The sequence below is a fragment of the Nocardia sp. NPDC004415 genome (assembly GCF_053602435.1).
In genome coordinates this window covers 55,847-112,590 of the sequence record NZ_JBSGDP010000004.1, presented here as the reverse complement: position 1 = coordinate 112,590, position 56,744 = coordinate 55,847, and the positions used below count along the sequence as shown (strand labels likewise).

52 protein-coding genes and 1 riboswitch (2 of these 53 running past the window's edge) are annotated in these 56,744 nt (G+C 70.4%); of the genes, 22 read left to right on the top strand and 30 right to left on the bottom strand.

Annotated elements, in window-relative coordinates; all coding sequences use genetic code 11:
* Both ACWEMY_RS03360 and ACWEMY_RS03355 read right to left on the bottom strand, forming a co-directional pair.
* Positions 1-84, bottom strand: partial view of a hypothetical protein gene (locus tag ACWEMY_RS03360; RefSeq protein ID WP_452388691.1) — the start only. The gene continues 306 nt to the left of window position 1, outside the view; only the first 84 of its 390 coding nucleotides appear in the window; the start codon lies at positions 82-84; its stop codon lies off the left edge, out of view.
* 107 nt (positions 85-191) lie between these two features.
* Positions 192-1,112, bottom strand: coding sequence for a fructosamine kinase family protein (locus ACWEMY_RS03355; RefSeq protein ID WP_452388690.1), 921 nt, complete (start codon positions 1,110-1,112; stop codon positions 192-194).
* 182 nt (positions 1,113-1,294) lie between these two features.
* Here ACWEMY_RS03355 and ACWEMY_RS03350 point away from each other — a divergent pair, with 182 nt between their 5' ends.
* The 3 genes from ACWEMY_RS03350 (at position 1,295) to ACWEMY_RS03340 (ending at position 4,530) form a co-directional block, all read left to right on the top strand.
* Positions 1,295-2,524: a cytochrome P450 gene (locus ACWEMY_RS03350; RefSeq protein WP_375934721.1), complete on the top strand. Its 1,230-nt coding sequence runs from the start codon at positions 1,295-1,297 to the stop codon at positions 2,522-2,524.
* A 28-nt stretch (positions 2,525-2,552) separates the two neighbouring features.
* The gene (locus ACWEMY_RS03345) at positions 2,553-3,287 is read left to right on the top strand and encodes a TetR/AcrR family transcriptional regulator (protein ID WP_452388689.1); all 735 of its coding nucleotides are present in this window, start codon (positions 2,553-2,555) and stop codon (positions 3,285-3,287) included.
* Positions 3,288-3,360: 73 nt separating this feature from the next.
* Positions 3,361-4,530: a hypothetical protein gene (locus tag ACWEMY_RS03340; RefSeq protein ID WP_452388688.1), complete on the top strand. Its 1,170-nt coding sequence runs from the start codon at positions 3,361-3,363 to the stop codon at positions 4,528-4,530.
* 8 nt (positions 4,531-4,538) lie between these two features.
* Here the strand turns inward: ACWEMY_RS03340 and radC are convergent, their stop codons facing one another.
* Both radC and ACWEMY_RS03330 read right to left on the bottom strand, forming a co-directional pair.
* Positions 4,539-5,210: a RadC family protein gene (gene radC, locus ACWEMY_RS03335; RefSeq protein WP_452388687.1), complete on the bottom strand. Its 672-nt coding sequence runs from the start codon at positions 5,208-5,210 to the stop codon at positions 4,539-4,541.
* A gap of 135 nt (positions 5,211-5,345) precedes the next feature.
* Entirely contained in the window at positions 5,346-5,531 is a 186-nt protein-coding gene (locus ACWEMY_RS03330) for a type II toxin-antitoxin system VapB family antitoxin (protein ID WP_375934709.1), read from the bottom strand.
* A gap of 259 nt (positions 5,532-5,790) precedes the next feature.
* Between ACWEMY_RS03330 and ACWEMY_RS03325 the strand changes: the two genes are divergently transcribed.
* Positions 5,791-6,687, top strand: a complete 897-nt coding sequence (locus ACWEMY_RS03325; protein ID WP_452388686.1) for a phenylalanine 4-monooxygenase — start codon at positions 5,791-5,793, stop codon at positions 6,685-6,687.
* A gap of 154 nt (positions 6,688-6,841) precedes the next feature.
* A complete protein-coding gene (locus tag ACWEMY_RS03320) occupies positions 6,842-7,525 on the top strand; it encodes an ester cyclase (RefSeq protein ID WP_375934703.1) in 684 nt (227 codons plus the stop codon).
* On the opposite strand, the gene ACWEMY_RS03315 is transcribed toward ACWEMY_RS03320, so the two are convergent.
* Positions 7,522-8,130 carry a TetR family transcriptional regulator gene (locus ACWEMY_RS03315; protein WP_375934700.1) on the bottom strand — a complete coding sequence of 203 codons (609 nt, stop codon included), beginning with the start codon at positions 8,128-8,130 and terminating at the stop codon, positions 7,522-7,524. The two genes, ACWEMY_RS03320 and ACWEMY_RS03315, sit on opposite strands and share 4 nt — an antisense overlap.
* Positions 8,120-9,628 carry an MFS transporter gene (locus ACWEMY_RS03310; protein ID WP_452388685.1) on the bottom strand — a complete coding sequence of 503 codons (1,509 nt, stop codon included), beginning with the start codon at positions 9,626-9,628 and terminating at the stop codon, positions 8,120-8,122. Before ACWEMY_RS03310 ends, ACWEMY_RS03315 begins: the two co-directional genes overlap by 11 nt.
* A 108-nt stretch (positions 9,629-9,736) precedes the next feature.
* Here ACWEMY_RS03310 and ACWEMY_RS03305 point away from each other — a divergent pair, with 108 nt between their 5' ends.
* A complete protein-coding gene (locus ACWEMY_RS03305) occupies positions 9,737-11,050 on the top strand; it encodes a D-alanyl-D-alanine carboxypeptidase family protein (protein WP_452388684.1) in 1,314 nt (437 codons plus the stop codon).
* On the opposite strand, the gene yhjD is transcribed toward ACWEMY_RS03305, so the two are convergent.
* The 3 genes from yhjD to ACWEMY_RS03290 are packed head-to-tail and all read right to left on the bottom strand — an operon-like array spanning position 11,047 to position 14,108.
* Entirely contained in the window at positions 11,047-12,069 is a 1,023-nt protein-coding gene (gene yhjD, locus ACWEMY_RS03300) for an inner membrane protein YhjD (protein ID WP_452388683.1), read from the bottom strand. The two genes, ACWEMY_RS03305 and yhjD, sit on opposite strands and share 4 nt — an antisense overlap.
* Positions 12,070-12,109: 40 nt before the next feature.
* Positions 12,110-13,141 (bottom strand): tryptophan--tRNA ligase, encoded by a 1,032-nt coding sequence (gene trpS / locus ACWEMY_RS03295; protein WP_452388682.1) that lies wholly within the window; start codon positions 13,139-13,141, stop codon positions 12,110-12,112.
* A 22-nt stretch (positions 13,142-13,163) separates the two neighbouring features.
* A complete protein-coding gene (locus ACWEMY_RS03290; protein WP_452388681.1) occupies positions 13,164-14,108 on the bottom strand; it encodes an oxygenase MpaB family protein in 945 nt (314 codons plus the stop codon).
* Positions 14,109-14,211: 103 nt separating this feature from the next.
* Here ACWEMY_RS03290 and ACWEMY_RS03285 point away from each other — a divergent pair, with 103 nt between their 5' ends.
* Positions 14,212-14,847, top strand: a complete 636-nt coding sequence (locus tag ACWEMY_RS03285) for a TetR/AcrR family transcriptional regulator (protein ID WP_452388680.1) — start codon at positions 14,212-14,214, stop codon at positions 14,845-14,847.
* Between the two features lie 52 nt (positions 14,848-14,899).
* Here the strand turns inward: ACWEMY_RS03285 and ACWEMY_RS03280 are convergent, their stop codons facing one another.
* Positions 14,900-15,382 (bottom strand): barstar family protein, encoded by a 483-nt coding sequence (locus tag ACWEMY_RS03280; protein ID WP_452388679.1) that lies wholly within the window; start codon positions 15,380-15,382, stop codon positions 14,900-14,902.
* Entirely contained in the window at positions 15,382-15,879 is a 498-nt protein-coding gene (locus ACWEMY_RS03275; protein WP_452388678.1) for a ribonuclease domain-containing protein, read from the bottom strand. Before ACWEMY_RS03275 ends, ACWEMY_RS03280 begins: the two co-directional genes overlap by 1 nt.
* Positions 15,880-15,969: 90 nt before the next feature.
* Between ACWEMY_RS03275 and ACWEMY_RS03270 the strand changes: the two genes are divergently transcribed.
* Positions 15,970-17,400: an ATP-binding protein gene (locus tag ACWEMY_RS03270; RefSeq protein WP_452388677.1), complete on the top strand. Its 1,431-nt coding sequence runs from the start codon at positions 15,970-15,972 to the stop codon at positions 17,398-17,400.
* A 7-nt stretch (positions 17,401-17,407) separates the two neighbouring features.
* Here ACWEMY_RS03270 and ACWEMY_RS03265 read toward each other — a convergent pair whose 3' ends face one another.
* Complete coding sequence (locus ACWEMY_RS03265; protein WP_452388676.1) at positions 17,408-18,187, bottom strand: exodeoxyribonuclease III; 780 nt, start codon at positions 18,185-18,187, stop codon at positions 17,408-17,410.
* A gap of 70 nt (positions 18,188-18,257) precedes the next feature.
* On the opposite strand from ACWEMY_RS03265, the gene ACWEMY_RS03260 reads away from it, so the two are divergent.
* The gene (locus ACWEMY_RS03260; protein WP_452388675.1) at positions 18,258-19,112 is read left to right on the top strand and encodes an alpha/beta fold hydrolase; all 855 of its coding nucleotides are present in this window, start codon (positions 18,258-18,260) and stop codon (positions 19,110-19,112) included.
* Positions 19,113-19,151: 39 nt separating this feature from the next.
* Here ACWEMY_RS03260 and ACWEMY_RS03255 read toward each other — a convergent pair whose 3' ends face one another.
* The 4 genes from ACWEMY_RS03255 to glpK (ACWEMY_RS03240) all read right to left on the bottom strand — a co-directional run bounded on the left by ACWEMY_RS03255 (position 19,152) and on the right by glpK (ACWEMY_RS03240) (position 23,910).
* Positions 19,152-19,673 (bottom strand): hypothetical protein, encoded by a 522-nt coding sequence (locus ACWEMY_RS03255; protein ID WP_452388674.1) that lies wholly within the window; start codon positions 19,671-19,673, stop codon positions 19,152-19,154.
* Positions 19,674-19,784: 111 nt separating this feature from the next.
* Positions 19,785-20,549 carry an SDR family oxidoreductase gene (locus ACWEMY_RS03250; protein WP_452388673.1) on the bottom strand — a complete coding sequence of 255 codons (765 nt, stop codon included), beginning with the start codon at positions 20,547-20,549 and terminating at the stop codon, positions 19,785-19,787.
* 139 nt (positions 20,550-20,688) lie between these two features.
* On the bottom strand, positions 20,689-22,368 hold the full coding sequence (glpD, locus tag ACWEMY_RS03245; protein ID WP_452388672.1) for a glycerol-3-phosphate dehydrogenase: 1,680 nt from the start codon (positions 22,366-22,368) through the stop codon (positions 20,689-20,691).
* A gap of 33 nt (positions 22,369-22,401) precedes the next feature.
* Positions 22,402-23,910 carry a glycerol kinase GlpK gene (gene glpK, locus ACWEMY_RS03240; protein ID WP_452388671.1) on the bottom strand — a complete coding sequence of 503 codons (1,509 nt, stop codon included), beginning with the start codon at positions 23,908-23,910 and terminating at the stop codon, positions 22,402-22,404.
* A 120-nt stretch (positions 23,911-24,030) separates the two neighbouring features.
* Here glpK (ACWEMY_RS03240) and ACWEMY_RS03235 point away from each other — a divergent pair, with 120 nt between their 5' ends.
* Both ACWEMY_RS03235 and glpK (ACWEMY_RS03230) read left to right on the top strand, forming a co-directional pair.
* Positions 24,031-24,834, top strand: a complete 804-nt coding sequence (locus tag ACWEMY_RS03235) for an IclR family transcriptional regulator (RefSeq protein ID WP_452388670.1) — start codon at positions 24,031-24,033, stop codon at positions 24,832-24,834.
* 196 nt (positions 24,835-25,030) lie between these two features.
* Positions 25,031-26,530, top strand: coding sequence for a glycerol kinase GlpK (gene glpK / locus ACWEMY_RS03230; RefSeq protein WP_452388669.1), 1,500 nt, complete (start codon positions 25,031-25,033; stop codon positions 26,528-26,530).
* Positions 26,531-26,672: 142 nt separating this feature from the next.
* Here glpK (ACWEMY_RS03230) and ACWEMY_RS03225 read toward each other — a convergent pair whose 3' ends face one another.
* On the bottom strand, positions 26,673-27,821 hold the full coding sequence (locus ACWEMY_RS03225; protein ID WP_452388727.1) for an MFS transporter: 1,149 nt from the start codon (positions 27,819-27,821) through the stop codon (positions 26,673-26,675).
* A 258-nt stretch (positions 27,822-28,079) separates the two neighbouring features.
* Positions 28,080-29,297, bottom strand: coding sequence for an NADP-dependent isocitrate dehydrogenase (locus ACWEMY_RS03220; RefSeq protein WP_452388668.1), 1,218 nt, complete (start codon positions 29,295-29,297; stop codon positions 28,080-28,082).
* A 269-nt stretch (positions 29,298-29,566) separates the two neighbouring features.
* A riboswitch (SAM riboswitch) is annotated at positions 29,567-29,677 on the top strand.
* An 80-nt stretch (positions 29,678-29,757) separates the two neighbouring features.
* On the opposite strand from ACWEMY_RS03220, the gene ACWEMY_RS03215 reads away from it, so the two are divergent.
* Complete coding sequence (locus tag ACWEMY_RS03215; protein ID WP_375934644.1) at positions 29,758-31,074, top strand: bifunctional o-acetylhomoserine/o-acetylserine sulfhydrylase; 1,317 nt, start codon at positions 29,758-29,760, stop codon at positions 31,072-31,074.
* Between the two features lie 41 nt (positions 31,075-31,115).
* The gene (gene metX, locus ACWEMY_RS03210) at positions 31,116-32,216 is read left to right on the top strand and encodes a homoserine O-acetyltransferase MetX (protein ID WP_452388726.1); all 1,101 of its coding nucleotides are present in this window, start codon (positions 31,116-31,118) and stop codon (positions 32,214-32,216) included.
* A 10-nt stretch (positions 32,217-32,226) separates the two neighbouring features.
* Here the strand turns inward: metX and ACWEMY_RS03205 are convergent, their stop codons facing one another.
* Positions 32,227-32,871 carry a TetR/AcrR family transcriptional regulator gene (locus tag ACWEMY_RS03205; RefSeq protein WP_452388667.1) on the bottom strand — a complete coding sequence of 215 codons (645 nt, stop codon included), beginning with the start codon at positions 32,869-32,871 and terminating at the stop codon, positions 32,227-32,229.
* 143 nt (positions 32,872-33,014) lie between these two features.
* Here ACWEMY_RS03205 and ACWEMY_RS03200 point away from each other — a divergent pair, with 143 nt between their 5' ends.
* A complete protein-coding gene (locus ACWEMY_RS03200; protein WP_452388666.1) occupies positions 33,015-33,968 on the top strand; it encodes an oxygenase MpaB family protein in 954 nt (317 codons plus the stop codon).
* Positions 33,969-34,004: 36 nt separating this feature from the next.
* Here ACWEMY_RS03200 and ACWEMY_RS03195 read toward each other — a convergent pair whose 3' ends face one another.
* On the bottom strand, positions 34,005-34,331 hold the full coding sequence (locus tag ACWEMY_RS03195) for a DUF3017 domain-containing protein (RefSeq protein WP_336085191.1): 327 nt from the start codon (positions 34,329-34,331) through the stop codon (positions 34,005-34,007).
* A gap of 42 nt (positions 34,332-34,373) precedes the next feature.
* Between ACWEMY_RS03195 and ACWEMY_RS03190 the strand changes: the two genes are divergently transcribed.
* Positions 34,374-34,838: a tRNA (cytidine(34)-2'-O)-methyltransferase gene (locus tag ACWEMY_RS03190; RefSeq protein ID WP_452388665.1), complete on the top strand. Its 465-nt coding sequence runs from the start codon at positions 34,374-34,376 to the stop codon at positions 34,836-34,838.
* A gap of 57 nt (positions 34,839-34,895) precedes the next feature.
* Here the strand turns inward: ACWEMY_RS03190 and ACWEMY_RS03185 are convergent, their stop codons facing one another.
* The 4 genes from ACWEMY_RS03185 to ACWEMY_RS03170 form a co-directional block, all read right to left on the bottom strand.
* Positions 34,896-35,123 (bottom strand): DUF167 domain-containing protein, encoded by a 228-nt coding sequence (locus tag ACWEMY_RS03185; protein ID WP_452388664.1) that lies wholly within the window; start codon positions 35,121-35,123, stop codon positions 34,896-34,898.
* Entirely contained in the window at positions 35,083-36,054 is a 972-nt protein-coding gene (locus ACWEMY_RS03180; RefSeq protein ID WP_452388663.1) for a DUF4349 domain-containing protein, read from the bottom strand. Before ACWEMY_RS03180 ends, ACWEMY_RS03185 begins: the two co-directional genes overlap by 41 nt.
* Positions 36,055-36,225: 171 nt before the next feature.
* Complete coding sequence (locus ACWEMY_RS03175; protein WP_452388662.1) at positions 36,226-39,627, bottom strand: error-prone DNA polymerase; 3,402 nt, start codon at positions 39,625-39,627, stop codon at positions 36,226-36,228.
* Between the two features lie 54 nt (positions 39,628-39,681).
* Positions 39,682-40,137 carry a hypothetical protein gene (locus ACWEMY_RS03170; RefSeq protein ID WP_375934613.1) on the bottom strand — a complete coding sequence of 152 codons (456 nt, stop codon included), beginning with the start codon at positions 40,135-40,137 and terminating at the stop codon, positions 39,682-39,684.
* 121 nt (positions 40,138-40,258) lie between these two features.
* On the opposite strand from ACWEMY_RS03170, the gene ACWEMY_RS03165 reads away from it, so the two are divergent.
* Positions 40,259-41,215: an SDR family NAD(P)-dependent oxidoreductase gene (locus tag ACWEMY_RS03165; protein WP_452388661.1), complete on the top strand. Its 957-nt coding sequence runs from the start codon at positions 40,259-40,261 to the stop codon at positions 41,213-41,215.
* A 144-nt stretch (positions 41,216-41,359) separates the two neighbouring features.
* Here the strand turns inward: ACWEMY_RS03165 and ACWEMY_RS03160 are convergent, their stop codons facing one another.
* From ACWEMY_RS03160 to ACWEMY_RS03150, 3 genes are all read right to left on the bottom strand, one after another.
* Positions 41,360-42,295 carry a sucrase ferredoxin gene (locus ACWEMY_RS03160; RefSeq protein WP_452388660.1) on the bottom strand — a complete coding sequence of 312 codons (936 nt, stop codon included), beginning with the start codon at positions 42,293-42,295 and terminating at the stop codon, positions 41,360-41,362.
* Between the two features lie 71 nt (positions 42,296-42,366).
* Positions 42,367-43,869: a DNA polymerase Y family protein gene (locus tag ACWEMY_RS03155; protein ID WP_452388725.1), complete on the bottom strand. Its 1,503-nt coding sequence runs from the start codon at positions 43,867-43,869 to the stop codon at positions 42,367-42,369.
* 155 nt (positions 43,870-44,024) lie between these two features.
* Positions 44,025-44,771, bottom strand: a complete 747-nt coding sequence (locus ACWEMY_RS03150) for a hypothetical protein (protein WP_452388659.1) — start codon at positions 44,769-44,771, stop codon at positions 44,025-44,027.
* 245 nt (positions 44,772-45,016) lie between these two features.
* Between ACWEMY_RS03150 and ACWEMY_RS03145 the strand changes: the two genes are divergently transcribed.
* Entirely contained in the window at positions 45,017-46,153 is a 1,137-nt protein-coding gene (locus ACWEMY_RS03145) for a serine/threonine-protein kinase (RefSeq protein WP_452388658.1), read from the top strand.
* Here the strand turns inward: ACWEMY_RS03145 and ACWEMY_RS03140 are convergent, their stop codons facing one another.
* The gene (locus ACWEMY_RS03140) at positions 46,154-46,831 is read right to left on the bottom strand and encodes a response regulator (protein ID WP_375934598.1); all 678 of its coding nucleotides are present in this window, start codon (positions 46,829-46,831) and stop codon (positions 46,154-46,156) included.
* 54 nt (positions 46,832-46,885) lie between these two features.
* Positions 46,886-48,187 carry an ATP-binding protein gene (locus ACWEMY_RS03135; RefSeq protein ID WP_452388724.1) on the bottom strand — a complete coding sequence of 434 codons (1,302 nt, stop codon included), beginning with the start codon at positions 48,185-48,187 and terminating at the stop codon, positions 46,886-46,888.
* A gap of 553 nt (positions 48,188-48,740) precedes the next feature.
* On the opposite strand from ACWEMY_RS03135, the gene ACWEMY_RS03130 reads away from it, so the two are divergent.
* The 5 genes from ACWEMY_RS03130 (at position 48,741) to ACWEMY_RS03110 (ending at position 55,463) form a co-directional block, all read left to right on the top strand.
* Positions 48,741-49,367, top strand: coding sequence for an MspA family porin (locus ACWEMY_RS03130; RefSeq protein WP_375934595.1), 627 nt, complete (start codon positions 48,741-48,743; stop codon positions 49,365-49,367).
* Positions 49,368-49,451: 84 nt separating this feature from the next.
* Positions 49,452-53,297, top strand: a complete 3,846-nt coding sequence (locus ACWEMY_RS03125) for an nSTAND1 domain-containing NTPase (RefSeq protein WP_452388657.1) — start codon at positions 49,452-49,454, stop codon at positions 53,295-53,297.
* A gap of 67 nt (positions 53,298-53,364) precedes the next feature.
* Positions 53,365-55,029, top strand: a complete 1,665-nt coding sequence (locus ACWEMY_RS03120) for a PspC domain-containing protein (RefSeq protein WP_452388656.1) — start codon at positions 53,365-53,367, stop codon at positions 55,027-55,029.
* Positions 55,022-55,225 carry a hypothetical protein gene (locus tag ACWEMY_RS03115; RefSeq protein ID WP_452388655.1) on the top strand — a complete coding sequence of 68 codons (204 nt, stop codon included), beginning with the start codon at positions 55,022-55,024 and terminating at the stop codon, positions 55,223-55,225. Before ACWEMY_RS03120 ends, ACWEMY_RS03115 begins: the two co-directional genes overlap by 8 nt.
* 76 nt (positions 55,226-55,301) lie before the next feature.
* Positions 55,302-55,463, top strand: a complete 162-nt coding sequence (locus ACWEMY_RS03110) for a hypothetical protein (RefSeq protein ID WP_452388654.1) — start codon at positions 55,302-55,304, stop codon at positions 55,461-55,463.
* A gap of 52 nt (positions 55,464-55,515) precedes the next feature.
* Here ACWEMY_RS03110 and guaA read toward each other — a convergent pair whose 3' ends face one another.
* A protein-coding gene (gene guaA / locus ACWEMY_RS03105) for a glutamine-hydrolyzing GMP synthase (protein ID WP_375934583.1) crosses the window boundary here: on the bottom strand, positions 55,516-56,744 show its 3' portion. 346 nt of this gene lie beyond the right edge of the window; only the last 1,229 of its 1,575 coding nucleotides appear in the window; the start codon falls outside the window, past its right edge; it ends in the stop codon at positions 55,516-55,518.

Here is a 56,744-nt window from a genome sequence, read left to right as displayed (position 1 = left end):
GAACCAGCCGAATGCGGTGAGTCGCAGGAGCAGTGCCAGGGCGACGACGCCGATCTGGATGAAGCCCATCGCCGTGGTGGTCACCGAAACGAGCGTACCGACGTCAGCCGGGGGCGCAGGCGCGTCCGCTCCGAGTTCGCGACGCCGCCTGTTCGTTCACAGCCTTCCGGGGAGGACGCACCCCTGGCTGCCTAATAGCAGGACGCCGCGTCCAGGACTGCCGAGCGGTAGGAGCGGCCGAAGAGGATGGCGTGGACGAGCAGGATGGGGAGCTGGTGCAAGGGGATGCGAGTACGCCAGTCGGGGGCAAGGGGGTAAATGTCGTTGTAGGCGGCGAGGATTCGGGACAGGTGGGGCGCGCCGCCGAAGAGGTGGAGGCTGGCGAGGTCGGTTTCACGGTGGCCCGCGTGGGCGGCGGGGTCGATGAGCCAGGGAGTGTCGGCGGGGCCCCAGAGGACATTGCCGGGCCAGAGGTCGCCGTGGATGCGGGACGGGGGTTCGGTGGGGGCTTCGATGGGCATGGATTCGACGCGGGTGGCGTCGGCGGGGTCGAGGGCGCCCGCGTCGACGGCGAGTTTCAGATACGGGAGGATGCGGCGCTCGCGGAACCAGGTGGGCCAGTCGTCGCCAGGGGTGTTGTCCATGGGTAGACCGGCGAGAAACCCGACCTCTGTGGGGACACCCGGCGCATCGGCACTGGACACCGGCGCGCCGAAGTGGGCCGCACCCGCCCGGTGGGTGACGGCCAGCGCAGCCCCGAAGCGTTCGGCGGCCACGATGGTCGGTTCCCGGTGGTCGATCCAAGCCATGAGCAGCAGCTCGTCGGTAGCCGCGTAGACCTCGGGCACCGCGACACCCCCGGGCACCCGAAGCCAGTCGAGCCCGGCGGCCTCGGCGGCGAACAGGCCCGGCGGGGCGGGCGACGGCTCGCCGGTGGGCGCCGCCGAGACCCCACCGGGCCAGGTCTTGAGGAACAGGTGGGTGCCGTCGTCGAGGACGAGCCGCTCGGCGACGCTGATCGAGCCGCCGGCGACCGGCGTGGTGCGCAGTCGCTGATGGGCCAGGAAGGTCGGCAGCAGGTGCGGGTGCGCACGCAGGAACGGCAGGTCCACCCGGCCATCTTGCCCACAACACGGGCACACCGGCAGCGAACAGGCCGGATCACCTCGATGACCACATTGGTTAACAGGTATTACTAAACGCTGTTCACCACACGCTCGAGCGTGGTTTCATGGTCCCGGAACGTGTTCTACATCACCGGCGAGGGCCGCGTGACGGACCGGAGGAGACACCCGTGATCAGCCCGAACATCCCGGCAGGATTCGATTTCACCGATCCCGATCTGCTGGCCGCCCGACTGCCCGTCGAGGAGTTCGCCGAGCTGCGGCGCACCGCGCCGGTCTGGTGGTGCGCCCAGCCCGACCGGGCCAGCGGCTTCGACGACGGCGGCTACTGGGTCGTCTCGAAACTGGCCGACATCAAGGAGATCTCCAAGAACCCCGAGGACTTCTCCTCCCACGAGAACACCGCGATCATCCGGTTCAACGAGGAGACCACCCGCGAGCAGATCGACATGCTCGGCAACATGCTCATGCTGAATCTGGATCCGCCGCAGCACACCAAGATCCGGCGCATCGTGTCCAAGGGGTTCACCCCGCGCGCGGTGGAGAACCTGCGCGCCGCGCTCACCGAACGCGCCGAACGCATCGTGTTCGAGGCCAAGCGGGAAGGTCGCGGCGACTTCGTCGAGCAGGTGGCCGTCGAACTGCCGTTGCAGGCGATCGCCGAACTGCTCGGGGTGCCGCAGGAAGACCGCCGCAAGATCTTCGACTGGACCAATCAGATGATCTCCTACGACGATCCGGAGTTCGAGGGCAATCACCACACCGCCACCGCCGAGGTGATGGGCTACGCCTGGAACATGGCCGAGCAGCGGCGCGGCTGCCCGGCGGCCGACATCGTCACCCAGCTGGTGAACGCCGACATCGACGGCGAGCACCTGGGCTCCGACGAGTTCGCCTTCTTCGTCATCCTGCTCGCTGTCGCGGGCAACGAGACCACCCGCAACTCGATCACCCACGGCATGAAGGCCTTCGTCGACAATCCCGAGCAGTGGGAGCTCTACAAGCAGCAGCGCCCGCGCACCGCGCCCGACGAGATCGTGCGCTGGGCCACCCCGGTGACCGCCTTCCAGCGCACCGCCACCCGCGATCTCGAGCTGGGTGGACAGCAGATCAGGAAGGGCCAGCGCGTCGGGCTGTTCTACAGCTCGGCCAATTTCGACGAAGACGCCTTCACCGACCCGTTCCGCTTCGACGTGCTGCGCAACCCCAATCCGCACGTCGGCTTCGGCGGCACCGGCACGCACTACTGTGTCGGCGCCAATCTGGCCCGCCTAGAGATCGATCTGATGTTCAATGCCATCGCCGACGCGATGCCGAACCTGCGTCAGGTCGCCGATCCGGTGCGGCTGCGCACCGGCTGGCTCAACGGCATCAAGCGCTGGGAAGTCGAATACGCTTGAGCCGCGGGTCTATCGAGGGAGGGGCGGGTTGACCGAGGAGCGAGGACGGACCAGGGGCCGGACACCGACGGTGTCCGACGCCGACATCCGGCGCGTCGCGCGGGCCCTACTGACCGCGCACGGCCCCGACGGGGTCACCCTGCGCGCCATCGCCCGCGAACTCGGCATCACCGCCCCCGCCCTCTACCGGCACTACGCCTCGCGCGACGAACTGGTCGAGCGGCTGCGCCTGGAATTCTGCGCCGAGCTGGCCGCGTTCCTGTCCGCCGAGATCGACCAGCTGCCCGACGACGGCGCGGTGCAATTCCTCGCCATCTGCCGGGGTTTCCGCCGCTGGGCCCTGGCCCAGCCGCGCGAGTTCACCCTCGTCTTCGCCACCCCCTCCGATCAACGCACCATGATGCGCCGCTTCGACGAACCCTTCGGCCGCGTCTTCCTCGCCGCCGCGGGCCGGCTGCTGGCAGGCTTCGAGATCGCCACCCCACCCGGCGACACCATCCCCGCCGAACTCCGCGACGACCTCATCGATTTCCAGACCGAACTGCTGGCCGTCCTGTCCGAGACCGGCCAGAAGTTCCCCGCCGAGAAACTCGACCTCGGCACCACCTACCTCATGGTCCAGACCTGGGCCCGCCTCTTCGGCCACGTCACCCTGGAAGTCTTCGGCAACTATCCCATCCCCCTGGCCTCCCCCGAGATCATGTTCGACGCCATGCTCGCCGACCTGGCCCGCACCACAGGCTTCGACCACCGCCCCGACTAGCGCGACCGGGCGAGTCTGTCGGTGGCCTGCGAGAGTATCGGACGACACCGATTCGGAATGGGGGAGCTGAGTGATGGAGCACGAGCAGTTCGGGCAGGAGGCGCTGGCCAGCGTGCGGGCGCACTGGGCCGGTGCGGCCGAGTATTCGGCGGAGGATTTCAGCGTCGGCCTCGACGACGGCCGGGTCATCTATCTGGGCAACATCTTTCGCGAGTGCTCCGACCTCGGCCCCAGCGAGCGCGCGGCGAGCCTCGCGGCGTTCGTCTCCGCGATGATCTTCGACGACGAGGTGCCCGTCGACTGGCGGTCGGTGCGTCCGATGCTGCGATCGGTCCTGCGGCCGGTCACACTCGGCGCCGACCTGTCGAGCGCACTGTCGCGCCCGGCGTTCCCGTTCGTCAACGAGTCGGTGGTCATCGATCGGCCACGGACCCGGGCCTTCGTCCACGAGAACCACGCACGTGACTGGGGAGTCGAGCCGGACGAGGTCTTCGCCGCGGCACGCGAGAACCTCGCGGCCCTCGCACGGCCCGGTTCAGCGGAGAGATTGCAGGTCACCCGGTTCATCGACGACGGCAGCTCTTACGCCGCATCCTGGCTGCTGGTGCCCGGCTGGCTGGCCGGGCATGCCGACGGGACGCATCGGCCGGTGGTCTTCATCGCCGAGAACGATTCCCTGTTGCTCGTTCCCGATGAACCGGATCTGCTCGCGCAGACCTTCGAGATGATCGAGCAGCAGTACCGGGAGGCAGCGCGGCCGATCTCACCGCAGGGGTACACGATCGACGCCGAAGGCACTGTCGTCCCGTTCGACGAGGCGGGCGAGCACCCCTGCCGACGACTGGCGCTGCGTGCCCGCGCCGGCCTCGCCCTGACCGAGTACTCGATCCAGTCGAACCACCTCAACAAGACTTTCGAGGAGTTCCTCGAACTGCCCGACCTCGACATCGAACCCGCCTACGTCAGCACGGTGAACTACGAGGAATCCGACCGCGGTGCCTTCACCTCCGTGGTCTGGGGTGAGGACGTGGACTACCTGCTACCGGAGGCTGACGTCGTCCACTTTCTGCGCCGCGGCAAGAACGACGACGTGGAATCGGTCTGCACTGTCCCCTTCCCCGCGGTGATCGAGATACTGGGTTTGGTGCCTGTTCCGGGCCTGTCCCCGACCCGATTCGAAGTGCGCGGCTGGCCCGATCCCGCCGCTATGACCCGCCTCCGCGCCGCCGCCATCGAGCCCTGACCACCCACCTATTCCCATGGTGGTGCGGTGGTCCAGGATTCGCCGGCGATGACGATGTGGTCGAGGTAGCGCAGGCCGACGGTGGTGGCGGCCTGGTGGAGCAGGGTGCTGGCGCGGCGGTCGTCGGGGCTGGGTTCGGGGTCGCCGGAGGGGTGGTTGTGGACGACGGCGAAGGCGCGGCCGTCGTGGCGCAGGACGGTGTTGAGGATTTCGCGGACGGGAACGGCGACGTGGTCGATGGCGCCTTCGGCGACGAAGGCGCGGTGGCGCAGCCGGTGCTGGGTGTCGCAGATCAGCACGAGCAGGCGTTCGACGCGGGCGCCGGCGAACAGCGGGATGGCCACGCGGGCGATGTCCTCCGGTGCGCTCAGGCGGGGCACGGTGTCGGTGCTCGTGCGCGAGCGGGTGCCCAGGTGGAAGGCGGCGATGACGGTGGCGGCCTTGGCGGGACCGATGCCCGCCCTGCGCGCGAGTTCCTCCGGCCTGGCAGCGGACAACTCGGCGAGGCCGCCGTATTCACCGAGCAGTTGTGCGGCGAGTTCGAGCGCGGACAGTCCGCGCGTGCCCTGGCCGAGCAGCAGTGCGAGCAGTTCGCTGTCGCTGAGCGCGTGCGGGCCGAGCATGAGCAGCCGCTCGCGTGGACGCTGGGCGACGGGCAGATCGGCGATCGGTACCGACATCGGTTCCCCCCTGCGGATCGGTGACGCCACCGATACTCCCAGCACCCACCGACAGATTCGAGCTATCCCCCAGCCACCGGGCTAGCCGGTGGGCTCCGCGGTGAAGATGGAATCGGGATCAAGGGGACTGCATCGTCAGGTGGACGGCTCCGAGGTGAATATCGAATCGGCCATCAACCGCTCCAGATTGCGTAGCTGGCGTTCGTGCACCACGATCCGGCGCAACGCCTCGTTGACAGTCGCGTTGCTGTCACCTGTGCCCATGATGTCGGCAGCAGCGGCCAGCAGACGCTGGTCCAGATCTATCCGCAGAGTTCGCACACATCCTCCTCGCCTACGAACGCAATCTTGCGTGATGGACCGCCCGTGCGTGCGGAGATTCACCGCGTCGTTACCGAATCCGGTATTCGCAACCGCACACAGCAAACCGGCCGCACCCACCGTGACCGCCGCGGAAAGACGACCCGAATTCGCTGGTGACCGCCGGAATCGGGGCAGCCATCGCGCCGGAACTGTGCAGTTTGCGCAGTTGTGCGCGTCGCTGTTGTCGCCGACCGAGCAGCGGTGCTTGCCTTGAGGCATGTTCACCGAGGCACAGCTGTACTCGCCGGTGACGCGCGAGCGTGACGGCGATGTGACGGTGCACCTGAGCGCCGACCATCCCGGGGTCGGCGATCAGGACTACCGCGCGCGCCGCAATGCCATCGCCGCGCTCGCCCTCGACTATCACGAGGACGGGCCCACCCCGCACATCGACTACACCGACGACGAGCAGCGGGTGTGGCGCATCGCCTCGGCCGAACTGTCCGCCAAGCACGCCGTCTACGCCTGCGCCGAGGTGCGCGAGGCCGCCGCGCGGCTCGCCCTGCCGCCCGATCACATCCCGCAGCTCGACGAGGTCTCCCGGCTGCTCGCCCCGCTGACCGGCTTCCGCTACGTACCCGCCGCCGGACTGGTGCCGCTGCGCGAGTTCTTCGGCTCCTTCGCCGAGCGCACCTTCCATTCCACCCAGTACATCCGCCACCATTCGGCGCCGCTGTACACCCCCGAGCCCGACGCGATCCACGAGATCATCGGCCACGCCAGCCAGATCGCCAGCCCGCGCTTCGCGGCGCTCTACGAAACCGTCGGCGCCGCGGTGGCGCGCCTGCGCACCGACACCGCGCTGAAATTCCTGGCCGATGTGTTCTGGTTCTCGCTGGAATTCGGTGTGGTGCGCGAGGCCGGGGAAATTCGCTGCTACGGCGCGGGACTGCTGTCCTCCTACGGCGAGATCGACGAATTCCGGCACGCGCAGCTACGCCCGCTCGATGTCGCTGCGATGGGCACCATCAGCTACGACATCACCCATTACCAGCCGGTGCTGTTCTGCGCGGATTCGGTGGATCAGCTGGTCGACGTGCTGGGCGAATTCTTCGCGACAATGGACGACGAGACTCCGGCCCGGCTCGGCCACCATCCGCACCCGGTGTCATAGCAAACTCCGAATACCTTGGTACAGAACACAGTTCATCATTTTTCGTTTCTCACATGATGAGACCCGACAGGCAGAACGGGCCGCTCGGCTGTTACTTTCGACCGGTTCTTCAAGCTTTGCGAAAGGGTCGGGTAGACCGAAAATGACTGTGGACGTGACCGATACGCATGCCTCCGAGCCTGCCCCGGAGCCCGAGGCTCCGCTGTGGCTGCAGGGCCGGGAAGCGGTGATCGCCGCGGCGACACCGGACCAGTGGCGCGGCAACGTTCCCGACTACGAACTCAGCCACGAGGTGATTCCGCGCGAGCGCGTCGCCCAGCACGCGCCCGGGTCGCTCGAGGCCATCGTCGAGGATCTGGTGAAGGTCTTCGAGATGGAGGTCTCGCACAAGGCCGACCCGGCCACCTGGCTGTCGGTGGTGGCCGAGCAGTACCGCGGCCGGGTCAACGGCGGGGTGTGGCAGGACGCCGAGGAGTTCGCCCGGATCGGCAGCTACAACATCCTCATCGGCGACAACCCCTACTACGAGTCGGCCAACGAGACCTTCGAGTCCTCGCACAAGATCTTCCACACCGCCTTCCCCGGCGGGTTCTTCTGGGAGGTGCTCGAGGTGCTGTCGGGCCCGCCGACGGTGAGCTTCCGGTGGCGGCACTGGGGCAAGTACGACGGCGAGTACAAGGGCCACCAGCCCACCGGCGAGCAGATCGAGATGTTCGGCGTGACGATCGCGCGCGTCAGCGAGGACCTGCGCATCGTCGAGCTCGAGCACTTCTACGACAACAACCAGCTGCTCGGCCCGCTGGCCCACGGCTGCCCCGTGCAGCACGGCAAGAACTAGCCGCCCGCGCCGTTCGGTGCCTCTCCGGAGGTGCCGAACGGCAGGCCCGCGTGCAGCAGCTCGAGCGCCCGGGCCACATTGTCGGCGTTGACCGGCGTGGTGGTGGCGATCGACAGCATGGCCCCGATCATCGCCCCCGCCGCGACCCGCACCTCGAACTCGTCGGCCGGACGGCCGGTGTAGTCGGCCAGCAGCCCGGCCGCCAGTTCGATGCTGCGCTGGAACTCCCGGCCGATCGCCGAACGCAGCTCCGGCACGTGGTAGAGCAGGGCCTGACGTTCCTGTTCGAAGGCCATCTCCTCCGGGGAAAGCCCGGTGAAGACCTGCTCGGCCGCCTTGCGGAAGGCGGTGAGCGGGTGCTGGCCGCGCGGCTGCGCCGCCAGCGCCTCGATCATCAGCGGGTCCTGATCGTCGGCGAGGACCAGCTGTTCCTTGGTCGGGAAGTACCGGAAGAAGGTGCTCGGCGACACCTCGGCGGCCGCGGCGATCTGTTCCACGGTGGTCTCGGTGTAGCCCTGTTCGCGGAAGAGCCGGAACGCCTCGAGCCGGAGCGTACGGCGGGTGCGTTCCTTCTTCCGCGCGCGAAGTGACATGTCAACCGGCATGCATCGATTCTGCCGCATCCTCGGCGATCACCGGTGCGCTCGTGCCGCGCCGGATCACGAACACCGCGCCCAGCGCCGCGGCCACACACAGCACCGCGCACACCCCCAGCATGGTGTCCATCCCCGCGACGAACGCGTGCTGCACCTGGGCGAGCCGCACCGAATCGCCCTGGGTGGCCGCCACCCCGGCATTGACCCCGTCGGCGATCGGCGCGTGATCGAGCGGACCGAGCTCGGCGCGGTACCGGGTGGCCAGCACGGTGCCGAGCACCGCGACGCCGATGGTGCCGCCCGCCTGCCGAAGCGCTTGCAGCAGAGCAGAACCCGCGCCCGCCCGATTCGCCGCCAGCTCCCCCATCGCCAGACCCATCGCGGCGGGCATGACCAGGCCCATCCCCGTGCCGAGCACGGTGGTCCACAGGGCGGTGAGTCCGTAGCCGGAGTCGACGGAGGTCAGTGCGCCCAGGCCAAGTCCGGCGGCCAGGATCAGGAACCCGCCCACCAGCACAGCACGCACACCGATCCGGGGCAGGAGCAGGTCGACGAGCCTGCTGCCGAGCACCACGCCGCCGATCATCGGCAGCAGCCGCAGCCCGCTGCCCAGCGCGTCGACACCGAGCACGGCCTGGAAGTACTGCGGCACGGTGAAGAACATGCCGAACATCGCGAAATTGACCAGGATGGAAAATGCTGTCCCCCAGCGGAATGCGGGCGCGGCGAACAACCCCACGTCGATCAGCGGATGCGCGACCCGCCGCTGCCAGGCCAGGAACGCCGCCAGCAAGGCCACTCCCACACCCACACACAGCCACGCGAGCGGTTCACCCCAGCCCTGCTCGCCGATCCGGATGAAGCCGTAGGTGAGGCCGAGCATGCCCGCGGCCGAGAGCACCGCGCCGGCGATATCGATACGGAACCCGGTGTCGCCGTGGGATTCCGGGACCAGAGTGGCGACCGCGAGCGCGCCGACGACCACCAGCGGCACATTGATCAGGAACACCGAGCCCCACCAGTAGTGCTCGAGCAGCCAGCCGCCCACGATCGGGCCCAGCGGCAGGCCGATGGCGGTCGAGGTGACCCAGATCGTCAGCGCGCGTTGCCGTTGCGCGGGATCGGTGAACAGCACCGGCAGCACCGCCATCGACAGCGGCATCATCGCGGCGGCCGCGACGCCGAGCACCACCCGGCCCGCGATGAGCTGACCCGACGACCCCGCGAACGCGCAGGCCACCGAGGCCACACCGAACAGCACCAGCGCGCCGAGCAGCACCTTCCTGCGCCCGTACCGGTCACCGAGCGCGCCCGCGGGCAGCATGAGCGCGGCCAGGGCGAGCGTGTAGGCACCGGTGAACCATTGCAGCGCAGCGGTATTCGCGTGCAGGTCGACCGCCAGGGTCGGTAGGGCCACGGTGAGCACGGTGACGTCGAGCCCGATGGTGAGCATCGCCAGGGCGAGCGCGCCGAGCGCGAGCCAGCGACGGGTGTCCTCGGTCCGCATGTCTCCTCCAAAATGACAGTAACTACTTTTTGATAGTAACTCTCATTTGAAGTGAAGTGTCAATACCCCGCGTTGCCGCGACGCGCGGGCTCGCTAGGCTGCGAGGTGATGAAGATCCGTGAACTCGGCGTGCGCGCCGCCAGCACGCTCGGCGCGTTCGCCTCGGTCGCCGCCCTCGCCGCGGCTCCCGCCCTCGCCATCCCGCCCGTCGAGCCCTACGACCCACCCACCACCGGGTCGAGCACGACCACCACACCCCCGTTCACCACCCCGAACACCGACAGCTGCCCGCAGCGCACGCTGCCGCCCGCGCCGATCGACACCTCCGAGGTGCCCGCGCCGGGCGAGTCGGCGCCGAGCCCGCTGCCGGTGCCCTCCCCCGCGATCGGTGGCGAACGGCTCGGCGAATGCGGCGTGGTGCTGCCCCAGGGCGCGCCCGCGCTGCCCGCCGACCTCTCCGCGACCTCGTGGATGGTCTCCGACCTCGATACCGGGCGCGTGCTCGCGGCCAAGGACCCGCACGGCCGCTACCGCCCCGCCTCCACCATCAAGGTGGCCCTGGCCATCGTCGCGCTGCGCACCCTCGACCTGGACAAGGTGGTCGTCGGCACCCAGGCCGACGCCGATGTCGACGGCACCCGCGTCGGCATCGGACCGGGCGGGCGCTACACCAACCGCCAGCTCATGCAGGCGCTGATCATGTGCTCGGGCAACGACGCCGCGCATGCCATCGCCGCCCAGCTCGGCGGCGACGAGGCCACCGTGGCGAAGATGAACGCGGTGGCGAAGTCGTTGCGCGCCATGGACACTCGCGCCGCCACCCCGTCGGGCCTGGACGGCCCCGGCATGAGCACCTCGGCCTACGACCTGTCGGTGCTGTTCCGCGAGGCGATGAACATCCCGCTGTTCGCCGAGCTCATCCACACCGAACAGGTCGACTTCCCCGGCTATCCGGCCGACCCCAAGATCCCCGACGACAAGGACCACCCCGGGTTCCCGATCGCCAACGACAACCAGCTGCTCTACAACTACACGGGCGCGATCGGCGGCAAGACCGGCTTCACCGACGACGCCCGCCAGACCTTCGTCGCCGCCGCCGAACGCGACGGTCACCGCCTCGTCGTCACCCTGCTCAAGGCCGACGTGCTCCCGGTGCGCCCGTGGGTGCAGGCCGCGCGGCTGCTGGACTACGGCTTCGCCCTCGACACCGACGCCCGCGTCGGCAAGCTCCCCGAAACCGGTAGCGAGGCAGTGCAACCCAGCGTGCCGCTCGCCTCACCCCCGCCGCGCGCCGACGGCGCCCAGGCCGCGCCCGAGCAGCCCGCGCACCAGGGCGCCCGGGTGGCCACGCTGATCGGTATTCCGCTGGTGGTGGTCGGACTGCTGCTGTGGGGCCGCCGGGTGGTGCGGCGCGGGCGCTAGCGCTTGCGGCCCACCAGCACCAGGGCCAGCGCGGCCACCGCGCCCGCGCCGAAGTAGGCCGCGCCCGCCCCGGTGGTGACACCGTGCTCGACCACGCGCGGCTTGATCACCACCGGGTCCGGCGGCTGGACGGTCGCGGCGCGTTCGTTGTCGGACGAGGTGGCCGCCCACGCGGTGGCGAACAGCAGAATCCGGTAGGTGGTGTAACTGAACACCATCAGACCGATGATCGAACCGAAGGTCGCGCCCGCCGGGCTCGACATCACCATCCGCAGGTAGATCGCCGCGACCACCTTGAACACCTCGAACGCCACGGCGGCCAGCGCCGCCGCGCGCGCCGCGCTGCGCAGCGAGACCGGTTCGCGCGGCAGCCGGGCGATCATCCAGGCGAACACCGCCCAGGACGCCAGCCAGCCCAGCGCGATCGAGATCAGCGACAGCACCACCGTCGCACCGGGCACATGGTCGAGCCCGAGACCCTCCAGCAGCCGCCTGCCCAGCCCGCTCGCCCCCACCGCCGACAGGCCCAGCGACACCACGAACGCCAGCCCCAGACCGATCAGCGCGCCCAGATCCGACAGCTTGGCCAGCCACCACGGCTTCTCCGGGCTCTTGCTCGCCCACTGCTCGGTGAGCGCGGCCCGGACGTTCGACATCCACCCCAGGCCGGTGTAGAGACCGACCAGCAGACCCAGCACACCGACGGTGCCGCGTGACTTGATGGCCTGATCGATCAGGTCGTTGATCTGGTCGCCGAAGGAACCCGGCACGAGCTCGACGACCTTCTCCTGCAACTCCGCCAGCCACTCCGGGTGCCCGGCCAGCACGAAACCGGCCGCCGAGAACGCCACCATGAGCAGCGGAAACAGCGACAGCACAGTGAAATACGTGATCCCGGCGGCGAAGAAGTCGCCGCGGCTGTCCTGGAAGCGGCCGCCCGCCCTGACCAGATGATCCAGCCAGGGCCTGCGCCCGATCTGCCTCTCGACAGCGGCCGAGATGTTGTCGACGATCTGCATGCCCACGCGCCCCTTCAGCCGAAACCCCAGGGGCGCCGGGTCAGCGGGCCAGGAAGCCCACCCGGTCGTACACCTGAGCCAGTGTGTTGCCAGCGATCTCGCGTGCCCGCTCGGCACCCGCGGCGAGAATGCGGTCCAGTTCGGCCTGATCGGCCAGATACTCCTGCACCTTCTTCTGCACGGGTGTCACGAATTCGACCAGCGCGTCGGCCACCTCGGCCTTGAGATCACCGTAACCCTTACCCGCGAGATTCTCCTCGAGGTTCACGATCGGGGTGGCGGTCAGCGAACTCAGGATCACCAGCAGGTTGCTCACGCCGGCTTTGTTCTCCGGGTCGTAGCGGATCTCGCGCTCGGTGTCGGTGACCGCCGAGCGCACCTTCTTCGCGGTGACCTTCGGGTCGTCGAGCAGATTGATCAGGCCCGCGTCGGTGGAGGCCGACTTGCTCATCTTGGCGGTGGGGTCCTGCAGGTCGAAGATCTTGGCCGTGCCCTTGACGATGTGCGGCTCTGGCACGACGAAGGTCTTCTTGAAGCGGGTGTTGAAGCGCTGGGCCAGGTTCCGGGTCAGCTCCAGATGCTGGCGCTGATCCTCGCCGACCGGCACCTGGTGCGGGCGGTAGAGCAGGATGTCGGCCGCCATCAGCACCGGGTAGGTGAACAGGCCGACGGTCGCGTTCTCGGCGCCCTGCTTGACCGACTTGTCCTTGAACTGGGTCATCCGGCCCGCCTCACCGAACCCGGTGATACAGCTCAGGACCCAGGCCAGCTCCGCGTGCTCAGGCACCTGGCTCTGCACGAACAGGGTCGACTTGGCCGGGTCGATACCGAGCGCGAGCAGCTGGGCGGCGGCGGACTTGGTGCGCGCGCGCAGCGCCTTGGGGTCCTGGCTGACGGTGATCGCGTGCATGTCGGGGATGAAATACAGCGCGTCGTAGTCGTCCTGCATGGTCACCCAGTACTGCAGCGCACCCAGGTAGTTGCCGAGGTGGAAGGAGTCGCTGGTGGGCTGGATGCCCGACAGCACCCGCTGCTTGCGTTCGGCCGTCGCGGCCGGGGCAGGACTGGACATGCCCTCGATCTTTCCATGTCGATCAAGCGGAATTTCGCTGCACCCAGTTCCGTGGATCGACGCCCGGCATGCTCGCCTTGCCCGCCCGGACATTGCGCTGTTCGCGCCGGGCCAGCAGCTGATAGGAGGGTGTGCTCGGCCCCGCCAGCGCACCGGCGAGCACGCGCGGCGCCAGCGGTGGCGTGCGATGAGCGGTGCGCAGGCTGCGGCACAGCGCGCGGTGCGCGAGCTCGTCGGTGAGCCCCCACTCGATGCCGTACATCCTCCGAATCCGTGGCGGCAGACTGCCCTGGACCAGGGAATACAGCGCGGTGCCGACCTGCTCGGCGGGCGGGGCCAGCCGGTAGGCCTTGCGGCTGCCCGCGAGGTAGGAGCCCACCAGCCGGGCCTCGTCGGTGAGGAACAGCTCGTCGGAGTCCAGGTAGGCGTCGAAGTACGCGCGGAAGGCCGGGTAGTCGCCGGGAGCGGCCTCGCGCGGCATACCGAACAACTCGCCCCAGCGCACGTAGTCCTGATACAGGTCCTCGCGTTCGGTGGCGGTGAGCTCGCGGACCAGCCGGTCGTACATGGCCTCGGCCGAATCGAAGGTGAAGGCCATGGTCATGAACATCAGGTGCGGGTCGTGCGCGGCATAGGCGCTGCCCGCCGGGTGGTGGGCGCCCGCGTCCTCGGGCAGCGTGCCGACCACCGGCTGATGCTTGCGACGGGTGAAGGCCAGCGCCCGGTCGGCCTCGGACTTGCTGCCCAGGAACACCGCCTCGAACATCGCGCCGGTGATCGCCAGGCGCGTGTACGGGGTGGCCCGGTGCGCGGTGTTCTCGCTGGTACCGACGAACAGCAGCGGATGGACCGCCCCGATCACCAGCGCGCGCACGCCGTAGGTGAGTCCCACCGCCCGCTTGCTCATCACCCTGCGGATCATCGAATCGTCGGCGAAATATCCGGGTTCGCCCTGCCGTGCGGCCATGCTGCGCCTCCTCGTCGAGTGCATCTGGCAATAGAATCCTCCAGATTTGATAATCTGGCAAGAGTCTCTACCAGAAAAGCCCCGGGAGCCGACAGGACGCAAAATGGATGCCGTGACCGCACAACGGACCTATGGCGGCGTCTCGGCGGCCGAGCGCAAGGCGCAGCGCCGCACCGCACTGCTGGACGCGGCCCTCGAGCTCGTCGGCGAGGACGGGCAGGCCAAGCTGACCGTGGCCGGGCTGTGCGCCCGCGCCGGACTCAACGAGCGCTACTACTACGAGAACTTCGAGCATCGCGACGCGGTCCTCGAGGCGGTCCTGGACCGGATCGCCGAGGAACTCACCGCCGCCATCGTCACCGCGCTGGCGGGAGCGGCCCCCGACAGCCGCGCCCAGGCACACGCCGCCATCCACGCGGGCACCTCGGTGCTCATCGACGACCCGCGCAAGGCCCGTGCCGCGCTGATCGCGGGCATGGCCACACCCGAACTCCGGGCGCGCACCGCACGCACGGTGCGCGCGTTCGCCCGGCTGGTCGCCGCGCAGGGCAGCGGGTTCTATCAGGTGGAGATCGCGCAGAACATCGTCGACTTCCGCGCGCTGTACCTGGTCGGCGGGCTCACCCAGACCCTGACCACCTGGCTCGCGGGCGACCTCGATCTCACCCGCGAACAACTCGTCGACCAGATCACCGACGTGTTCGTCCTGCTCGGCGACGACCTGGCCGGTCGCCGCTGAGTCCGTCGGCTACGGCTGATCGAGTGGCATCGGGCAGACGCGAATACCGGCGCTAGGAGCCGGGGCGGTCGGTCAACGCGACCGCATCGAAGGCCGACGGCTCGCCCTGCAGCACGACGCGGAAGGCCACATCGCGACGCGCCCAGTAGGCCGCGCAGTCGCGCACCGCGCCCGCGAACCAGTCGCGTTCGGTGGGCTGCTCGGCCAGCAGCTCGGCGGCGGCGCGGACCACCGCCACATAGCCGGGCGCGTCACCGACGAAATCGTCGAGGTCACGCAGGCACTCGTCGAAGGCGTCCTTGTTGGCGCCGAAGTAGTACGGGAACTGGAAGGCGGCGGCGAACTCGTCGAACAGCGCCGCGACCGTGCGCATCTTGGGTCCGCGCAGTTCGCGCACCCGGTAGTCGGCCGGCGCGTCGTAGCGCACCCCGCTGAATTGCGCGGCGTCGACGGCCAGCGCACCGAACACCGGGCCCGTCGGGGCTCCGGCGGTGGGGCGGGCAAGGAACTGCGACAGCGGCATTCGCGACGTCATCAGCGCATCCTCGTGAAGGTGTCGTAGTGGTCACCGGTGTACCAGGCCGAACCATCACTGCCGGTCACGATGCGCTCCGCATCACGAGACCGATTGCGCTGCTTGGGATTGACATCCCACTCCTGATACTTCACCGGATTCCCCGCCGAATCCTTCGGCGGCAGTTTCGTCCCCCGGTTCATCCACTGCTCCCCACCCTTGGTCCCGGGCGAGCCCGCCGAATCCGGCCACCGCCCCGCATCGATCTCGACCAACGTCGCGTACGCCCGATCCGGAACCCCCGCCACCTTGCTGACCGGCGCGGCCGAACTCCCCCCGGGTTTCGCCGCGGGCGCACCCGGCTTGGGCGCGGTACTGGCACCACCGGCGACCGCGGCGGTCGTGGTCACCGAGGTAGTGCTGTTGTCCCCGGACCCACCGAACACCGACAGCCCGAGCGCGGCCAGAACGAGAACAAGCCCGGCAAGCAATCCGAGCGTCTTACGCGAGAGGTTCACCGTGATGAACCTACGTCACCGAGCCCGCCACCCACGAGCGGCTTGATAGTATCATCCATGTAACTATCATCGATGATACCAAGGGGAGCGATGGACTTCGTCGGGCGATGGCGCGAACTGCGGACCTTGGATACCGCGCTGGCCGGGGTCCGGGCCGCGATCGGTACCGCGAAACCGGGGAACTGTCTGATCCTGCGCGGTCGCCGCCGCATCGGTAAGTCCGCGCTGATCGAGGAGTTCACTCAGCGCAGCGGCGCGCCGAATATGTTCTACACCAGCGAGATCGGACTCGGAACCGATCCGCTGATCGAGTTCGCCGATACGGTCGCGCATTCGTCCCTCCCCGATGCCGACGTCTTCGCCGATGCCCTGCCGGCCAACTGGACCGCGGCGCTGCGGCAGCTGGCGGGGATCCTGCCGGACGACGAGCCGAGTGTCGTCGTCCTCGACGAACTGCCCTACCTCATGGACGACGCGGGGGCCTTCGAGAGTGTCCTGCAGCGCGCATGGGACCGCGAACTGTGCCGCAAACCGGTCCTGCTGATCCTCATCGGGTCCGATCTGGCCATGATGGCCGCGCTCACCTCGCACGGTCGGCCGTTCCATCAGCGCGGCACCGAGATGCGGCTGGGTCCGCTCGACCCCGCCGACGTCGCGACGATGACCGGCGCCGACGCCGCGACCGCTTTCGACGCCACGCTGGTCACCGGCGGGCTACCCATCATCTGCGCACGCTGGCGGCCCGAGGACGATGTGTGGACATTCCTGACCAGGGAACTGGCGGATCCGGTCAGCCCTTTGATCGTCTCCGCACAGCTGTCTCTGGCCGCCGAATTCCCCGAACAGACCTTGGCCCGACAGGTTCTGTCCGCGATCGGCAGCGGCGAGCGAACGTTCACCAATATCGCCCGGGCGGCAGGCGGGCTCGCCAACACCAGCCTGTCCCGCGCCTTGAACCTGTTGACGGACAAAGGAATCGTCGCGGGCGACCTACCGATCTCGCTCACCCCGTCGAAGGACCGCCGGTACCGCATCACCGACTCGTACCTGCGATTCTGGCTCACCTTCCTCGGCCCCCACCTCCCCGAACTGGATCGCCTGCGCGCGGACCTGACCCTCGCGCGGATTCGACGCGGCTGGACGAGCTGGCGTGGCCGGGCGGTCGAGCCGCTCATCCGCGAGTCCCTGGCACGGCTCCTCCCGGCCCGAGGTATCCCCGCCGTCCCGGCGATCGGCGGGTACTGGACCCGTACCAACGACGTGGAGATCGACATCGTCGGCGCCGACCGGGAACCCGTCGCCAAGGAACTGGCCTTCCTCGGGTCCATCAAGTGGCTGGAGAACTCACCGTTCGACACCCACGACCTCACGACCCTGCAGAACCACCGCTTCCGGCTGACCGACGAGGCCATCCCGTTGATCGCGGTCAGCCGCTCCGGCGTCGCCACCGATCACCTGGCCGCCGCGTTCACCCCCGACGACCTCCTGGCCGCGTGGCGACCACGAACTGTTCGACCGTGAGCCGTCGTCACCGGAACTGGACGGTGACCGGGGCGTGGTCGGACCAGCGCTGGTCGTAGGCGGGGGCGCGTTCGACGACGGCTTGTTTGGCTCGGGTGGGGAGGTCGCCGAGGGCGAGGTGGTAGTCGATGCGCCAGCCGGAGTCGTTGTCGAAGGCTCGGCCCCGGTAGGACCACCAGCTGTAGGGACCTGCGGTGTCGGGGTGGAGGGCGCGGACGACGTCGACGTAGCCGGCGGCGAGGAGTTCGGCGATCCAGGCGCGTTCCTCGGGCAGGAAGCCCGCGGATTTCTGGTTGGCCTTCCAGTTCTTGAGGTCCACTTCGGCGGGGGCGATGTTCCAGTCGCCGCTGACGACGAAATCGCCGGTGCGGGTCTTCAGGTAGGCGCCGAGTTCGGCCATGAAGCGGTACTTCTCGTCCTGCTTGGGGGTGTTCTCCTCGCCGGAGTGCACGTACACGCTGGCCGCGGTGATCTCGCCGAAGTCGGCCTCGATATAGCGGCCGGAGGCGGCGAACTCGGCGCTGCCGAAGCCGATCCGTACTGCGTCGGGGGCGCGGCGCGACAGGAGGCCGACCCCGGCGCGGCCCTTGGATTCCGGTTCGGCGTGCGAGAGCACCCACCCGGCGTCGAGGGCGGGCGCCAGTGCCGTCGCGACCTGCGCGTCGGTCGCGCGCGTCTCCTGCAGGCACACGATGTCGGCTTCGGTCGCGGCGAGCCACGCCAGCATGCCCTTGGTCGACGCGGCACGCACGCCGTTCACATTCACAGTCGAGAGGATCAGAGCCACCGTACGACCGTACAATGGCAGGTCAGGAATGCTCCCCGGGACACCGCTGTCCAGGAAGGGGTGGATGACGATGACGTCACGCACCGCCAAGTCCACTGCCCGTCCCGCGCCCGTCGCGGCGCTGCATCTCGGGTCGGGTGACCCGGTGCTGCTGTTGCACGGATTCATGCTCTCGCCACACTGCTGGGAACAGGTGGCGCGGCGGATGTCGGCGAACTGCGAGGTGTACGCGCCCGCCTTCGCGGGGCACTGGGGTGGCCCGGAGGTCGAGGGCTGGTCGCTGGATGTGTACGCGCTGGCCGATCAGATCGAGAACCAGCTCGACGAATTGGGTTGGCGTGACTGCCATATCGCCGGCAATTCGCTCGGCGGCTGGGTGGGACTGGAGCTGGCCCGGCGTGGCCGGGCACGGACCCTCACCGCCATCGCGCCCGCGGGCGGCTGGACCCAGCCCTCGATCACCCAGTTACGCATCGGCGCCAAGTTCGCCTCGCTGATCCCGTTCGTCGAGATCGGCAAGCGCCTTGGCACCTTCGTGGTGGACAACGCGCTGGTCCAGCAGGTGGCGGGGTTCCTGGTCGCCAAGCACGTGAGCGCGATCCCGCGCCGCGACCTGGCGACCCTGGTGACCGCGGTGCTGCACTGCGAAGTGATCGTCCCGATGCTGCTGGGCAGCCTGCGCGCCCCGTCGATGACCGATCTCGACACGATCGCGACCCCGGTGCGGATGCTGCTGGCCGAGTACGACCGGATCATCCCCAACAGCGTCTACGCCACCCGCTACCTGCGCGAACTGCCCGAATCGGCCGACCGCATCGTGGTGCACGGGGTGGGTCATGTGCCGATGCTGGAGGCGCCGGACCGGATCGCGACGCTCATCGCCGAGCACATCTACGCCAGCCGCGGGCACCTGCGCGCGGTCTGAGGCCGGGTGGGCGGACGATGTCCGCCCACCGTCAGCGGGTCAGCGCTTGTAGTTGCTGAAGTCGCCCCGCCAGATCAGCTCCTCGGAGGTGACGACCGCGGGCTTGAGCTTGTCGACCGGCACCGCGTAGGCGATCTTGATGGTCTGCTTGGAGCCGGGCGGCAGCTTGCCCTCGAGGCCGTACTTGTAGTTCTTGTCCAGCGAGAGCACCGACTCGGCGGCGGTCCCGTCCTCGCCGAAGACCAGCGACGGGGATGACCAGCGGTCCAGCGCCTTGGACGAGGTGTTGTTGAGCTGGAAGGTGAACACCGAGACGGCACCCTCGCGCTCGACCTGGTCGCCCTCCACCTTCAGGATCGACAGCTCGACGCCGGATTCGAGCTTGCCGGTGTCACCCGGGTTCAGCACGCCGTCGGCGTTCGGGGTGGCCGGGGCCGCCGAGGACGTGGTGGCCGACGACGGCGTGACCGGCTGACCACCGGGCGGCAGTTCTTCCTGGCATCCGGCCAGCAGCAAGGCGGCGGCAGCCACCGTGGCGGACAGCGCGAAACGGGTCTTCACGGATTCCCCTCCTCATGGGACGCGCGGGGTCTCCATGCGAGATCTTCCCCCCGAGCACAGCGCAAGCATCATATACATGCCTGTGCCGCTGCGTTTTCCCGCGCGCGAGGGTCAGAGGAGCTTGCGCGCCAGCTGTGCCGGGAGGACACGCAGGGCGTAGCCGAACGGCACCCACGGCCAAGCGGGCACATACGCCTTGGCGCGGCGCTTCTCGATGGCGGCGACCATGGCGCGCACGCCGGTGGCGGTGTCCACCATGAACTTCGGCTCGTGTTTGATCCGGTCGTTCATCTCCGAGCGGATGTAGCCGGGATAGATCACCGAGACATCCACGCCGGGAATGTTTTCCGTGCGCACACCCTCGGCGAGCGCGGCCACGCCCGCCTTGGTGGCGGCGTAGGTGGTGAGGGTCTTGGGCATGCCGCGCAGGGCCGAGATCGAGGAGATCATGACCAGGTGGCCGTGGCCCTGGGCGCGGAACAGGGTGAGCGCGGCCTCGCTCTGGGTGAGGGCGGCAAGGAAATTCACCGTCGCGGTCGCCCGGTTGGCGTCGTGGCGGCCGGTGCCCAGCGGGGCGCCCTTGCCCAGGCCCGCGTTCACCACGACGCGATCGATCGTGCCGAACTCGGCGGCGAACTCGTCGAAGACACGAAAGACGGCCGCGTCGTCGACGACGTCGAGCGCCTTCACCGACACCACGCGGTCCGGCTGTTCGGCCAGAATCTGCGTGCGCAGCTCGTCGAGGCGCTCGGTGCGGCGCGCGCACAGGGCGAGGTCGTAGCCGAGAGCGGCGAACTGGCGGGCCATCTCGGCGCCGAGGCCCGAGCTGGCGCCGGTGACGAGGACGACGCCCCGGCGGTCACTGCGCGAATTCATGGGTCCACGGTAGTCACCGTCCGCACCCCCGGTGCCGCTTCGGTAGCAGCTGCCCGCGAATCCGCGACCGCGTCGGCGACCACCACCGGCGTGCGCCGGGCACCGAAGCGGTACGGCGGCGCCGTGCCGGGGTGTGCGGTCAGTGCACCGCGACCAGGCGGGCGGTATTGGCGGCCTCGTCGTCGGCGGCCTCGTTGGCGGCGAGTTCGGCGTGCACCCGGTCGTAGTAGCGGTTGATCTCGGCATTGGTGGTCTCCTCGTCCCAGCCGAGCAGCGGGGCGATCAGCCGGGCGATCTGCGGGGCGGCGGCCAGGCCGCGGTCGGGGACCTCGATGGAGATGCGGGTGCGGCGGGTGAGCACGTCGTCCAGGTGCAGAGCGCCCTCGTGGGTGACGGCGTAGACGATCTCCGCGGCGATGTACTCGGGCGCGCCCGAAATCGGCTGTCGCAGGGTGTGATCGGTGCGGACCAGATCGAGCAGCTCGCTGGTCAGCGAGCCGTAGCGGCCCAGCAGGTGCTCGACGGTCTCGGCGGGCAGCCCGGCGGCGGCCGCCAGCGACTGGGCCGCGGCGAGCATCTCGGCGTAGCCCGCCGCGCCGAGGATCGGCAGCGTGTCGGTGGACGAGGCGGGGATCTCGCCGCCGAGGCGGGCGGCGACGGCGTCGACCACATCGGCGGCCATCACCCGGTAGGTGGTGTACTTGCCGCCCGCGATCACGAACAGGCCCGGCGCGGGCTCGGCCACGGCGTGCTCGCGCGAGAGCTTGGCGGTCTCCTTGGACGCGCCGGTCATCAGCGGCCGCAGACCCGCGTAGGTGCCGACGATGTCGGCCCTGGTCAGTGGCTCGCGCAGCAGCCCGTTGACGTGGTCGAGGATGTACTGCACGTCGGCGGCGGTGGCGGTGGGGTGGTTCTTGTCCAGCGCCCAGTCGGTGTCGGTGGTGCCGATGATCCAGTGCTCGGCCCACGGGATGACGAACAGCACCGACTTCTCGGTGCGCATGATCAGCCCGGTGTGCAGGTCGAGCCGGTCGCGCGGGACCAGGATGTGCACGCCCTTGGACATGCGCACATGGAACGGGAAGTCGACGCCGGTCAGCTTGATCATGTCGTCGGTCCACACGCCGGTCGCGCTGATCACGCTGCGGGCCCGGATGGTGTGTTCGCGGCCGGTTTCCAGGTCGCGCACGCGGGCGCCGACGACCCGCTCGCCGTCGCGTTCCAGCCCCGTCACCGTGGTGCGGGTGAGCACGGTCGCGCCCTGTTCGGCGGCGGTGCGGGCGATCATCATGGTGTGCCGGGCGTCGTCTACCTGGGCGTCGTAGTAGCGGATGGCGCCGGTCATGGCGTCCTCGCGCAGCGCGGGCGCGAGTTCCAGTGCGCCGGTGCGGGTCAGGTGCTTGTGCATGGGGACGGTGCGCGCGCCGCCGAGGGTGTCGTAGAGGGCGATGCCCGCGCCGATGTAGGCGCGCTCCCACACGCGGTGCTGCAGCGGGAACAGGAACGGCACCGGCCGCACCAGGTGCGGCGCGAGCGTGTTCAGCAGCAGCCCACGTTCTTTCAGCGCCTCGCGCACCAGCGCGAAGTCCATCTGCTCGAGGTAGCGCAGGCCGCCGTGGATGAGTTTGGACGAGCGGCTCGAGGTACCCGCGGCGAAATCGCGGGTCTCGACCAGGGTCACCGACAGGCCGCGCGACGCCGCGTCGAGCGCGGCACCCGCGCCGGTCACCCCGCCGCCGATGACCAGCACGTCGATCTCCTCGGCGCCGAGCCCGGCGATCGCCTGCTCACGGTAGCTGCGATCCAGTTGTACAGACATGCGGTTCTCCTTGGACAAAGGGGTTGTCGGAGTTCAGATCTCGGCCCAGTCGAGGGTCCGGGAGACGGCCTTGCGCCAGCGGGCGTAGCCGTGTTCGCGCTGCTCGTCGGACCAGGTGGGATACCAGCGGACGTCTTCGGCCCAGTTGTCGAGCAGGTCGTCGGTGGAGGCCCAGAAGCCCACGGCCAGCCCGGCGGCGTAGGCGGCGCCCAGCGCGGTGGTCTCGGCGACGACCGGCCGCGAGACCGGCACGCCGAGCAGATCGGCCTGGATCTGCATGGCCAGCTGGTTGACGGTGACACCGCCGTCGACCCGCAGCGTCTCGAGCCGCACGCCCGCGTCGCGCTGCATGGCCTCGACCACGTCACGGGTCTGGTAGGCGATGGATTCCAGGGTGGCCCTGGCCAGGTGCGCGTTGTTGCTGTAGCGCGAGAGGCCGACCACCGCGCCGCGCGCGTCGGGCCGCCAGTACGGGGCGAACAGCCCGGAGAAGGCGGGCACGAAGTAGACCCCACCGGAGTCGGTGACCTGGCCGGCCAGGTCCTCGATCTGCGCGGCGCCCGCGATGATGCCGAGCTGATCGCGCAGCCACTGCACGGCCGAACCGGTGACGGCGATCGAGCCCTCCAGCGCGTAGGCGGGCTTGTCGTCGCCGAAGCGGTAGGCGACCGTGGTGAGCAGGCCGTGCCGGGAACGCACGATCTCGGTGCCGGTGTTGAGCATGAGGAAATTGCCGGTGCCGTAGGTGTTCTTGGCCTCGCCGGGCCGGAAGCACACCTGGCCTACGGCGGCGGCCTGCTGGTCACCGAGCACGCCCGCGATGGGGACGACACCCTTGAACGGGCCGTCGGGGTTGGTGCTGCCGAAACCGGCCGGGTTCGCCGAGGCGGCGATGGCGGGGAGCATCGCGCGCGGGATGTCGAAGATCGCGAGGAGTTCGTCATCCCAGTCCAGGGTCTCCAGGTCCATGAGCATGGTGCGCGAGGCATTGGTGGGATCGGTGACGTGCACGCCGCCGCGGATACCGCCGGTCAGGTTCCAGATGAGCCAGGTGTCCATGGTGCCGAACAGGGCGTCGCCGCGTTCGGCGTCGGCGCGCACGCCCGGGACGGTGTCCAGGATCCAGCGCAGTTTGCCGCCGGAGAAGTAGGGCGCGGGTGGCAGGCCGGTGCGGGCGCGGATGAGTTCGCTGTGCCCGGCGGCGTCGAGGTCGGCGATGACGCGGTCGGTGCGGGTGTCCTGCCAGACGATGGCATTGCCGTAGGGGCGGCCGGTGTGGCGATTCCAGACCACGGTGGTCTCGCGCTGATTGGTGACGCCGATCGCGGCGAGCTCGGCGGCGGTCAGATCCGCTTGCGCCAGTGCGGTTTTGACGACCGTGCGGGTGCGCTCCCAGATCTCGTCCGGATTGTGTTCGACCCAGCCCGCCCGCGGCATGATCTGCTCGTGCTCGAGCTGATGGCGCGCGACGACGGCACCGTGCCGGTCGAAAACCATGAAGCGTGTCGATGTGGTGCCCTGGTCGATCGCACCCACATACATCGTTGTCCTTTCACCGGACTCCGCGGTGAGTCCGCCCTGCGCGATCCACGCTAGGAACCGGGTTCGGGGGCCGCCATCTCCACCGTTCGACAATGCCGAACGGGCTGGTAGGTTCGGGGTGTGCCTGGCCCGATCCAGTCGATCGAACGCGCCGCCGCGGTGCTGCGTCTGCTCGCGCGTGCCCCCGGCCCGCTCGCCGTCGGGGAGATCGCCGGCGCCCTCGACCTGGCCAAACCCACCGCGCACGGCATCCTGCGGACGCTGCTGGGCGTCGGGTTCGTCGACCAGGACGCCACGACCGGCCGCTATCTGCTTGGGCCCGCGCTCGGCGAACTCGGCACCGACCGGCTCGATGTGAACGAGCTGCGCTCGCGGGCGATCCACCGGGCCGACGCGCTCGCGGCGCGCACCGGGGAGTCGGTACGGATCGCGGTGGGGCGCGCGGACGGCGTCACGGTGATCCACCACGTCTTCCGGCCGGACAACAGCGCCCAGGCGCTCGCGGTCGGCGAGGTGCTGCCCGCGCACGCCACCGCGCTGGGCAAGGTGCTGCTGGCCTATGACGCCGTGCCTGCTCGGACACGGTCTGCGGCTGGCGCAGCCGGTTCGGGGGCCCCGTCCGGCGCCGACCCGGAGCTGACCGCCTTCACCCGGCGCACCATCGTCGATCGCGACGAACTCGCGCGCGCGGTCACCGAGGTCCGGCGGGCGGGATGGGCCGGTGAGGTCGGCGAGTTCCGCGGCGGGGAGGCGGGTGTGGCCGCGCCGATCCGCGACCGGGGCGGGCTGGTGGTCGCGGCGCTCGGGATCACCGGGCCGGTGGATCGGTTATGCGACAACCGATTACAGCTGCGTGCCACGGCGATCGAGCACGTGCGCGCCGCGGCGCGGGCCGTGCACCGCGACCTGAGCGTGTCGCCGTGAGAAGGCGCCCGGCGGCGATCGGCTCGCCGACGCACGACCACGCGGCAGGCGCCGGGCTTGCGCGCCCCCTGGGTCACTTCCGGCGTTGCGGCGAGATAGCCTGCCGCGCAAGCGATTACTGCCGGACCATCCCGACCGACCGGGTAGAGGTGCACCGGCAGCCCGCGAATGACCTCGCTGACGGGAGCCGGACCCGATGACCCGACGCTTCGTCCTGTCCATCGACCAGGGCACCACATCGAGCCGGTGCATCGTGTTCGACCGGCACGCCCGGCTGGCGGGGCTCGCGCAGCGCGCGCAGCGCCAGCATTATCCCAGGTCAGGGTGGGTGGAGCAGGACGCGCTGGAGATCTGGCGGACCGTCGAGAAGCTGGTCCCCGCCGCGTTGCGGGACGCGGGGATCGGGGTCGAGGACGTGGCCGCGATCGGAATCGCCAATCAGCGCGAGACCACCGTGGTGTGGGATCGCGTGACCGGGGTGCCGGTGCGGCGGGCGATCGTCTGGCAGGACGTACGCACCGAGGCGCTGGTCGAGCGACTGCGCGAACAGCCCGGCGCGGAACGCATTACAGAGCTGAGCGGGCTGCCACTGGCCACCTATTTCGCCGCGCCCCGGCTGCGCTGGCTGCTCGACGAAGTCGACGGGCTGCGCGAGCGGGCCGAACGCGGTGACGTGCTGTTCGGGACGATGGAGTCCTGGCTGATCTGGAATCTCACCGGCGAACACGTCACCGATGTGACCAATGCGGGCCGGACCTTGCTGATGAACCTGGCGACCCGTCAGTGGGACGCGGAACTGTTGCGGTTCTTCGATATTCCGCCCGCGATGCTGCCGCGCATCGAGTCGTCGACCGGCGATTTCGGGATCGCGCGGACCGCCGCCCCCGGAGTACGGATCGGCGCCGCCCTGGGCGACCAGCACGCCGCGCTCTTCGGCCAGACCTGTTTCGCGCCGGGCGAGACCGAATGCACCTACGGCACCGGCGGATTCCTGATGATGAACACCGGCGCCGAACTCGTGCGCTCCCGGCACGGACTGCTCACCACCATCGGCTACCAGGTGGGCCCGGAGCCGGTGTACGCGCTGGAGGGGCCGATCGCGGTCACCGGGTCGCTGGTGCAGTGGCTGCGCGACATCGTCGGCCTGATCGCCACCGCACCCGAAATCGAAACGCTCGCAAGCACTGTCGACGACAACGGCGGCTGCTATCTGGTCCCCGCCTTCTCCGGCCTCTACGCCCCGCACTGGCGCAGCGACGCCCGCGGCCTGCTCATCGGCCTCACCTCGTACGTCACGAAAGGCCACCTCGCCCGCGCCGTCCTCGAGGCCACCGCCTGGCAGACCCGCGACGTGGTCGAGGCCATGAACGCCGACGCCGGTCTGCGCGCGCGATCCCTGCGCGTAGCGGGCGGTATGGCCGCCAACAACCTGCTCATGCAGATCATCGCCGACGTCCTCGACATCCCCGTCACCCGCCCCCTGGTCACCGAGACCGTCTCCCTCGGCGCCGCCTACGCCGCGGGCCTGGCCGTCGGCTACTGGCCCGACCTCCAGGGCCTACGCCGCAACTGGCGAGCCGCCGCCCAATGGCTCCCCCACCCCGACCGCACCCGCCGCGACGAGGAATACGCCCACTGGCAACGCGCCGTCCACCTCAGCATCGGCTGGGCCCGCCCGGCAGACGGGCCGAACTGACGGCCACGTGCGCCGGTGTCCTCAGCCGAAGAGCTCGTTCGCGGATGTCGCGGTGAGGGCCCGCTGGAGCCATTCCTCGAGCTGCGCGCGGTCGGCGCATTCCGCGAGCTGGGTACGCTGCGCCGCCAAGAGTGCCAATCGCCTACGGCGTGCTGTGTGACGCGCGGCGGGCCAGCCAGACGGTGGTGGTGAACAGGAGGACGCCTGCGATGGCCAGAACAGCGCCGACGGCGGCGGGGGCGGTGTAGCCGAGGCCTGCGGCGATGACGAGGCCGCCGAGCCAGGCGCCTGCGGCGTTGGCGATGTTGAGGGCGGCGTGGTTGAGGGCGGCGGCGAGGGTTTGGGCGTCGGCGGCGACGTCCATGAGGCGGGTTTGCAGGCCGGGTGCCAGGGCCGCGCCGGAGGCGCCGACGAGGAAGGCGCCCAGGGCGGCGGTGACCGGGTTGTGGGCGGCCAGGACGAAGCCGGCCAGGATGACGACCATGGCGAGCAGGGCGGCGAAGATCGAGCGGTCGACGCCGCGGTCGGCCAGGATGCCACCGAGGACATTGCCCGCGATCATGCCGAGGCCGAACAGGGCGAGCACGATCGGGACGGCGCCGACGGACAGCCCGGCCACATCGGTCATGGTGGTGGCGATGTAGGTGTAGACGGCGAACATGCCGCCGAAGCCGATCGCGCCGACGGCCAGGGTGAGCAGCACCTGGGGGCGGCGCAGGGCGCCCAGTTCGGTGCGCGGATCGGTGATGGTCATGGTGGTCAGCGGTGGCACGAACCGCCACAGCGCGGCCACGGTCGCCACGCCGATGATCGCGACCACCACGTAGGCGTCCCGCCAGCCCAGATGCTGGCCGAGCCAGGTCGCGCCCGGCACACCGACCACATTGGCCACGCTCAATCCGAGCATCACCGCGGCCACCGCCTTGGCCCGCTGCCCGGCGGGCGCGAGCGTGGCGGCCGCCAGCGAGGCGACACCGAAGTAGGCGCCGTGCGGCAATCCGGAGACGAATCGCGCCGCCACGAGCGACCCGAAGGTCGGGGCGAGCACGGTCGCGGCATTGCCGACGGTGAACGCGGCCATCAACGCGATGAGCAGCTTCTTGCGCGGCACCCGTGCGCACAGCGCGGCGATCAGCGGCGCCCCGACGACCACGCCGAGCGCGTACGCCGACACCGCATGACCGGCCGTGGGCTCGGTGATCCGGAAGTCGCCCGCGATATCGGGCAGCAGTCCCATGGTCACGAACTCGGTGGTGCCGATCCCGAATCCACCCAGCGCCAACGCCAGCATCGCGGGAATGTGCCAGCTGGTGCGTGGCGCCACGCGGTCGGCGGCGGAGAGGGAGGAAGTCACGCCTCCATGCAACGGCGAGTCCCGGTCCCGCGCATCCCGGGACGACCGTGAGTTACCCCACCCGGACACGGAACAGCCCGGCGAGCAACCCACTGTTCTCGCGAGAACACGGGTAACTCACCGGGCCGAGCGAACGCTGCCCACCTCACCGTGGGGCTGCCGACGCAGCCCACTATCGGCCAGAGGCGGAAAGGCTCACTTCAGGGTGCGGGCCAAATTCGCGTCCAAGGCACCCAGGAATTCCTCGGTGCTCAGGTAGCCCTGATCGCCGCCGACGAGCAGCGCCAGGTCCTTGGTCATCTGCCCACCCTCGACGGTCTTGATGACCACGTCTTCGAGCGCCTGCGCGAAGCCGATCACCTCGGGGGTGTTGTCCAGCTTGCCGCGGTGTTCGAGGCCGCGGGTCCAGGCGAAGATCGACGCGATCGGGTTGGTCGAGGTCGGCTTGCCCTGCTGGTGCTGACGGTAGTGCCGGGTGACGGTGCCGTGTGCGGCCTCCGCTTCACAGGTCTTGCCGTCCGGGGTGAGCAGCACCGAGGTCATCAGGCCGAGCGAGCCGAAGCCCTGGGCCACGGTGTCGGACTGCACGTCGCCGTCGTAGTTCTTGCAGGCCCAGACGTAGCCGCCCTCCCACTTCATGGAGGAGGCGACCATGTCGTCGATGAGGCGGTGCTCGTAGGTCAGGCCCGCCGCGTCGAACTCGGCCTTGAACTCGGCGTCGAAGACTTCCTGGAAGGTGTCCTTGAACATGCCGTCGTAGGCCTTGAGGATGGTGTTCTTCGTGGAGAGGTACACCGGGTAGTTCTGCTGCAGGCCGTAGTTGAACGAGGCGCGCGCGAAGTCCTCGATGGACTTCTTGAAGTTGTACATGCCCATGACGACGCCGCCGTCCTCCGGCATCTTCACGACCTCGTGCACGATCGGCTCGCTGCCGTCCTCCGGGGTGAAGGTCAGCGTGACGGTGCCCGCCTCGAAGACCTTGAAGTCGGTGGCGCGGTACTGGTCGCCGAAGGCGTGGCGGCCGATGATGATCGGCTTGGTCCAGCCGGGCACCAGGCGGGGCACGTTGGAGATGATGATCGGCGCGCGGAAGATGGTGCCACCCAGGATGTTACGGATGGTGCCGTTGGGCGAGCGCCACATCTTCTTGAGGCCGAACTCCTTCACCCGCGCTTCGTCGGGGGTGATGGTGGCGCACTTGACGCCGACGCCGTGCTTCTTGATGGCGTTCGCGGCGTCGACGGTGACCTGGTCGTCTGTCTTGTCGCGATACTCGATGCCGAGGTCGTAATACTCGAGGTTCACGTCGAGATACGGGTGGATCAGCTTGTCCTTGATGAACTGCCAGATGATCCGGGTCATCTCGTCGCCGTCGAGTTCTACGACGGTACCTTCAACCTTGATCTTGGACATGGATCTTCGTGTCCTCCTAGGATGGTGCCCTCATTGCACGGCCAGGCGAACACGCTTGTGAGCGGACCCCAGCTGTTCCAACAGACAACGTATATGCCCCGCGTTGTCGGCGGGACGTGTGGTGCAAACAAGACAAGCGTACTGCTGCCCGGGACCTCACCGCGATGGGAGGGCCCGCTGTGCGGGACTGTGCCGATCGCGACGTGATCCAGGCTACGTTCAGCCGGGAAGTTTCCGTGTGGGGGCTTGTCCGGTTAACATGACGGCAAGGTCATGAGTACCAGCGTCAAGCCCCGGCTCGCTGGTCGGCAACCCTCCAGTTGCGGTGGGGTGCTCCGGGTGATGACCGGGCTCTCGAAGGTCGAGGGCAAGCGCGCATCCCAGGAGGCCCCCATGTGTTGTTGTCCGTCGATCCGACCCAGTTGACGAATTCCCCGGCGCACAACCCTGGAGCACTTTCATGACCGACTCTGCCCTGCCCGAGAACTGGACCTTCGAGACCAAGCAGATCCACGCGGGCCAGGCCCCCGACGCGAGCACCAACGCGCGGGCCCTGCCGATCTACCAGACCACCTCCTACACCTTCCGCGACACCGATCACGCCGCCGCGCTGTTCGGGCTCGCCGAGCCGGGCAACATCTACACCCGGATCATGAACCCCACCCAGGACGCGGTGGAGCAGCGCATCGCCGCGCTCGAGGGTGGTGTCGCCGCGCTGTTGCTGGCCTCGGGCCAGGCCGCCGAGACCTACGCGATCCTGAACCTGGCGGGCGCCGGTGACCACATCGTGTCCAGCCCGCACCTCTACGGCGGCACCTACAACCTGTTCCACTACTCGCTGCCCAAGCTGGGCATCGAGGTCTCCTTCGTCGAGGACCCCGACGACCTGGCCCAGTGGCAGGCCGCCATCCGGCCCAACACCAAGGCCTTCTACGGCGAGACCATCGCCAACCCGAGCAGCGCGGTGTTCGACATCCCCGGCATCGCCGCCGTCGCGCACGCCGCGGGCCTGCCGCTGATCGTCGACAACACCGTCGCCACCCCGTACCTGATCCAGCCGCTGGCCCACGGCGCCGACATCGTCGTGCACTCGGCCACCAAGTACCTGGGCGGGCACGGCGCGGCCGTCGCGGGCGTGATCGTCGACGGTGGCACCTTCGACTGGACCGTGCGCGACGCCGAGGGCAACGCCCGTTTCCCCGGCTTCACCGAGCCGGACCCGAGCTACCACGGCGCGGTCTTCGCCGACCTGGGCGCGCCCGCCTACGCGCTCAAGGCCCGCGTGCAGCTGCTGCGTGATCTGGGCGCGGCGGTCTCGCCGTTCAACGCCTTCCTCATCGCCCAGGGCATCGAGACGCTGAGCCTGCGGGTGGAACGGCACGTGGCCAACGCCGAGGCCGTGGCGAAGTTCGTCGCCGAGCAGCCGGGCGTGGAGAAGGTGTACTACGCGGGCCTCGAGTCCTCGCCCTGGCACGAGCGGATCACGCAACTGGCCCCCAAGGGCGCCGGCGCGATCGTGGCCTTCGACCTGGCCGGTGGCGTCGACGCGGGCAAGAAGTTCGTGGACGCTCTGAGCCTGCACAGCCATGTCGCTAACATCGGTGATGTGCGTTCTCTCGTGATTCACCCGGCCTCGACCACGCACTCGCAGTTGACGCCGGAGGAGCAGCTGGCCGCAGGCGTGTCTCCGGGGCTGGTGCGGCTCGCGGTGGGTATCGAGGGCATCGACGACATCCTGGCCGATCTGCGGGCCGGTTTCGCGGCGGCGACGACGTGACTGTGAGCACCGAATCGCCGATCGCCCGACCCGGCTCCGGGGTGGCTCTGCCGCCCCCGGACGGGCGACTCGGCGTGGTCGCCATCGGGGACGTGACGCTGGAGAACGGCGCCGTGGTCCCCGATGTGCGGCTCGCGGTGCAACGCTGGGGCGAGCTCTCGCCCACCCTGGACAATGTGGTGCTGGTCGAGCACGCGCTCACCGGCGACTCCGCCGTCATCGCCAGCCCGGACAATCCCGCGCCGGGCTGGTGGGAGGGCATGGTCGGCCCCGGCGCGCCGATCGACACCGACGAATGGTGTGTGATCGCCACCAACGTGCTCGGCGGCTGCAAGGGCAGCACCGGCCCGTCCAGCATCGCCCCCGACGGAAAGCCGTGGGGCGCGCGTTTCCCCGGCCTGACCATCCGTGACCAGGTGACCGCCGAGGCGCAGCTGCTCGACCTGCTCGGCATCGAGCGGCTCGGCGCGGTGGTCGGCGGGTCGATGGGCGGCATGCGGGTGCTGGAGTGGATCATCGGCAGCCCGGAGCGGGTCTCGGCCGCGCTGGTGCTGGCCGTCGGAGCCAGGGCCACCGCCGATCAGATCGGTACCCAGACCACGCAGATGGCCGTCATCCGGTCCGACCCGGACTGGCAGGGCGGTGACTACCACGGCACCGGCCGCGCGCCGATGACCGGCATGGGCCTGGCCCGGCGCATCGCGCACCTGACCTACCGCACTGAGGGCGAGCTCGACCACCGCTTCGCCAATCAGGCCCAGGGTGACGAGGACCCGTGGACCGGCGGGCGCTACGCGGTGCAGAGCTATCTCGAGCACCAGGCCGACAAGCTGTGTCAGCGGTTCGATCCGGCCACCTACGTGCTGCTCAGCGAGGCGATGAACCGCCACGACATCGGGCGCGGACGCGGCGGGGTCGCCGCCGCGCTGGCCTCGACGCCGGTGCCGTGCGTGGTGGGCGGGGTCGACTCGGATCGCCTGTACCCCTTGCACACTCAGGCCGAGCTGGCCGAAGGTCTGCCCGGCTGTGCGGGTCTGGAGATCGTGCACTCCCGGGACGGGCACGACGGCTTCCTCACCGAGGCCGCCGCCGTCGCCAAGCTGCTCACCGAGACGATCCGGATGGCGCGCGAGAACCGCTGAGCCGCAGCCGTTACCGGCCCGGCAGCCCCGGCAGCAGGGCCACCACCGAGCGGACGAAATCCTGGAGTCGTTCGCGCGGGTACTCCTGGGGATCGCTCACGGCCAGGCGGCCGAGCATCTCGGCCACGGTGAGCGTGGCGTTCGCCAGCAGCGCCGCGTCCATGCCCGACCAGCGCGGTGAGAGCGCGATACCGACCTCGACCAGCGCCTGCGCGCGAGCGAGGATGTCGGCGCGCGAGGTACGCAGGGCGGCCCGGTATTCGTCGGGGGCGCTGGCCGGGGTGGCCACGATGAGCCGCCAGCGCGTCGGATTCGCCAGGGCGAGGCCGACGAACGCCTCCACCGTCGCCGAGGCGGCGACGACCGGTTCGGTGCCGTCCAGGTCGGCGGGCAGGGTGTCGGCGATCTGCGCCAGGCCGCGTTCGCGCTCCCGTTCCAGCAGCGCTTCGACCAGTTCGGCCCTGGTCTTGAAGACGGTGTAGAGCACCGGCTTGCCGACCCCGGCTTCCTGGGCGACGGCCTCCATGCTCAGTTCGTGCAGTTCGGCACGGCCCAGGACCGCGAACGCGGCGTCGAGCAGCTGGGCCCGGCGTTCGTGCGGCGGCAGTCGCGGGGCGTAGCGGCGCCGAGGCCGCTGTTCCTGCGTGGCGGTCACGGGACCTCCCTTCACCCTCCGAACGTTACCGGTCACCCATCCGGACAAATCCTACACAACCGTTGTATTCGATCCGCACAATTGCTACGGTTGCGTTGTATTCACCTGTGAGGTTCGCCTCGGCACTGCAAAGGAGCACGTGCATGGCCTTCGATCCGACTTCCCTGCGCCGCGACGACTACGGCTTCTTCGGCCCGGACTCCCCCACCTGGAAGGTGTGGGCGGCGCCGACCGCGCTGATCGGATTCCAGCGCGCGGTCACCCTCGAGCACTTCGACCCGTTCCTCACCGCCGCGGTGGCCGACTCGCACGGGATCTACGACAATCCCGCGACCCGTCTCGACCACACCCTGTCCTACTTCCTGCTGGTCGCCCTCGGTGACGGCCGCACCGCCATCCAGGCCGCTGAGCACCTGATGAAGGTGCACGCGCCGATGACGGGCATCGAACCCATCAGCGGCAAGCGCTACAGCGCCAACAATCCCGAGTCGCAGCTGTGGATCCACGTCACCGGCTGGCATTCGGTGCTCAAGGCCTACGAGATGTTCGGCCCCGGCCCGCTGAGCCCGGCCGAGGAGGACCGGTACTGGGCCGACTGCGTGATCGCCGCCGAGTTGCAGACCTGCAAGCCCGCCGATGTGCCGCGCGATCGCGAGGAAGTACGCGCCTATTTCGCGCGGATGCGGCCGCAGCTGTGCGTCAGCGAGCGGGCCGTGCGGGCGATGCACTACCTGCTGTGGCCGTCGGTGGACAAGGGCATGACGTTCGCGGCGGGCGGGCGGGTGCTGTCGCTGGCGACGATCGCGACGCTGCCCACCTGGATGCGCGAGCTCGGCCGGTTCGACCTGCCGCGCGTCGTCGACGCCTCGGCGCGGCTGCCGTGGAAGGCGCTGGTGTGGGCCACGGCGCTGCGCGGCAACCGGGGGCTGATCCTGGCCAGTCCGTACGTCGCGAAGCTGACCGGGCAGATCCTGGCCGCCCACGCCACCGCCGCGCCGCCGCGGGACCGGGCCACGATCACTCCCGCCGAGGCCCGCGAACGCTACGGCAGCAAGGGCACGCGCAGTCTGTGGGAGGGGTCCATCGCCTCCGCCTGATCGCGACGACCGCGTCCCCCGGGCGCGGTCGTTTCGTCAGCTGACGCCGAGGGTGTTGATGGTGGCCGCCAGGAAGACGATGGAACTGCCCAGCGCGGTCAGCGCGGCCACGTCGAAGGGCTTGCTGCGCACCGCGAGCAGCCCCACCTGCACCGTCGGCAGGCACAGCCGGAAGGCCGCCGCCACCAGCGCGGCACTACCGAAGATGAGCGCCCCACGACGCCAGCGATCCCACGCGACGAACCCCACGGCGACGATGATCAGCGCGGTCACCACGGTCATCGGCAGATGACTGCGCAGATACTGCTGCCAGGCACTCAACCGCACCACGCGATGCTTGCCGGTCGTCTCCGCCTTGTTCACGCCCCGATTGTTCCAGACGCACCGGCCACGTACCCTGCTGCGGTGTTCAATGTGATGTTCCACCAGCCCGTGATTCCGCCGAACACCGGTAACGCGATCCGGCTGGTGGCGGGCACCGGCTGCACGCTGCACCTGATCGAGCCGCTTGGCTTCGATCTGTCGGAGTCCAAGCTGCGCCGGGCCGGGCTGGACTACCACGACCTGGCCTCGGTCACCGTGCACCCGGATCTCGAGACGGCGTGGGCGGCCATCGGCCCGCAGCGCGTCTTCGCCTTCACCACGCAGGCGAGCACGCGCTACACCGACATCACCTACCGCGCCGGCGACATCCTGCTCTTCGGCACCGAACCCACCGGCCTGCCCGCCGAGGTCCTCGCCGACCCGCACATCACCGATCAGGTACGGGTACCCATGCTGCCCGGACGCCGGTCGATGAACCTGTCGAACACCGCGGCGGTCGCGGTCTACGAGGCCTGGCGCCAACAGGGCTTCCCCGACGCGGTCTGACCCCGATTCCGGACCTACTTCCCTCGGGTGGAGCTGATCACGCCGGATGACGCCTGATCAGCCGTCGACCTCGAAGCGTTTGAAGCGGGAGGTGGCGCCCGCGGTGAGGCGGACCGCTGACTTGGGGACGCCGAAGTGGGTGGCGAGGAGGTCGATGGCGGCCTTGTTGGCCTTGCCCTCTACGGCGGGGCCGCGGACGTAGAGGGTGAGGGTGCCGTCGTCGGCGGTTTCGACGAGGGGGCCTTTACGGCTGTTGGGTTTGATCGTCGCCCGGACCGTCGGCACCGCTCGCTCCCTTCGGGTCGGTCGAATGCTGTTCGGGGGCGGGGTGGTTCGGTTCCGGCTCGGGTGTCGTGCTCGCGGCGGGCGCGGTCCTGCGACGCAGCAACCAGCGCAGGGCCGCCCAGAGGATCGCGCCGATGACCGCGAGGAAGCCGAGCCAGGGCAGGGCCTTGCCGAGGAAGACGATCGCGTCGTGCAGCCAGTCGAGCAGCGAGTGCCAGCCCGCGACGACACCGTCCCAGAAGTTGTCGGCCTCGCCGGGGGTGCGCTCGTCGTCGGCGGTGAGGGTGATGGTCAGGGTGGACAGGGCCACCTGGTCGTCGAGCGAGCGTTTCTGCGCGGTGAGACTGTCGAGTTCGCCCTGCCTGCTCGACAGGGCCTCCTCGGCGGCGATCAGGTCGGCGGTGTTGGTGGCGCCCGCCATGAGCGCGCGCAGGCGGTCGACGGAGGCTTGCAGGGCGCGGATGCGGGCGTCGAGGTCCTGCCACTGCATGGTGACGTCGTCGCGGTTGGTGGTGACCCGGGTGACGGTGCCGATGCCGTCGAGCCCGCTGATGAAGGCATCGGTCCTGTCGGCGGGCACCCGCACGCTGAGCACCGCGCGCGCGTTGCGCTTGTCGGTGCCGGGCTGTTCGGTGCGGCTGTCGATGCGCCCGTCCACGGCCCGCACCTGCTCGGTGACCGTCGCCGCGCCCGCGATCGGATCACCGGTCGAGATATCGACCGAGCCGGTGATCACCTCCTTGCGCGTCGAATCCGCCGGTGCCGGACTGTCTTTCGCCGGTGCGCCCTCGCGGAATCCGGGCGCGACCGCCGCGGCGGGCCCCGAGACAGTCGGAGTGGCCCCGCCGGAGGACTCGTCGTTCCCGCCGCCGCATCCCACCAGGAACAGCAGCCCGAGCATCCCGATCAACGTCACCGCAAGCTTGCGCATGGTCGCAGCGTAGTGCGCCGAGGCCGCCGACGGGCGTAGCCGCCGACTACAGATCGGCGGGCGGGATACGGAATATCGCGACGCCGGGCGTGAGCGGTTCGATCACCCGGAGGTCCGGCTGATCGGCGTCGAACGCGGCGAACAGCACCCGGGTATGACCCGTTGTGCGCGTCAGCGGAAGTCGCGGGAGCGGGCGACGATGCGCAGGTCGAGGTGTTCGAGGTGGTCGGCGACGAGGCTGGCCGCGCCCTCGGCGTTCTGGATGCGGCCGCGTACCAGCAGGGCGGTGGCACTCTGGGCGAGGCGGCGGTGGCGCTGCCACAGGCCCACCGAGCAGACGACATTGACCATGCCGGTCTCGTCCTCGAGATTGAGGAAGGTGACGCCTGCGGCGGTGGCCGGGCGCTGGCGGTGGGTGACCGCGCCCGCGACCAGGATGCGGGTGCCGTCCTCGACGAGCAGCAGGTCCGCGGCCGGGACGACGCCGAGGGAGCGCAGGTGTTCGCGCAGGAATTCGGTGGGGTAGCTGCCGGGTGAGATGCCAGTGGCCCATACATCGGCGGCGGCGATCTCGAGCGCGCTCATGCCGGGCAGGGACGGGGCCGCGGTCACCGGTCCGGTGCCGGGTAGCAGGTCCGCGCGTTCCCGCGCCGCCGCACCCGCCGACCACAGTGCCGCCCGCCGCCCACCGTCGTTCTGGACAAGGCAGTCCAAAGCGCCTGCGGTGGCCAGGGATTCGACCTGGGCGACGGACAGTTCGATGCGGCCGGTGAGGTCGAGCATCGAGGTGAAGGGGCCGTGGGTGGTGCGGTCGGCGACGATGCGCTCGGCGAGGTCGGCGCCCAGGTGGCGGATGCCGGACAGGCCGAGGCGGACCTCGGTGCCCGCGTTCTCCAGGGTGGGTTCGGCGCGGCTGACGTTGATGTCGGGGCCGTGCACACGCACCCCGTGACGGCGGGCGTCGGCGACCAGCGACTGCGGCGAGTAGAAACCCATCGGCTGGGCGCGCAGCAGCCCGGCGCAGAACGCGGCCGGGTGGTGCAGCTTGAACCACGAGGAATAGAACACGATCGAGGCGAAGCTCTGCGAATGACTCTCCGGGAAGCCGAAATTGGCGAAGGCGTAGAGCTTCTCGTAGATGCGGTCGGCGACCGCGCCGGTGATGCCGTGCAGCTCACGCATGCCCTGGTAGAGACGCTCCTTGAGCTGTTCCATCTTCTCCGGTGAGCGTTTGGAGCCCATGGCGCGGCGCAGCTGGTCGGCTTCGGCGGCGCTGAAACCGGCTACATCGATGGCCATCTGCATGAGCTGTTCCTGGAACAGCGGCACCCCGAGCGTGCGGGCCAGCGAGTTCTCCAGTGCGGGATGGTCGCAGACGGGGTCCTCCAGGCCGTTGCGCCTGCGGATGTACGGGTGCACCGAACCGCCCTGGATGGGACCGGGCCGGATCAGCGCCACCTCGACCACCAGGTCGTAGAAGGTGCGCGGTTTGAGCCGGGGCAGCGTGGCCATCTGCGCGCGTGACTCCACCTGGAACACCCCGATCGAGTCGGCCCGTTGCAGCATCTCGTAGACGGCGGGTTCGGCGAGGTCGAGCGCGTGCAGTTCGACCTTCTCGCCCTTGTGCTCGTGGACCAGGTCGATCATGTAGCGCAGCGCCGAGAGCATGCCGAGGCCGAGCAGGTCGAACTTCACCAGGCCCACGGCGGCGCAATCGTCCTTGTCCCACTGGAGCACGCTGCGTCCGGCCATGCGCGCCCACTCCACCGGGCACACGTCGGCGATCGGCCGATCGCAGATCACCATTCCGCCGGAGTGGATGCCCAGATGCCGTGGCAGACCGTCGAGTTCACCGGCCAGTTCGAGGACGGGCGCGGGAATGTCGGTGCCGGTCTCGGCGGCGCCCCCCGACCAGCGGCTCACCTGCTTGCTCCACGCGTCCTGTTGACCGGGCGAAAAGCCCAGTGCGCGTGCGGCATCGCGCACCGCCGACTTGCCGCGATAGGTGATCACATTCGCCACCTGGGCGGCGTAGTCGCGACCGTATTTGGTGTAGACGTGCTGGATGGCCTCCTCGCGCCGGTCGGACTCGATGTCGACATCGATATCGGGTGGGCCGTCGCGCTCGGTGGACAGGAACCGTTCGAACAGCAGGTTGTTGGCCACCGGGTCGACATTGGTGATGCCGATGGCGTAGCAGACCGCGGAGTTGGCGGCCGAGCCACGGCCCTGGCACAGGATGTCGTTGTCCTTGCAGAACTCGACGATGTCGTGCACCACCAGGAAGTACCCGGGGAAGGTCATCCGCGCGATCACCGCGAGCTCGTGCTCGATCTGCCGGTACGCCGCGGGATTCCGGTCCGGCGGGCCGTACCGCTCGGCGGCGCCCTTCAGCGCGAGATGACGCAGCCACGAGTCCTCGTCGTGGCCGGGCGGCACATCGAACGGCGGTAGCTTCGGGGCGATCAGCCGCAGGTCGAACGCGCACTCGCGGGCCAGCTCCACCGCGTGCGACACCGCCCGCGGGTACTCGGCGAACAGCCGCGCCATCTCCGCGCCCGAACGCAGATGCGCGCCGCCGGTGGGCGGCAGCCAGCCCGCCATCTCGTCGAGGCTGCTGCGCGCGCGGATCGCGGCCAGGGCCATGGCGCGCTTGCGCTGGGCGGGCGCGGCGAAATGCGCGCCGGTGGTGGCCAGGGCCGGCAGGCCGAGCCGGTCGGCCAGCGCGACCAGGTGGGCATTGCGTTCGTCGTCGGTGGCGATGCCGTGGTGGGCGAGTTCGACGCTCACCCGGTCGTGGCCGAAGCGTTCGACCAGATCACGCAGGGCCGCTTCGGCTTTCGGCAGGCGCGTGTCGCCCGCGGCCAGGTCCTGCTCCAGCGCGAGGCGCAGGTGGCCTTTGCGGCAGCCGGTGAGGATGTGCCAGTGCCCGTCCGCCGCCGCGGTGAGGGTGTCGAGGTCGTAGCGCAGGATGCCCTTCGCGCCTGCCGCCATGTGCGCGTCGGCCATCTCCCGCGAGAGCCGCCGATACCCCTCTTGCCCGCGCGCCAGGATCAGCAGATGCGGTCCGCCGGGATCGGGAAACCCGGTGCGTGGCAGGGAGTCCGGTGCGACCCGCGCTCCCCCGCGGGGAACAGAACGGCGCCGGACCGCATCCCCTCGGCCCGGCGCCGCCTCCGCATCGGTTCCCAGTGACAGTTCGGCACCGAAAACCGTTGGCATTCCCCATTCCCTGGCCGCCTCGGCGAACCGGACGGTCCCGTAGAAACCGTTGTGGTCGGTGAGCGCCAGGGCCTCCAGGCCCAGCCGCACCGCCTCCTCGACCAGTTCCTCGGGCTGGCTCGCGCCGTCGAGGAAGCTGTAGGCGGAGTGGGCGTGCAGCTCGGCGTAGGGCACCGTCGGGCCGCTGGGCCGGTCGAGCGGGGCGGCGCGATACTCGCCGCGTTTGCGCGACCAGGCGGGGCTGTCGCCGCCGTCGCCGGGATGCATGTCCTCGGCGGGGCGGGCGCTCGGCCTGCCCGAGAGCACCCGCTCCAGCTCCGACCAGGTCGGCGGACCATTGCTCCAGCCCACGCGCCCACTCCTCTCACGACCCCCACCGCATCCCCGCACCAGGCGTGGCCGCCGTCAGCTCGCGGGCAAACGCTCCATCGAGCACGTCTCGAGCGCCGCCTCCACATGCTCGAGACCCGAGCGGATCACCGCGCCGTAGGCATCGTTGGCGAGCACGTCGAGGTGCCCGCGCGCGATGGCCAGCTGCATCCGCGCCATGTCGAAGTCACCGACGCGGCGGTGACTGTCGGCCAGGTTCAGATACAGCGAGGGCAGGAAGCCGCGCAGGCCCTCGTCGAGCGGGATGCCCGGCCCGAACACCGCGGCCAGCGCTCGCTGATCCCACAGCAGCGCACCCTCCGGCAACTCCTGCACATCGGCCAGGTGATGCGCGATCACGCAGCGATGCAACGGGTCGCCGCCTTCCCCTATCTCCTCCCAGAGCCTGGTCAGCGCGGCGCGCGCCGCCGCCTGATCGAAACCGCCGAGCCGCACCGCGGCATAGATATCCGCCATCCGATCGTCCGCCATGTGCACCAGTATCGCACATACGTTCGAATATTGGCGAGAGGCTTTCGAACATATTTTCGAGTCTGGTCAGGGAACTTACTTTGGAGTAAGTTAGGAGGGAACGAGCTGCAAAGGAGCAGTGATGTCCCAGGTTTCTCCAGGTGCACAGGGCCGTAAGCGGCAGCGTGAGCTGACCGGCAGGCATGTCGTCATCACCGGCGCGTCGTCCGGGATCGGGCGGGCCGCCGCGCTCGCGGTCGCGGACAAGGGCGCCGTGGTCTTCCTCCTCGCCCGGCGCGGCGACGAGCTCGCCGAGGTGGTCACCGAGATCACCGACGCGGGCGGGCGCGCCTACGGCTATCAGTGCGACGTCACCGACGCCGCATCGGTGGAGGCCGCCGTGAAGGCCGTGCTGGACCAGCACGGGCACGTCGACATGCTGGTCAACAACGCGGGCCGGTCCATCCGCCGCGCCATCCACCGGTCCACCGACCGCATGCACGACTTCGAGCGCACCATGGCGGTCAACTACTTCGGCGCCGTCCGGATGACCCTCGCCCTGCTGCCGCAGATGCGCGAGCGCGGCTTCGGCCACATCGTCAACATCTCCAGCGCCGGCGTGCAGGTGGCCACGCCCCGCTTCGCCGCGTACCTGGCCAGCAAGGCCGCGCTGGACAAGTTCGCCGAGGTGGCCGCGGTCGAAACCCTCGCCGACGGAGTCGGTTTCACCACCATCCACATGCCGCTGGTGCGCACCCCGATGATCGCCCCCAGCGGCGACCAGGGCCCCTCCGAGTCCCCCGAGTGGGCCGCGGGCACCATCGTGCGCGCCCTCACCGAACGCCCCAAGCGCATCGACGTGCCGCTCGGCACGCTGGCCGAATACGGCGGCATCATCACCCCGCGCCTGCGCGACCGCGTTCTGCACCGCTACTACCGCGCGCTGCCGGATTCGCCTGCGGCCAAGGGTGAATCGGTCGAGGAGGTGCCGGTGGAGGTTCCGCCGGCGCCCGCGCCCAAGCCGCGCTCGGCCGCCCGCAAGGCCACCGGGACCGCGCTGCGCCGGGCGGCGCGATGGGTGCCGGGGACGCATTGGTGAATCGGGCTGCGCCGGAGACGAATCGAGCCGGGTGATCGGCAGCCGGGGACCGCACACCGTGAGCGGTTCCCGGACACCCGGCTCACCGTGGCCGACCGCTCGCGGCGCAGGGGGCCGCGAGCGGTGCCGTCCCGGCGGAGCGCCCTACCGCGACGGTGGCTGATCGCCCTGGGCCGCGACGAGTTCCTGGACCGAGACCGCTTCCAGGTAGGTGGCCGGTTTGGGGGCGGCGTGGCAGCTGGCCTGGCGGGGATCGGCGGCGGCGGTGCGGGCGGTGACGTGCCAGCGGCGGCCGTCGCGGTGGGTGACGATGGCGGCGCCCGCGAGGGTGGGGTCGTCGGTGGGGGCCGGGTCGAGGTGGACGGTGAGGTCATCGAGGGCCGCCGGGATCTGTTCGCGGACAGCGACTTCGGCGAGCTGGGCGATCGGCGGGTAACAGCTGCGGCCGCGCAGGCCGGTGAGCGAGACCTCGCCCGCGTCGGCCGCGGTGAGCAGCGCCTCGGCGGCGGGGACGTCGACGCGGCCGTAGGTGAGACCGGTGGGGAGCACCACGACGGCGGGGGCGAACCGGTGACCGCCGGTGTGCGAGGCCTCCCAGATCCGGCCGGGATGCCCGGCCGACAGCGCCGCCGCGATCGGCCTGCCCAGCAGCGCGCAGCACTGGTCGCGTTTGCCGTGGGCGCAGACCAGCACGATCGGATCGTCCACGGGCACACCGATTCCCGGAGCCGGGCCCGCGGTGAGATGCAGGTCGAGGTCGAAGAGCTCGCGCAGGTCGGTGATCTCGAATCGCTCGCACCACGAGCCCTCCGGGCGCGAGGCGGCCAGCAGGACGGTGCGCCTGCCGGTGAATTCGTGGCGGCCGGGCCGACGGATCAGCGTCGGGCGGACCTTCGCGGCCGAGGTGCGCGCGGCCAGTTCGGCGGTGATCTCGGGGCCGAGCACCTGGTCGCCGATCACGTCGCGCCCCCACGCCCCGGGATGCTCGATACACAGCCAGCCGGTGACGTGCACGGCGGTGCCGGGCAGCGGGAGGTCCGCGGCGGCCGCCGAGCACAGCATCCCCTCGAACGGGTTCATGGCGCTCCTTCCGCGACCGGCCGTCCAGCCGGTCGGGACGGGCACCACAACTCTAGGACCCGGTGAACGCGCTATTCGTACACGCCCTCGGCGTGCCAGTCGGTGGCGTCGTAGACCAGCAGGACCGCGCGGATCTCGGTGGCGGCGGCGTCGAGCTGGACCTGGACGCGCACGGCGGGCGCGGCGGGGTCGGCCGACCACCAGCGTTCGACGACCGCCCAGGGCCCGGCCCAGCCGAGCAGTGCCCATTCCTTGCGGCCCCAGCGCAGGCGGGCGGGGTCGGCGGTGAGCAGGCCGCGGTCGGTGATCAGCACGGCGAGGCCGTCGGCGTCGGTGAGCCGCACGACCGGGCGGTGCAGCAGGAGCAGGGTGGGTGCGGGTTCGGGGAGCTTGCCCGGCCAGGGGTGGGTGGGGTCGGCGGCGGGGGTGAGTTCGTCGCCGAGGGCGATCGTGGTGATGCGCTCGGCGGGACCGCGACCACCACTGAGGACACCGACGCGCACCGCCTCACCACCGAGCAGCCCCTGCACGCGGACCAGCGCGCGGCGAGCCCGTTCGGTCTCCTCGCCCTCGCCGCCCCACAGGCCCAGTTGCAGCGCGCCTGCGGCGACCACCTCGACCGGTTCCAGGGTGAGCGCGACGATGGGCGCGGTGGGGCGGGCGCGATGGGTGAGCCAGCCGTCGAGCTGCCAGCGGACGCGGTCGGCGGTGTCGGCGGGGGTGAGCGGGCGGGCACAACGCCAGATGCGGGTGAGTTCCTCGCCCGCCTCGGTGCGCGCGGTCACCGCGAGACGGGTACAGGCCACCCCGGCCGCGGTGAGCGCCGCGTGCAGACCGGTGGCGAGTTGGCGGCCCGCGAAGGCGGCGGCGTCGACCCGGTCGATCGGTGGGTCGCAGGCCAGGTCGACGGTCAGTTCCGGGGCGGGTGGACGCGCCGAGGGCGGGCGTTCCGGCAGGGCCCGCGCGGTGCGGTGCGCGAGGACGGCGTCGGCGCCGAAGCGCGAGGCCACCTCGGCGGGTGACAGCCGCGCGAAATCGCCGATGCGGCGTAAACCCAAGCGGCGCAACAGGTCGACCAGTTCGGCGCGTTCCGGCGCGGCCAGACTCGGCTCGCTCGCGAGCTCGGCCACCGGCAGCGCGGCCAGATACCGGGCGCCCTCCCCCAGTGTCACGATGGCGCCGCGCCGCGCCGCGATCACCGCCGTGGACACCGCGTCGGCGATGCCGATCTGGGCCTCGGCGCCCACCGCGGCGACGGCGTCGATCAGCTGCTCCGCCGCCGCCTCCTCGGACCCGAAATACCGTGCGGCACCGCGTGCTCCGAGCACGACGAGCCCCGGCCGCAGCACCTCGACGCCCGGCACGGTCGCGTCGACGACCTCGACCACCGGCTCGAACAGGCGCGCGTCCCGGTCCGGATCATCGGCCACGACAACGAGTTCCGGACAGCAGCCCTGGGCGTCGCGCCGCCGCATCCCGCGCCGCACCCCGTCGGCGCGCGCGATGGCCGAACACGCGACCACCCGGTTCCCCCGCAACACCGCCACCGGCCGGTCCGCTGCCACCCCGGCCATCGCCGCGGCCGCCACGGCGGGCCAGTCCGGACACCACACCGCGAGCACCCGATCACGCCCGGTCACGGTGCGGCCTTCGAACGACCCACCAGCTGTCCGCCGAGCCGAGGCGGGCGAGCCGGATGGCGCACGGCTTCACGGTCGCGCACCGGTGCTCATGACACCGCTTCGTGTAGAGCGGTGAATTCGGTGGCGCCGGTGCCGGTTTCGCGGGTCTGCCATTCGGTGCGGCCCGCGCGGGCGCACAGGTCCATGCGGCCGTGGCGGGGTGGGCCCGCCTTGGCGCTGACGCGGACGTCGAGGCAGACCGAGCGCAGGCGGCCGCGACCGGCGCCGAGGCCGCGGTAGCCGGTGACGCGGGAGTCCAGGCGCAGGGCCGGATCGGTCCAGGTGCCGCCCGCGGCGATCAGGGTGGCGCCGCGGTTGCGGGCGCGGGCGGCCAGCACCCGGCAGCGGGCGGGCGGCACGGCGAAGCCGTCGAGGCCGAGGACCACCAGGTCGAGCCCGTCGAGCAGCACGGCGGCTACCTCGGCAGGATCGGGGCCGGGATCGGGGATGACGGCCAGGCGCGACAGCTGGGCACCCATCTCGGCGGCGGCCAGCAAACCCAGCCGGGGCAGCCCGACGACCGCCGCGTGCCCACCCGCACCGGTCACCGCGGCGAGCAGACCGGTCAGCAGCGAATGCGCGCCGGAGTAGGCGACGACCGCGCCCTTCGGCAGTCCACCGTCGGGCAACAGCTCGGCCAGCGGCGGCGGAACGGGCAGCATTTCCCGACTCAACGGCTGGTCACGAGGGGTGCGGGCGGCCGCTGACTCCCCGCGCCCCGGCACCGCGGCCATCCGTCTGCGCAGCTCGTCGAGCGTGCGCTCCCGCGCGGCCCGATCCGGCGACGAACCCATCAACACCACCTACTTCCACGATGGACCCGCACCCGGGAACCACCCGGTACCGGAACTCCAGCACTGTTCCAGCTATCGATCATATTCGAATATACGTTCGATAGCGACCAGGGTGACACGCACCCCGGACCGGCTCCGCGGCGGGGGTCCACGATCGGATCCGATGTCGGGACGGGTGCGCGCGCGTGATACCCGGCAGTAGAGATAGCGGCCAGTCAGCGGCATATTCGGCTACCCTCGCACCCGTGACCGAACGTGCTCGCCCCCATATCGGCCCCGACTATCTGGTCGCGGGCCGTTACCGCCTGCAGTCGAAGCTGGGCGGGGGTGGCATGGGCGCGGTGTGGCTCGCGACCGATCGGTTGCTGAACCGGGATGTCGCGATCAAGCAGGTGCTGTCCACGGCGGGGCTCAGCGAGGCCGAGGCCGAGCGGTTGCGCGCCGCCATGGTGCACGAGGGCCGGGTGGCGGCCAAGCTCTCGCACGAGCACGCCATCGCCGTCTACGACGTGGTGCTCGAGGCGGGCGAGCCGTGGCTGGTCATGGAGCACTTACCCTCGCGCAGCGTGGCCAAGGCCCTGGCCATGGTCGACACGCTGCCCGCGGTCGAGGTCGCCCAGATCGGCGCGCAGGTGGCCGACGCGCTCGCCGCCGCGCACGCCGCGGGCATCGTGCACCGCGACATCAAGCCGGGCAACATCCTGGTCGCCGACCGCGGCGCGAGCGTGGGCCTGGCCAAGCTCAGCGACTTCGGTATCTCCCGGGGCGCCGGTGACACCGGCGACGAACCCGACGGCGTGATCACCGGCACCCCCGCCTACCTCCCGCCCGAGGTCGCGCGCGGCGCCACGCCCACCCCCGCCAGCGACGTGTTCTCCCTCGGCGCCACCCTCTACACCGCGCTGGAGGGCCAGCCGCCGTTCGGTTTCGACGACGACGAGAACGATGTCGTCACCCGGGCCGCCATGGGCCAGATCATCCCGCCCACCCGCAGCGGCATCCTCACCCAGCCGCTGCTGCACATGCTCGAGCCCGCCCCCCAGCGTCGCCCGACCATGGCCGAGGCCCGCGACGAGATCCTCACCGCCGCCTTCGGCCCCGGCACCGGCGCCTACATCCTCGGCGTCCCGCTGCGCACCGAAGACGGCACCATCCCGTCCTGGGCCGCCCGCAACTCCGCCGCGGGCCTGCGCGGCCCCCACGCCGCCCCCCTGCCCCGCCCCCAGCGCACCCCCATGGCGGCACCCGCCCCCGCTGCCCAGCGCCGCCAGAACACCGGCAGCTTCATCGACAACCTCCCCAACGGCGCCCCCCTCGCCATCGGCGCGGGAGTCCTCATCGGCCTGGTCCTGCTCATCGCGATCATCATCGCGGTGATGTGACTACTCGATTCGCCTGCGGTGGGCCCAGCGGGTCAGGGCGTTGCGGTTGGACTGCTGGGTTTTGCGGAGCACGTTCGAGGCGTGGGTTTCCACCGTCTTCACCGAGATGAACAGGGTCTCGGCGATCTCGCGGTAGGTGTAGCCGCGGGCCAGCAGGCGCAGGACTTCCAGTTCGCGCGGGGTGAGCGAGTCCAGTTCCGGGTCCAGCGGCGGCTCGGGGACCGGGGAGCGGCCGGTGAAGGAATCGAGGACGAAACCGGCCAGGCGCGGGCTGAACACCGCGTCGCCGCCCGCCACCCGGCGGATGCCGTCGGCGAGTTCGGCACCGGAGATGGTCTTGGTGACATACCCGCGCGCACCGGCCCGGATCACCGCGATCACGTCCTCGGCGGCATCGGAGACGCTCAGCGCCAGACACACCGGCCCGGCCGCGATCCCGGTCAGCACCGCCACCCCGCCGCCGTCGGGCATGTGCACGTCCAGCAGCACCACATCGGGCCGCGCGGCGTCGATCCCGGCCACCGCCTCGGCCACCCCGCCGGCCTCGCCGACGATCTCCATATCGGTCTCCCGGCTCAGCTCCGCGCGCACCCCCGACCGGAATACCGCGTGATCGTCGACCAGAAACACCCGCACACTCACTGACAGCTCTCCCTCATCCCGGCGACTTGCCCTCATCGGTACCACACCGGCCCCGATCCGGCTGGGCGCCACCGGGTCCCGGACGGCTCGTCACCCGTCGGCGGGTGGTTGCGCGGCGACCGGGTCGGCGGGCTCGTCGAGGCCGGTGGTGCCCGAGTCCGAGCGCGGCAGCACGATGCGGACCTCGGTGCCGCGCCCGACGGTCGAGTCGATCTCGGCGGTGCCGCCGCGGCGCTCGATCCTGGCGCGAATGGATTTGGCCAGGCCGCGCCGGTCCTCGGCGACGGCGGCGACATCGAAGCCGCTGCCGCGGTCGCGCACGAAGATGCTCACCTGATGGGGTTCGGCCTCGGCGAACAGGTCGATCTCGGGGACCCCCGCGTGCTTGGCGGCGTTGACCAGCGCTTCGCGGCTGGCGCCGAGCAGGGCGGTGAAGTGTTCCTTGGGCAGCCCGGCGCCGGTGTCGCCGGGGTCCATCGCCACATCACCGACGGTGACCGGGGTGACCTTCACACCGTGCTGGTCCTCCACCTCCCCGGCGATGGTGCGCAGCGCGGCGGCCAGGCTGGACTGGGCGGGGGCGGTGTCGTCGAAGAGCCATTTGCGCAGTTCGCGTTCCTGGCTGCGGGCCAGGCGCAGCACTTCCTGCGGGTCCTCGGCCTGGCGCTGGATCAGCGCGAGGGTCTGCAGCACCGAATCGTGCAGGTGCGAGGCGATCTCCTCGCGTTCCTCGTTGCGGATGCGGGCGCCGCGTTCGGCGTCCAGGGCGCGCACCATGCGCAGCCACAGCGGCACCGTCAGCAGGCCCGCGCCGATCAGGGTGACCGCCACCGCGATCAGCGCCGAACCGAGCGAGCTCAGGTCGATCCGGGCCAGCACCACCACACCCAGCCCGACCACGATCAGCGTCGCCCCGGCCACGATGCGCGACCAGGTGACCACCGAGGGCCGCGCGGGCAGCCCGAACAGGGCGCGCGGGCCGGGCGCGGCGGCGTCGTATTCGCGCCACACCAGCGCCGCACCGACCGCGACCACCACGATCGGCACGATCACCCGCGCCGCGGTGCCCTGGAACAGCCACGACACCGTGGCGGTGAGGCCGAGGCCCAGCAGGGCCAGGCCGATCGCCTGCCTGCGTTCGTCACCGGTCGGCTTGGTCGCGTCGGCGCCGCCGGGGGTGAAGATCCACAGCAGGCCGTAGGCCACCAGGCCCGCGCCGACCAGCGCGGACAGCAGCACGAACGCCATCCGCACCTTGAACACGTCGACGCCGAGATGGTCGGCCAGCCCGCCCGCGACCCCGCCGACCACCCGGCCGCCGCTGCGCCGGACCAGCCGCGGCATCTCGGGAACCGGGCGGTTCACCGGCGGCGGCCCCGGCACCGGCAGCATCCCGGGCCGATAACCGCGCGGCACGCCGTAGCCGGGGGGTGGATAGCCCGGCGCGGGGCGGTAGGGGTATTGCTGCGTGACGGCTCGCCCGATCAGCGCCGACGGCCAGTTCGCCCGCTGGTTCCCGCCGAATCGCGCGGCCCCCGGACCCTCCGGCGGGACCGGCGCGGCATTGCCCGGGGCGCCACGGAACCCGAGCTGTCCTTGGGCGGCCGCACGGGCGGGAACAGACGGATCCATGCTCTCGATACTGGCACGCGCGAGGGGGTGCCGACATCAGGAAAGTCCCTGATCTGCTCCCCGAGACCGGCGATCCGGCGCTGAACTGGGACATCGCTGTCCGGTCCGGCCGCAAATCCCTGCTGAGCTGGACATTCACCGAGCGCCTCCGGTGCCGTCACCGGCGCACCGGCGGCCGGACCGGAAAACCGGTCACAGCCTTCTCACCTGCGATTCTCAGCCGATCCGGAGCTCGGCTGCCGACCGGAGCTCAGCCCGGATTCCTACCTTGATGTCGGGCCGGAAATCACGGCCATCACTTCGGGGAGGAACAGTGAACATCACCACCACCGTGCTGGGGACCGCCGCGATCGCGCTGAGCACTCTGGGCATGACACCGATCGCCTCGGCCACGCCGATGGCACCGCACGAGACGACCTACCACGGGCCCGACGGCTTCGCGCTGACCATCGGGCACACCGACGAGTCCTACCGGCAGGTGCCCGCGCTCAACGCCATGCCGACCAATCGGGAAGTGTTCCTCGACAACACCGTCTACGTCACCGCGCCGGGCGCGACCGGCGATCTCACCTCCGGCTACTTCGTCGCCTGCGCGGTGGACCTGACCCTGACCGTCGGCCTGGACGGCGGTGTCTCGGTCGGTGCCGGTGGCTCGATCGGCTTCGGTTCCTCGGGTCCGGACGCGTCGGTCGACATCGGCCCGTCGATCTCGGCGGGCATGGACCTGAGCCTGTCGCTGGCGCCGGGCGAGATCAAGAAGATCGACGTCGGCGAGCGGGCGCTGGATCCCGGCACCACCTACCTGGTGAACCGCGACTTCCATCTGATGGTGGGCAACTGCGCGGGACCGCTCAACATCTACTCGTGGGCGACCGTCACCGCCACCTCGGGTTCGGTGACCGCGACCACCTCGGTCTTCGGCGACACCATGTTCCTGTGAGCCGCAACGGGACCCGGCCGTGTGCCGGGTCCCGCTCGACCAAATATCATTCCTCCCGGTCGTTTTCATCGAACGGGGGGTTCCTTGACCAACATCGATCCGGAGAGTTCTTCGCCGCGCGCGCTTTTCGCCCAGCGGTTCACCGAACTCTATGCCGCGGCGGGCAATCCGACGCTGCGGCGCGTCGCCGCGGCCACCGAGCGGCGCATGCGCGGCACCCAGGCGAGCACACCGTCGGCCCAGCGGATCAGCGACTGGAAAGCAGGCCGCAACGTGCCCGCTCGCTTCGAATCCCTGCTGCCGGTGGTGCTCACCCTGGCCGAGCTGGCCAAGAAGGCCCAGCGTGAGCTGCCGCGCCGGCTGGCCGACCCGCACGAATGGCAGCGCCTGTGGCAGGAATCGGTGACCTGGACCGCGGCCGCCGGGGCGGGCGAGACCTGCCCGTTCCCCGGCCTGCGCGCCTTCAGCGCCGAGGAACGCGCGCTGTTCTTCGGCCGTGAGCAGGCCACCGCCGAGTTCGTCGGCCTGGTCCGCGACAGCACCGGCATCGTGGTGCTGATCGGCGCGTCCGGGGCGGGCAAGTCCTCGCTGCTGGCGGCGGGCCTGCGCCCCGCTCTGGACGTGCCGACGGCCGCGATGACACCCGGCACCACACCGTCGGCCGGGCTCACCGCCGCCCTCGCCGACGATCCGCGGGTGCTGATCGTCGACCAGTTCGAGGAACTGTTCACGCTCTGCCGCGACGACACCGAACGCGCCGATTTCCTGGCCGAACTCGCGACGCTGACCACCCGCGCCGAGCACCCGATCACCGTCGTCGCCGCCCTGCGCGCCGACTTCTACGAACGCTGCCTGCACCATCCCGTGCTCCGGGAGAGCCTGCGGCGCAACAACTATCTGCTCGGCCCGATGTCGATGGACGAGATCTCGCGCGCCATCACCGGCCCGGCCGCCGCCGCGGGCCTGACCCTCGAACAGGGCCTCGAGGAACTGGTCCGCACCGAACTGCACGGGCTCGGCGGGCACACCAGCACCGACGGCTACGACCCCGGCGCGCTGCCACTGCTCTCGCACGTCATGGCCGCGACCTGGCAGCAGCGCGAAGGGCGCAAACTCACCGTCGCCGGGTATCGCAAGGCCGGTGGGGTGGCCGGGTCGGTCGCCGAGACCGCCGAACTGGCCTGGAGCGAACTCACCCCCGCCCAGCAGGACGCCGCCCACGAACTGCTCGGCTCGCTGGTCACCGTCGGCGAGGACTCCCGCGACACCCGCCGCACCGTCGACCGGGCCGACCTGCTCGCCCGCAGCGCCGATCCGGCCGCCACCGCCGAAGTGCTCGAGATCCTCGCTGCCGCCCGCCTGCTGGCCCTGGACGCGGAGTCGGTGCAGTTCGCGCACGAGATCGTCCTGACCGCCTGGCCCCGCCTGCGCGGCTGGATCGAGACCGACCGGGTGGGGCACCTGGTCCGTCAGCGGCTGGAACGCGACGCGGCGGAATGGGATGCGGCCGCGCGTGATTCGGCGCTGCTGTATCGCGGGACAAGGCTCGACAGCGCGCGTGAACACACGCGCGGTGCGGCACTGAGCGTGCGGGTGGACGCGTTCCTGCACGCGTCGCAGCGGGCCGCGCGGATCGGTGGACGATGGCGGGTCGGGGTGGCGGCGGTGGTGCTGGCCCTGCTGGGGACCGGGGTGGTGGCCGTCGACCGGAGCAGGCTGGCCGATCAGCGCACGGCGGACCGGGACTACATCGAGCTGGTGGCGGCGGCTCAGCGCAACCGGACGACCGATCCGTCGCTGGCGGCGCAGTTGCTGTTGGCGGCCTATCGGATGCGGCCTGACGAGGCGACCCGGACCCAGTTGTTGAACAGTCAGGACATGCCGCTGGCCGGTACGGTGGCGGCGCACAGCTGGAGCGTCGAGCGGCTCGCGTTGCGCACTACCGACAAGCTGCTCGCCTCGATCGATCAGAGTGGCGAGACCGCCTTCTGGACCATCGAGGACCCTGCCCGGCCCCAGCGGATCCCCGCTGTCGACCGGTTCCCCGCCGATCAGCTGGTGTTCGTCCCCGGCAGCTCGGACGCGGTCACCGAAGGGGAGGGTGGAGTCCAGATCTGGGATCTCGCCCACCCACGGGCGCCCCGGTTGTTGCACACGCTCGACCTCGTACGCGGATCATCCATCGCCGTCGATCCGACCGGAAAGCTGCTGGCCGCGACCGACGACTTCGGCCTCACGCTCTGGGACATCGGCGACCGGTCCAGGCCGACGCGGATGTTCACCACCGCGCTGACCGGCGACATCCACACCGTCCAGTTCGCGCCGCGCGGTGCGATGGTGGCGGTCGGGACCATCGACCTGCGCAGCCCCGACCAACCCGACACCGTGCAGCTGTGGAACGTCGGGAACCGTGCGGGCGCGACCCCGGCCGGACCGCCGATGTCCACCGGGCCGAACGACATCCTCCAGGAATTCGCGTTCAGCCCGGACGGCACCCGGCTGGCGGCGGCGAGCACCGGCGTGATGAAGTCAGCCACCGTCCCGTCGAGCCGGGTGCACCTGTGGCAGATCACCGACCCGGCACGCCCGCGAGCGCACGACGCTCCGATCCGGGTCGATGACGAGGTGGTGACCGCGCTCGCCTTCGAGGACGACGGCAACCTGCTCGCCATCGGTTCCGACCAGGCCGCACAGGTGTGGAGCATCACCGACCCGACCCGGCCGGTCCAGGCCGGACCGAGATTGTCGGTGAGCCCGGCCCTGTGCCCGATCGCTCAGATCTCACCCTGCCGAGGCGGCGCCAAATCACTGCTCTTCGTCCCCGGGGAACCGATCCTGTTCGGTGGCGGCACCGACGGACTGCTGCGCGGCTGGTCGCTGCCACGCACGGCGGTCGACACCGTGCCGGGTGCACGGGAGACGCCGGTCTTCGATCGGGCCGGCGACCGCATGGCGATGCTGACGGTCACCGGTGATGTGGTGGTCTGGGATACCAGCGGCCCCAGCCCGCTGCGGCTGACGACCATCCCCGGGGACCAGGCCTGGTCGGCACCCGCGCTCAGCGCCGACGGCCGCACCCTGTCGGTACACGATCGGACCGGAGCCAAGCGCCTGGTCTTCGACCTGACCGATCCCCGCGCACCCCGGACGTTGCCGCCCTGGCCGACCACCGATGCCAGGTACTCGACGGTCCACGGCAACCGGATGCTGGTCACCTCCGACGAATCGGTGCGGCTGTGGGACGTCACCGACCGTGCCGGGCCCCTCCCGGCCGGTGCCCCGATCACCGCGCCCATCGGCCAGGTCTACTCCGGCACGCTCAGTCCCGACGGCACCCGGGCCGCACTGACGTATTTCGAGAACGGCGACAACTGGGCGCCGCGCTATGTCCGCCAGATCTGGGCGCTGGACGACCCGCGCAACCCTCGCTTGGTCATCCAGTCCGATCTCGAGGGCAACGACATCTTCCAGCCCGCACAGTTCCTCCCCGACAACCGCACCCTCGCCAGCGTCCGGACCGATGACTTCGTCCTGTGGGACACCGACACACCCGACTCCTTCACCCCGCTCATCGACTCCGCGCGCTCGGAGATCGCACCGCTGTCCTCGGCCTCGGCGACGACCGACGGCCGCACGATCGCCGTCTCGGGCTTCGCCGGCATCACCGGCCTGTGGGACCTCACCGACCTGCATTCACCACGCCGGATCGGTGGCGCGATCGGCTCCTCCGACGGGCGCAATCGCCAGGTGATCCTGCACCCGCGTGGCGACCAGCTGATCATGGTCACCGACGACGGGCAGGTCGGGGTCTGGGATCTCGAGGCCGAGCGGGTGGCGGAGCGGATCTGTGCGCGGACGGCCGGGGTGCTCACGCAGGCGGTCTGGCGGGGGCAGGTGCCCAATGTCGGGTATCGGCCGCCGTGTGTGTGAGACCCGGGGCAATTCTCAGGGTTCACCCCGATGTGCGAAAGGGCTGGTCGGGCCCACCATGGAGAACATGACCAGAGCGAGCTTCGGCGACCAGATCCAGCAGATGTGGCACACGCGGCCCGTCCGGCTGCCGCGGCAGGGACCGATCGCGGGTGTGGCGGCGGGGTTCGGGCTGCGCTACGGCGTGGACCCGGTGCTGCTGCGGGTGGCGTTCGTGGTGTCGACCATTTTCGGCGGGGCGGGCATCGTGCTCTACCTGCTGGCCTGGCTGGTGCTCAGCTCCGCGGGTAACGAGGCCTCGGCGGCGGAGGCACTCTCGGAACACCACCACGCGCACGGCTCGCACTCGCAGACCAAGACGATCGTGCTGATCGTGGCGCTGGCCATCGCGGTGTCGACCATGGGGCCGATCGGGTTCGGCATGGGCGGGTCCGGGGTGCTCAGCATGGGCCTGATGCTCGCGGGCTGGTGGATGCTCTATCTGCGTCATCCGGAACTGCCCGCCGGATTCGACGCCTACCGGACCGTGCGGCCGGCCCCCTATCCGGCGGCGGGCTACCCGACCGGCGCGCCCCTCGGCGGCTACCCCTACCGCCCGGATGTGGCGACCGGGATGTACACGCCGTACACCAAACTCCCCGACGCCTACGTCCCCGATCCGGCCACCACCGTCCTCCCCCGCGAGGAAACCCGCACGGACACCGCCGAATCCACGCCTATCCTGCGGGTCGAACGCACGGAAACCGTCGCCCTGCACAAGGACACGGCACCGGAAGCGACGCCCATTCCGGACGCCGCTGCCGCCCCGGAGTCCGTCGAAACACGCAGCGCCGCAGCCGACACCGACCAGTCCGTCGTCCCGGACACGGCGCAAGACGAAACAGTCGTCACGGCCCCGGAATCGACATCGGCGGCGAGCGACGACACCCCCGTGAATCTCGGCAAGCGTGAACAGGATTCGCCGCGAACCGACGCACCGGAGGAATCCGGTGACGGTCCCACCGCCGTCCTGCGCAAGGAACCCTCCTCCCCTCGGCTGGCCGCGCAGGTCCCCCGGGGCTGGGACCCCCTGGCCATCGCCCCGCTGGCCTGGGAGCTACCCGAACCCGCGCCCCTCGGGTACACCCCGGTGGTGCCCGCACCGCCGGTGCCGAAACGGCCGCGTTCCCGGCTCACCCCGATCACCATCGGCCTGGCCATCCTGGCCGCCGCCCTCGCCGGGGCCGCCGCGGCCTCCGGAGCGGAGTGGATGACCCCGGCGCGGATCGCCGCCGTCGCGCTGGCGGTGGTGGGGCTCGGGCTCGTCGTCGGCGCGTTCCTGCGGCGCGGGTACGGGCTGCTGGTGCTCACCGCGCCGCTGGCCGGGTTCGTGCTGCTGGCCTCGCTGATCGGGCCGATCGAGTTCGACGGTGCCACCATGGGGGAACGCACCTGGGCGCCCACCTCGGTCACCGAGCTCGAACCGAGCTACGCGGTGAACATGGGTTCGGGCACACTGGATCTGCGTGGCATGACGCTCACCGAGAACCGGGCCGTGGAGGTCTCGGTGAACATGGGTGAGGCGATCGTGCTGCTGCCCGAGGCGATGACGGTGCGGACGACCTGTGACGTCCGCGCCGGTGACGCCTCGAGTTGCGTCGACGGGCTGTCCGGGCCCCAGACCCCGAACGCACCGGTCCTCGACCTGCGGGTCGATGTGCGGATGGGTAGTGCGGAGGTGCATCGTGGCTGAACCGACCGAAACCCGGCGCCGCCCGGCCTTCTCGCTGCTGTGCACGGGCCTGCTGGCCCTGGCCCTGAGCGTGTGGGCCCTGCTCGGCGCACCGACCCCCGACAACGGCGTCCTGCCGATCGGCTGGGGCGTGGTGATCGCCGCCAGCGTCATCGGCCTGCTACTGGTGCTCTCGCCCCGCCGCAAACAGCACTGACAAAGGAAACCACCGACCCATGAACCAGGAATGGCCCGTCACCACGACGGGCCATTCCTGTTGGAGGACAACGGTAATGGCCGATTCCCGCCCGACCACTGTCAGTTCGCTCGCACACCTGGTCACCCACGCCGAACACCGGCCCGTCACCGGCGGCCTGTCGCTGGGCAGGCTGCTGCTGGCGCACAGCCACCGGCCCGCACCGGCACGACCGGATTCGGATCAGGGCGCCGCCTGACCCCGGAAACGACGGAGGCGGTGCCGAATCCGGCACCGCCTCCGCGTTCATCTCACTCCCATTCGATGGTGCCCGGCGGCTTGCTCGTCACATCGAGGACCACGCGGTTGACCTCGGCCACCTCGTTGGTGATGCGCGTGGAGATGCGCTCGAGCACGTCGTAGGGCAGGCGGGTCCAGTCGGCGGTCATCGCGTCCTCGCTGGAGACCGGGCGCAGCACGATCGGGTGACCGTAGGTGCGGCCGTCACCCTGCACACCGACCGAGCGGACATCGGCCAGCAACACCACGGGGCACTGCCAGATCTGCTTGTCCAGGTCGGCGGCGGTGAGCTCCTCGCGGGCGATGGCGTCGGCCTGGCGCAGCAGATCGAGGCGGTCGGCGGTTACCTCGCCGACGATGCGGATCGCGAGGCCGGGACCCGGGAAGGGCTGGCGGGCGACGATCTCCTCGGGCAGGCCGAGTTCACGGCCGACCGCGCGGACCTCGTCCTTGAACAGCAGCCGCAGCGGCTCGACCAGGTCGAACTCGAGGTCGTCGGGCAGGCCGCCGACATTGTGGTGGCTCTTGATGTTGGCGGTGCCGGTGCCGCCGCCGGACTCGACGACATCCGGGTAGAGGGTGCCCTGCACCAGGAACTCGACCTTCGGCGCGGTGCCGTCGCCCTGCTCGAGCACGATGCCCGAGACCGCGTCCTCGAAGGAGCGGATGAACTCGCGGCCGATGATCTTGCGCTTCTCCTCCGGATCGGAGACGCCCTTCAGCTCGCCGAGGAACTTGTCCACCGCGTCCACGGTGACCAGCTTGGCACCGGTCGCGGCGACGAAGTCCTGCTGCACCTGCTCGCGCTCACCGGCGCGCAGCAGACCGTGGTCGACGAACACACAGGTGAGCCGGTCACCGATCGCGCGCTGCACCAGCGCCGCGGCGACCGCGGAATCGACACCGCCGGACAGGCCGCAGATCGCGTGCCCGTCGCCGATCTGCTCGCGCACGCTCGCGATGAGCGACTCGGCGATATTGGCGGGAGTCCACTGCGGCGGGATGCCTGCCAGGTCGTGCAGGAAGCGGCTGAGCACCTGCTGGCCGTGCGGGGAGTGCAGCACCTCGGGGTGGTACTGGACACCGGCCAGGCGGCGCGCGCGGTCCTCGAACGCGGCGACCGGGGCGCCGGCGGTGGTGCCGGTGACCTCGAAGCCCGCGGGGGCGTCGGTGACGGCGTCGCCGTGGCTCATCCAGACCGGCTGGATGGTCGGCAGGCCGCCGTGCAGCACACCGCCGT

What these genes read in the sequence shown, in the direction of transcription:
- ACWEMY_RS03340 (WP_452388688.1), top strand. Translation starts at nt 3,361, where the DNA reads ATGGAGCACGAGCAGTTCGGGCAGGAGGCGCTGGCCAGCGTGCGGGCG.
- radC (WP_452388687.1), bottom strand. Translation starts at nt 5,210, where the DNA reads ATGTCGGTACCGATCGCCGATCTGCCCGTCGCCCAGCGTCCACGCGAG.
- ACWEMY_RS03325 (WP_452388686.1), top strand. Translation starts at nt 5,791, where the DNA reads ATGTTCACCGAGGCACAGCTGTACTCGCCGGTGACGCGCGAGCGTGAC.
- ACWEMY_RS03315 (WP_375934700.1), bottom strand. Translation starts at nt 8,130, where the DNA reads ATGCCGGTTGACATGTCACTTCGCGCGCGGAAGAAGGAACGCACCCGC.
- ACWEMY_RS03310 (WP_452388685.1), bottom strand. Translation starts at nt 9,628, where the DNA reads ATGCGGACCGAGGACACCCGTCGCTGGCTCGCGCTCGGCGCGCTCGCC.
- ACWEMY_RS03305 (WP_452388684.1), top strand. Translation starts at nt 9,737, where the DNA reads ATGAAGATCCGTGAACTCGGCGTGCGCGCCGCCAGCACGCTCGGCGCG.
- yhjD (WP_452388683.1), bottom strand. Translation starts at nt 12,069, where the DNA reads ATGCAGATCGTCGACAACATCTCGGCCGCTGTCGAGAGGCAGATCGGG.
- trpS (WP_452388682.1), bottom strand. Translation starts at nt 13,141, where the DNA reads ATGTCCAGTCCTGCCCCGGCCGCGACGGCCGAACGCAAGCAGCGGGTG.
- ACWEMY_RS03290 (WP_452388681.1), bottom strand. Translation starts at nt 14,108, where the DNA reads ATGGCCGCACGGCAGGGCGAACCCGGATATTTCGCCGACGATTCGATG.
- ACWEMY_RS03285 (WP_452388680.1), top strand. Translation starts at nt 14,212, where the DNA reads ATGGATGCCGTGACCGCACAACGGACCTATGGCGGCGTCTCGGCGGCC.
- ACWEMY_RS03280 (WP_452388679.1), bottom strand. Translation starts at nt 15,382, where the DNA reads ATGACGTCGCGAATGCCGCTGTCGCAGTTCCTTGCCCGCCCCACCGCC.
- ACWEMY_RS03270 (WP_452388677.1), top strand. Translation starts at nt 15,970, where the DNA reads ATGGACTTCGTCGGGCGATGGCGCGAACTGCGGACCTTGGATACCGCG.
- ACWEMY_RS03260 (WP_452388675.1), top strand. Translation starts at nt 18,258, where the DNA reads ATGACGTCACGCACCGCCAAGTCCACTGCCCGTCCCGCGCCCGTCGCG.
- ACWEMY_RS03250 (WP_452388673.1), bottom strand. Translation starts at nt 20,549, where the DNA reads ATGAATTCGCGCAGTGACCGCCGGGGCGTCGTCCTCGTCACCGGCGCC.
- glpD (WP_452388672.1), bottom strand. Translation starts at nt 22,368, where the DNA reads ATGTCTGTACAACTGGATCGCAGCTACCGTGAGCAGGCGATCGCCGGG.
- glpK (WP_452388671.1), bottom strand. Translation starts at nt 23,910, where the DNA reads ATGTATGTGGGTGCGATCGACCAGGGCACCACATCGACACGCTTCATG.
- glpK (WP_452388669.1), top strand. Translation starts at nt 25,031, where the DNA reads ATGACCCGACGCTTCGTCCTGTCCATCGACCAGGGCACCACATCGAGC.
- ACWEMY_RS03225 (WP_452388727.1), bottom strand. Translation starts at nt 27,821, where the DNA reads ATGCTGGCGTTGGCGCTGGGTGGATTCGGGATCGGCACCACCGAGTTC.
- ACWEMY_RS03220 (WP_452388668.1), bottom strand. Translation starts at nt 29,297, where the DNA reads ATGTCCAAGATCAAGGTTGAAGGTACCGTCGTAGAACTCGACGGCGAC.
- ACWEMY_RS03215 (WP_375934644.1), top strand. Translation starts at nt 29,758, where the DNA reads ATGACCGACTCTGCCCTGCCCGAGAACTGGACCTTCGAGACCAAGCAG.
- ACWEMY_RS03200 (WP_452388666.1), top strand. Translation starts at nt 33,015, where the DNA reads ATGGCCTTCGATCCGACTTCCCTGCGCCGCGACGACTACGGCTTCTTC.
- ACWEMY_RS03180 (WP_452388663.1), bottom strand. Translation starts at nt 36,054, where the DNA reads ATGCGCAAGCTTGCGGTGACGTTGATCGGGATGCTCGGGCTGCTGTTC.
- ACWEMY_RS03170 (WP_375934613.1), bottom strand. Translation starts at nt 40,137, where the DNA reads ATGGCGGACGATCGGATGGCGGATATCTATGCCGCGGTGCGGCTCGGC.
- ACWEMY_RS03165 (WP_452388661.1), top strand. Translation starts at nt 40,259, where the DNA reads ATGTCCCAGGTTTCTCCAGGTGCACAGGGCCGTAAGCGGCAGCGTGAG.
- ACWEMY_RS03160 (WP_452388660.1), bottom strand. Translation starts at nt 42,295, where the DNA reads ATGAACCCGTTCGAGGGGATGCTGTGCTCGGCGGCCGCCGCGGACCTC.
- ACWEMY_RS03155 (WP_452388725.1), bottom strand. Translation starts at nt 43,869, where the DNA reads ATGGCCGGGGTGGCAGCGGACCGGCCGGTGGCGGTGTTGCGGGGGAAC.
- ACWEMY_RS03150 (WP_452388659.1), bottom strand. Translation starts at nt 44,771, where the DNA reads ATGGGTTCGTCGCCGGATCGGGCCGCGCGGGAGCGCACGCTCGACGAG.
- ACWEMY_RS03140 (WP_375934598.1), bottom strand. Translation starts at nt 46,831, where the DNA reads ATGAGGGCAAGTCGCCGGGATGAGGGAGAGCTGTCAGTGAGTGTGCGG.
- ACWEMY_RS03135 (WP_452388724.1), bottom strand. Translation starts at nt 48,187, where the DNA reads ATGCTGCCGGTGCCGGGGCCGCCGCCGGTGAACCGCCCGGTTCCCGAG.
- ACWEMY_RS03120 (WP_452388656.1), top strand. Translation starts at nt 53,365, where the DNA reads ATGACCAGAGCGAGCTTCGGCGACCAGATCCAGCAGATGTGGCACACG.
- ACWEMY_RS03110 (WP_452388654.1), top strand. Translation starts at nt 55,302, where the DNA reads ATGGCCGATTCCCGCCCGACCACTGTCAGTTCGCTCGCACACCTGGTC.